Annotated in this window: 58 protein-coding genes (1 of these 58 only partly in view); 51 read left to right on the forward strand and 7 right to left on the reverse strand. The window is 64.8% G+C overall.

Translation table 11 applies throughout. The features are described from left to right. Positions 1–139: 139 nt before the first annotated feature. The 12 genes from RCI06_RS04835 (at position 140) to RCI06_RS04890 (ending at position 11523) form a co-directional block, all read left to right on the forward strand. Positions 140–937 carry a GNAT family N-acetyltransferase gene (locus RCI06_RS04835; protein ID WP_306574700.1) on the forward strand — a complete coding sequence of 266 codons (798 nt, stop codon included), beginning with the start codon at positions 140–142 and terminating at the stop codon, positions 935–937. Continuing rightward, positions 930–1661: a GntR family transcriptional regulator gene (locus RCI06_RS04840; RefSeq protein ID WP_101551282.1), complete on the forward strand. Its 732-nt coding sequence runs from the start codon at positions 930–932 to the stop codon at positions 1659–1661. The genes RCI06_RS04835 and RCI06_RS04840 overlap by 8 nt, the downstream gene beginning before the upstream one ends. Positions 1662–2009: 348 nt before the next feature. After that, positions 2010–4736, forward strand: coding sequence for a sigma 54-interacting transcriptional regulator (locus RCI06_RS04845; protein WP_101551280.1), 2727 nt, complete (start codon positions 2010–2012; stop codon positions 4734–4736). Between the two features lie 21 nt (positions 4737–4757). Continuing rightward, positions 4758–5153 (forward strand): PTS sugar transporter subunit IIA, encoded by a 396-nt coding sequence (locus RCI06_RS04850; RefSeq protein ID WP_101551278.1) that lies wholly within the window; start codon positions 4758–4760, stop codon positions 5151–5153. A 13-nt stretch (positions 5154–5166) separates the two neighbouring features. Continuing rightward, the gene (locus tag RCI06_RS04855) at positions 5167–5640 is read left to right on the forward strand and encodes a PTS sugar transporter subunit IIB (protein WP_101551276.1); all 474 of its coding nucleotides are present in this window, start codon (positions 5167–5169) and stop codon (positions 5638–5640) included. Between the two features lie 13 nt (positions 5641–5653). Then, a complete protein-coding gene (locus tag RCI06_RS04860) occupies positions 5654–6397 on the forward strand; it encodes a PTS sugar transporter subunit IIC (protein WP_101551274.1) in 744 nt (247 codons plus the stop codon). Beyond that, the gene (locus RCI06_RS04865) at positions 6398–7237 is read left to right on the forward strand and encodes a PTS system mannose/fructose/sorbose family transporter subunit IID (RefSeq protein ID WP_101551272.1); all 840 of its coding nucleotides are present in this window, start codon (positions 6398–6400) and stop codon (positions 7235–7237) included. Between the two features lie 20 nt (positions 7238–7257). Further along, positions 7258–8190: a pseudouridine-5'-phosphate glycosidase gene (locus RCI06_RS04870; protein WP_101551270.1), complete on the forward strand. Its 933-nt coding sequence runs from the start codon at positions 7258–7260 to the stop codon at positions 8188–8190. Positions 8191–8215: 25 nt separating this feature from the next. Next, complete coding sequence (locus RCI06_RS04875; protein ID WP_306574704.1) at positions 8216–8473, forward strand: HPr family phosphocarrier protein; 258 nt, start codon at positions 8216–8218, stop codon at positions 8471–8473. Positions 8474–8490: 17 nt separating this feature from the next. Then, positions 8491–10155, forward strand: coding sequence for a phosphoenolpyruvate--protein phosphotransferase (ptsP, locus tag RCI06_RS04880; RefSeq protein WP_306574706.1), 1665 nt, complete (start codon positions 8491–8493; stop codon positions 10153–10155). Next, on the forward strand, positions 10155–10694 hold the full coding sequence (locus RCI06_RS04885; protein WP_306574707.1) for a nucleoside deaminase: 540 nt from the start codon (positions 10155–10157) through the stop codon (positions 10692–10694). The genes ptsP and RCI06_RS04885 overlap by 1 nt, the downstream gene beginning before the upstream one ends. A gap of 4 nt (positions 10695–10698) precedes the next feature. After that, positions 10699–11523, forward strand: a complete 825-nt coding sequence (locus RCI06_RS04890) for an HAD family hydrolase (protein WP_306574708.1) — start codon at positions 10699–10701, stop codon at positions 11521–11523. 53 nt (positions 11524–11576) lie between these two features. On the opposite strand, the gene RCI06_RS04895 is transcribed toward RCI06_RS04890, so the two are convergent. Next, positions 11577–13115: a YifB family Mg chelatase-like AAA ATPase gene (locus RCI06_RS04895; protein ID WP_288234062.1), complete on the reverse strand. Its 1539-nt coding sequence runs from the start codon at positions 13113–13115 to the stop codon at positions 11577–11579. A gap of 109 nt (positions 13116–13224) precedes the next feature. Continuing rightward, the gene (locus RCI06_RS04900) at positions 13225–13794 is read right to left on the reverse strand and encodes a manganese efflux pump MntP family protein (protein WP_288234061.1); all 570 of its coding nucleotides are present in this window, start codon (positions 13792–13794) and stop codon (positions 13225–13227) included. A gap of 432 nt (positions 13795–14226) precedes the next feature. On the opposite strand from RCI06_RS04900, the gene RCI06_RS04905 reads away from it, so the two are divergent. The 27 genes from RCI06_RS04905 (at position 14227) to nrdR (ending at position 41158) form a co-directional block, all read left to right on the forward strand. Further along, positions 14227–15936: a phospho-sugar mutase gene (locus RCI06_RS04905; RefSeq protein ID WP_306574709.1), complete on the forward strand. Its 1710-nt coding sequence runs from the start codon at positions 14227–14229 to the stop codon at positions 15934–15936. A 135-nt stretch (positions 15937–16071) separates the two neighbouring features. Beyond that, a complete protein-coding gene (rpmE, locus tag RCI06_RS04910) occupies positions 16072–16275 on the forward strand; it encodes a 50S ribosomal protein L31 (protein WP_101551254.1) in 204 nt (67 codons plus the stop codon). Positions 16276–16344: 69 nt separating this feature from the next. Then, complete coding sequence (locus tag RCI06_RS04915; RefSeq protein ID WP_306574710.1) at positions 16345–16905, forward strand: GNAT family N-acetyltransferase; 561 nt, start codon at positions 16345–16347, stop codon at positions 16903–16905. After that, complete coding sequence (locus RCI06_RS04920; RefSeq protein ID WP_158595529.1) at positions 16892–17056, forward strand: hypothetical protein; 165 nt, start codon at positions 16892–16894, stop codon at positions 17054–17056. Before RCI06_RS04915 ends, RCI06_RS04920 begins: the two co-directional genes overlap by 14 nt. Continuing rightward, the gene (locus tag RCI06_RS04925; protein WP_306574711.1) at positions 17040–17918 is read left to right on the forward strand and encodes an RluA family pseudouridine synthase; all 879 of its coding nucleotides are present in this window, start codon (positions 17040–17042) and stop codon (positions 17916–17918) included. The genes RCI06_RS04920 and RCI06_RS04925 overlap by 17 nt, the downstream gene beginning before the upstream one ends. A gap of 148 nt (positions 17919–18066) precedes the next feature. Continuing rightward, complete coding sequence (locus tag RCI06_RS04930) at positions 18067–18843, forward strand: transporter substrate-binding domain-containing protein (protein WP_306574713.1); 777 nt, start codon at positions 18067–18069, stop codon at positions 18841–18843. A gap of 75 nt (positions 18844–18918) precedes the next feature. Further along, positions 18919–19584 (forward strand): amino acid ABC transporter permease, encoded by a 666-nt coding sequence (locus RCI06_RS04935; protein ID WP_101551246.1) that lies wholly within the window; start codon positions 18919–18921, stop codon positions 19582–19584. After that, positions 19571–20293 carry an amino acid ABC transporter ATP-binding protein gene (locus tag RCI06_RS04940; protein WP_121585930.1) on the forward strand — a complete coding sequence of 241 codons (723 nt, stop codon included), beginning with the start codon at positions 19571–19573 and terminating at the stop codon, positions 20291–20293. The genes RCI06_RS04935 and RCI06_RS04940 overlap by 14 nt, the downstream gene beginning before the upstream one ends. Before the next feature lie 63 nt (positions 20294–20356). Continuing rightward, positions 20357–21127 (forward strand): TIGR00282 family metallophosphoesterase, encoded by a 771-nt coding sequence (locus RCI06_RS04945; protein WP_256152210.1) that lies wholly within the window; start codon positions 20357–20359, stop codon positions 21125–21127. A gap of 189 nt (positions 21128–21316) precedes the next feature. Next, entirely contained in the window at positions 21317–22861 is a 1545-nt protein-coding gene (locus tag RCI06_RS04950) for an ABC transporter substrate-binding protein (protein ID WP_276870361.1), read from the forward strand. A 60-nt stretch (positions 22862–22921) separates the two neighbouring features. Beyond that, entirely contained in the window at positions 22922–23278 is a 357-nt protein-coding gene (locus RCI06_RS04955; RefSeq protein ID WP_101551237.1) for an Asp23/Gls24 family envelope stress response protein, read from the forward strand. A gap of 36 nt (positions 23279–23314) precedes the next feature. Beyond that, positions 23315–24976: a DAK2 domain-containing protein gene (locus RCI06_RS04960; protein WP_302822636.1), complete on the forward strand. Its 1662-nt coding sequence runs from the start codon at positions 23315–23317 to the stop codon at positions 24974–24976. Positions 24977–24992: 16 nt separating this feature from the next. Then, positions 24993–25550 (forward strand): biotin transporter BioY, encoded by a 558-nt coding sequence (locus RCI06_RS04965; protein ID WP_302822637.1) that lies wholly within the window; start codon positions 24993–24995, stop codon positions 25548–25550. A gap of 100 nt (positions 25551–25650) precedes the next feature. Continuing rightward, entirely contained in the window at positions 25651–26811 is a 1161-nt protein-coding gene (locus RCI06_RS04970) for a DUF6070 family protein (protein ID WP_306574717.1), read from the forward strand. Positions 26812–26832: 21 nt separating this feature from the next. After that, a complete protein-coding gene (locus RCI06_RS04975; RefSeq protein WP_306574718.1) occupies positions 26833–27393 on the forward strand; it encodes a hypothetical protein in 561 nt (186 codons plus the stop codon). A 332-nt stretch (positions 27394–27725) separates the two neighbouring features. Next, on the forward strand, positions 27726–30365 hold the full coding sequence (gene alaS / locus RCI06_RS04980; RefSeq protein ID WP_306574719.1) for an alanine--tRNA ligase: 2640 nt from the start codon (positions 27726–27728) through the stop codon (positions 30363–30365). A 30-nt stretch (positions 30366–30395) separates the two neighbouring features. Next, entirely contained in the window at positions 30396–30737 is a 342-nt protein-coding gene (locus RCI06_RS04985) for a histidine triad nucleotide-binding protein (protein WP_288234054.1), read from the forward strand. A gap of 207 nt (positions 30738–30944) precedes the next feature. Then, complete coding sequence (gene crcB, locus RCI06_RS04990; protein ID WP_101551223.1) at positions 30945–31322, forward strand: fluoride efflux transporter CrcB; 378 nt, start codon at positions 30945–30947, stop codon at positions 31320–31322. A 142-nt stretch (positions 31323–31464) separates the two neighbouring features. Then, positions 31465–31650 carry a hypothetical protein gene (locus tag RCI06_RS04995; protein WP_306574721.1) on the forward strand — a complete coding sequence of 62 codons (186 nt, stop codon included), beginning with the start codon at positions 31465–31467 and terminating at the stop codon, positions 31648–31650. 20 nt (positions 31651–31670) lie between these two features. Further along, positions 31671–32447 (forward strand): 4Fe-4S binding protein, encoded by a 777-nt coding sequence (locus RCI06_RS05000; RefSeq protein WP_306574724.1) that lies wholly within the window; start codon positions 31671–31673, stop codon positions 32445–32447. A gap of 96 nt (positions 32448–32543) precedes the next feature. Next, entirely contained in the window at positions 32544–33938 is a 1395-nt protein-coding gene (asnS, locus tag RCI06_RS05005) for an asparagine--tRNA ligase (protein ID WP_101551216.1), read from the forward strand. Between the two features lie 341 nt (positions 33939–34279). Beyond that, complete coding sequence (locus tag RCI06_RS05010; RefSeq protein ID WP_276870344.1) at positions 34280–35566, forward strand: aminotransferase class I/II-fold pyridoxal phosphate-dependent enzyme; 1287 nt, start codon at positions 34280–34282, stop codon at positions 35564–35566. A 123-nt stretch (positions 35567–35689) separates the two neighbouring features. Next, positions 35690–37123, forward strand: a complete 1434-nt coding sequence (gene purB / locus RCI06_RS05015; RefSeq protein WP_306574726.1) for an adenylosuccinate lyase — start codon at positions 35690–35692, stop codon at positions 37121–37123. Positions 37124–37408: 285 nt separating this feature from the next. Beyond that, the gene (secD, locus tag RCI06_RS05020) at positions 37409–38767 is read left to right on the forward strand and encodes a preprotein translocase subunit SecD (protein WP_101551209.1); all 1359 of its coding nucleotides are present in this window, start codon (positions 37409–37411) and stop codon (positions 38765–38767) included. Continuing rightward, positions 38767–39687: a protein translocase subunit SecF gene (gene secF / locus RCI06_RS05025; protein WP_101551207.1), complete on the forward strand. Its 921-nt coding sequence runs from the start codon at positions 38767–38769 to the stop codon at positions 39685–39687. Before secD ends, secF begins: the two co-directional genes overlap by 1 nt. Before the next feature lie 120 nt (positions 39688–39807). After that, a complete protein-coding gene (locus RCI06_RS05030) occupies positions 39808–40596 on the forward strand; it encodes a sugar phosphate isomerase/epimerase (protein WP_101551205.1) in 789 nt (262 codons plus the stop codon). Between the two features lie 91 nt (positions 40597–40687). Then, positions 40688–41158, forward strand: a complete 471-nt coding sequence (nrdR, locus tag RCI06_RS05035; protein ID WP_121585899.1) for a transcriptional regulator NrdR — start codon at positions 40688–40690, stop codon at positions 41156–41158. Positions 41159–41218: 60 nt separating this feature from the next. Here the strand turns inward: nrdR and RCI06_RS05040 are convergent, their stop codons facing one another. Both RCI06_RS05040 and RCI06_RS05045 read right to left on the reverse strand, forming a co-directional pair. Next, positions 41219–41599, reverse strand: a complete 381-nt coding sequence (locus tag RCI06_RS05040; RefSeq protein ID WP_101551201.1) for a DUF4363 family protein — start codon at positions 41597–41599, stop codon at positions 41219–41221. After that, positions 41596–42306 carry a DUF421 domain-containing protein gene (locus tag RCI06_RS05045; protein ID WP_242970845.1) on the reverse strand — a complete coding sequence of 237 codons (711 nt, stop codon included), beginning with the start codon at positions 42304–42306 and terminating at the stop codon, positions 41596–41598. Before RCI06_RS05045 ends, RCI06_RS05040 begins: the two co-directional genes overlap by 4 nt. A gap of 122 nt (positions 42307–42428) precedes the next feature. Here RCI06_RS05045 and RCI06_RS05050 point away from each other — a divergent pair, with 122 nt between their 5' ends. The 3 genes from RCI06_RS05050 to RCI06_RS05060 are packed head-to-tail and all read left to right on the forward strand — an operon-like array spanning position 42429 to position 46265. After that, positions 42429–43982, forward strand: coding sequence for a spore germination protein (locus tag RCI06_RS05050; RefSeq protein WP_276870329.1), 1554 nt, complete (start codon positions 42429–42431; stop codon positions 43980–43982). Further along, positions 43972–45060 (forward strand): GerAB/ArcD/ProY family transporter, encoded by a 1089-nt coding sequence (locus RCI06_RS05055; protein ID WP_306574731.1) that lies wholly within the window; start codon positions 43972–43974, stop codon positions 45058–45060. Before RCI06_RS05050 ends, RCI06_RS05055 begins: the two co-directional genes overlap by 11 nt. After that, the gene (locus tag RCI06_RS05060; RefSeq protein ID WP_101551196.1) at positions 45057–46265 is read left to right on the forward strand and encodes a Ger(x)C family spore germination protein; all 1209 of its coding nucleotides are present in this window, start codon (positions 45057–45059) and stop codon (positions 46263–46265) included. Before RCI06_RS05055 ends, RCI06_RS05060 begins: the two co-directional genes overlap by 4 nt. Positions 46266–46379: 114 nt before the next feature. On the opposite strand, the gene RCI06_RS05065 is transcribed toward RCI06_RS05060, so the two are convergent. Next, complete coding sequence (locus tag RCI06_RS05065) at positions 46380–46721, reverse strand: SLOG family protein (RefSeq protein ID WP_306574732.1); 342 nt, start codon at positions 46719–46721, stop codon at positions 46380–46382. Positions 46722–46981: 260 nt separating this feature from the next. Between RCI06_RS05065 and spoIVB the strand changes: the two genes are divergently transcribed. The 3 genes from spoIVB (at position 46982) to RCI06_RS05080 (ending at position 49447) form a co-directional block, all read left to right on the forward strand. After that, positions 46982–48199, forward strand: a complete 1218-nt coding sequence (gene spoIVB, locus RCI06_RS05070; RefSeq protein ID WP_101551193.1) for a SpoIVB peptidase — start codon at positions 46982–46984, stop codon at positions 48197–48199. A gap of 139 nt (positions 48200–48338) precedes the next feature. Next, positions 48339–49118, forward strand: coding sequence for a sporulation transcription factor Spo0A (spo0A, locus tag RCI06_RS05075; RefSeq protein WP_101551191.1), 780 nt, complete (start codon positions 48339–48341; stop codon positions 49116–49118). A gap of 161 nt (positions 49119–49279) precedes the next feature. Continuing rightward, positions 49280–49447 carry a DUF1540 domain-containing protein gene (locus tag RCI06_RS05080; RefSeq protein ID WP_101551189.1) on the forward strand — a complete coding sequence of 56 codons (168 nt, stop codon included), beginning with the start codon at positions 49280–49282 and terminating at the stop codon, positions 49445–49447. Between the two features lie 66 nt (positions 49448–49513). Here RCI06_RS05080 and RCI06_RS05085 read toward each other — a convergent pair whose 3' ends face one another. Continuing rightward, positions 49514–50365, reverse strand: coding sequence for an endonuclease/exonuclease/phosphatase family protein (locus RCI06_RS05085; protein WP_306574735.1), 852 nt, complete (start codon positions 50363–50365; stop codon positions 49514–49516). A gap of 243 nt (positions 50366–50608) precedes the next feature. Here RCI06_RS05085 and RCI06_RS05090 point away from each other — a divergent pair, with 243 nt between their 5' ends. Genes RCI06_RS05090 through RCI06_RS05105 form a run of 4 tightly spaced genes read left to right on the forward strand, consistent with a single transcriptional unit; the run spans position 50609 to position 53589 of the window. Continuing rightward, a complete protein-coding gene (locus RCI06_RS05090; protein ID WP_306574738.1) occupies positions 50609–51577 on the forward strand; it encodes an aldo/keto reductase in 969 nt (322 codons plus the stop codon). A 1-nt stretch (position 51578) separates the two neighbouring features. Continuing rightward, entirely contained in the window at positions 51579–51917 is a 339-nt protein-coding gene (locus RCI06_RS05095; protein ID WP_306574740.1) for a Smr/MutS family protein, read from the forward strand. Continuing rightward, a complete protein-coding gene (locus tag RCI06_RS05100) occupies positions 51917–53053 on the forward strand; it encodes a DUF3810 domain-containing protein (RefSeq protein WP_306574743.1) in 1137 nt (378 codons plus the stop codon). The genes RCI06_RS05095 and RCI06_RS05100 overlap by 1 nt, the downstream gene beginning before the upstream one ends. Before the next feature lie 41 nt (positions 53054–53094). Further along, positions 53095–53589, forward strand: coding sequence for a hypothetical protein (locus RCI06_RS05105; RefSeq protein ID WP_276870310.1), 495 nt, complete (start codon positions 53095–53097; stop codon positions 53587–53589). 62 nt (positions 53590–53651) lie between these two features. Here RCI06_RS05105 and RCI06_RS05110 read toward each other — a convergent pair whose 3' ends face one another. Further along, entirely contained in the window at positions 53652–54368 is a 717-nt protein-coding gene (locus tag RCI06_RS05110; RefSeq protein ID WP_306574745.1) for a hypothetical protein, read from the reverse strand. 373 nt (positions 54369–54741) lie between these two features. Here RCI06_RS05110 and guaB point away from each other — a divergent pair, with 373 nt between their 5' ends. Together guaB and RCI06_RS05120 are read left to right on the forward strand one after the other, a co-directional pair. After that, positions 54742–56214, forward strand: a complete 1473-nt coding sequence (guaB, locus tag RCI06_RS05115) for an IMP dehydrogenase (protein WP_172439228.1) — start codon at positions 54742–54744, stop codon at positions 56212–56214. 101 nt (positions 56215–56315) lie between these two features. Further along, positions 56316–56410, forward strand: partial view of an NAD(P)-binding domain-containing protein gene (locus tag RCI06_RS05120; protein ID WP_306574748.1) — the 5' end (the start) only. It continues 664 nt past the right edge of the window; the window shows 95 of its 759 coding nt (coding positions 1–95); its start codon is at positions 56316–56318; its stop codon lies beyond the right edge, outside the window.

Genomic DNA, 56410 nt, shown 5'->3' on the forward strand with positions numbered 1-56410 from the left:
TTATACCACCCACACCGTGGACCGGTGGGGCGACACCCCGGCAAGCCCCCCGGGCCCCGAGTGCACCAACCCCAGTTTTAATAATGCCCGGGGGGGGGGGGGGCCGGGGGCCCCCCCCGCTTCCGATTGAGGTGATCGGTTGATTATCACATGCGCGGATTCGCATGCCGGGCTGCTCGAACGCTATCTCGAGCAAGAATACGTCTTTAACACCTTCCTGCTGGCCGACCTGCGGCTCTATGGGGCCAGCGCCCCCTTCCAGGACACCTGGGCGGATGTGGAAAACGGCGTCTGCCGGGCGGTATACATGCGGTTCTACCAGAACCTGATGGTCTATGGGGAGGCCGTGGACGGGGCCTTTGTGCGGTCCCTTTTGAAACGCTTTCCAATTTCTGTTATAATGGGAAAACAAGAGCTCGTCGAACGGCTTAGCGGGGACGCGGGCGATGGATATATCCTCCGGTGCAAACGGCTCTGCATGCTGGAGGGGGAGGACGCGCTCCAGCCGGCCGCCGGCCGGGCGCGCAGGGCGGAACCCGCCGACGCGGGGCGCGTTCACCGGTTTTTGCAGAGCCTGCCGGAGTTCACCTCCCTCTATGCGTCGGGCGAGATGATCGCCGACCGCATCCGCAATAACGACGGCATCCACCTGATGCTCGAGCGGGACGGGGAGATCGTTTCGCACGGTAACAGCACCGCCGGCGCGGGGCGGACGGTCATGCTCGGCGGGGTGGGCACGGCGCCCGCCTTCCGCGGACGCGGGTACGCCTCCGAGATCGTCTCCGCGCTCTCCCGCGCCGTGCTGGCCGAGGGAAAGAAGCCCTGCGTCTTCTGCGGGCGCGGGCCGGAGGAGAACCTCTTCGACCGTCTCGGCTTCCGGACGGTGGGGGGCTGGGCGACTTTGGAGGCGGTGGAAAGGACGGGACTCGATGAATAAGAAGATCACAAGCCTCAACGACAACAAAATCCCTTCCTACGTTTCGATCTACAACCAGATCTACTCCGACATCGTCGACGGCGTCTACAAAAACGGCTCCCAGCTGCCGAGCGAGCCGGTGCTCGCCGAAAAGTACGGGGTCAGCCGCAACACGCTGCGGCAGGCGCTGACCATCCTCAATGAGGACCACCTCATCGCGAAGCAGCAGGGCAAGGGGACCTTCATCACCTACGACCCCGGGCGTGGCGCGCCCGCCAGTCGGATCGTGAACCCGGTCATCGAATGCGCGCGCCGGGAGATCACCGAGATCAAGATCTCCTATAACTACGGCCCGCCCACCGAGATCGCCCAGCACCGGCTGGGCATCCGCGTCAGCGAGATCGTCATGGCGAGCAACAACGTCTACTATTCGGGCGGCCGCCCGATCGGGCATTCGTTCGTGCAGATCCCCGTGCGGTATGTCAACGAGCTCGACGTCGACCTCAACAACGAGGACGAGGCCTACGCGCTGGTCAACCGGAGGATTTTCGAGCTGGCGAGTTCCGCCGAGCTCTCCTTCAAGGTCGTCCCCGCGGAGGACAACGTCACCGCCTTTTTGCAGGTGGAGAACGAGACGCCGATCATCTACATCGAGGAGATCCTCTACGGTTCCCAGAAGGAGGGGATCGCCCGCTGCAAGTTCTACTTCCTGCCCGAGGATTACGATATCAACTTCCGCTTATAACGCTTTACCTTCCCACATAGGAAATTGCCGAAGACAGCCCCCGCTCCGGGACCCGGAGCGGGGGCTGTCTTTTTCTGCGGCGGCGGGAGGAAATAACTGGAGATGCGCCGGAAAGGGTCCTTTTCCCGCGCGCGCATGGTATCATGGACGGTGTGAAAATCTGTCGAAGGGACCAAAAACGGCCGGGCGGATGAGGGAATGTGCCTGAAAAACGTCGACATAACGGGGGGTAAACTGGAAAAACCCCACAAGACTGACGGAAATCACGCCGCTGTGTCGAACCTTCGCAAAATCTATTTACGCGCCCGGGGCGCGGGGTTATGATCATTTCAACGGGAGGGCGCCAACATGTTTGTCAAAACAAAAGAGGAACTGCTGGAATACATCAAGGGACTGACCGACGGCTTCCGGGGAGAGGAGCCGGAGCGGTTCACCGCGTCGGCCATCAGCGCCCGGCTGAACGTCAGCAGGAACCTTACAAGCCAGTATCTCAACGAGCTTGTCAAGGACGGGCTGCTCGTCAAAGCGAACCTGCGCCCGGTCTACTTTTTCCACAAGGGGATGCTCGAGGCGCAGTACGACGCGACGGTCGCCCAGCCCGCCTTCGACAGCCTGCGGGAGCTGGCGGCGCACCTGAACCGTGAAAAAAACCGGCTGCGCAATTTTCAAAAGGCGATTGGCAGCACGCGCAGCATCAGCGACTGCATCGAGCAGCTCAAGGCGGCGGTGAAATATCCGCCCCACGGCCTGCCGGTGCTGCTGGCGGGACAGCCCGGGACCGGCAAAAAGCTGCTCGCGCGGCTGATGTACGAGTACGCGGCGGACGAGGGGGTGCTGCCGCCCGGGCGGCTGGTCGCCGCCGGCTGCGCCGAATACCGCAGCGACGGGGAGGCGCTCGCCCAGATTTTCGGCGACGTGCGCCGGGGGGACGCCCCCGGCTGCCTTGCCGCCGCGGACGGCGGGATGCTGCTGCTCGACGAGGCGGGAGCCCTCGGAAGCGAGTGCCAGGAGAGGCTCTTACAGTTCATGCAGACCGGGCGCTATTCCCGCTGCGGGGAGGACGCCGTGCGTACGGCGGACGTCCGCCTCGTCTTCACCGTTTCCGCCGAGCCGGGGCGCGCACTCGACCGGGCGCTGCAGCGCCTGATCCCCGTTTCGGTGAGCGTCCCGCCGCTTGAGGAGCGCACCCCCGAGGAGAAAAAGGAACTGCTGCTCTATTTCTTCAAGCGGGAGGCCCGCAAAAACGGGCGCAAGATCTTTATCGGCACGAGCGTTTTCCACCGGATGATGGACTATGTCTACGCGGGGAACGTCGCGCAGCTCAAAAACTGCGTGCGCAGTTGCTGCGCCAACGCCTTCCTCTACAGCGACGCGGACGCGGAAAGCCTCTACGTCTACCAGTACCACCTGCCGGAGGAGATTCTGGCGGCCTCCCGCGCGGACCCTGCCGCCGAGAACGAGCAGGAGAGCCTCATCAGCATCAACGAGTACGAGAAGCTGGACGCGGTGGACATCTTCGTGCGCTTTTACGATTCGATCCTCGGGTGCTTTGCCCGGCAGGCGGGGGAGGAGGCGTCGCTCGGCGGCGTGTTCGAGCGTTGCTACGCCTATATCAACAGCTTTATGGACTACCTCTACTTCGATAAAAAGCACACCAACAGCCGGTTCAACGCGATCAAGCAGGTGGTGGACGGGGTGCTGGAGGCCGTGTCGGAGAAGTACCACGCCGTGCTCCCCGTCCACTGCGGGTTCCTCATATCGCGCGGGCTCCACGCCCAGATGCAGCGCAACCTCACCCTCCAGCGGTGGCTGGAGCGGCGGGACGCCGAGTTGGAAGGCGCGCTGGGGACGCTGCGGAGGACCTCGCCCGGGGAGATGACCATCGCGCTCGAGGCGTCCGAGCTCATCGGGCAGAACATGGACCTGCGCATCTCCAAGATGGACCTGCTGCTGCTGGCGCTCAACATCAAGTACAGCAACAAGGGGGTGCAGGTGAGCGCCATCCGCGGCGTGATCGCCTGCCGCGGCTACGCCACGGCCAGCAGCATGGCCGAGACGGTCAACAAGCTGATCGGGCGGCACACCTTCGACGCGATCGACCTGCCGGTGAACGCCGGCGAGGCGGACCTCGCGGTGCGGCTGGGGAAGTACATCCGCAGGCGGCCGACGTGCCGGGCGTTCATCCTGCTCTTCGACACCGGGTCGATGGAGGCGGTCGGCGAGGGGGTGGGCGGGATCGCGAACATCCGGCTCGGGCTGGCGGACAACGTCTCCACCGCGCTGGCGCTTGCGGTCGGCAGGGGCATCTGGAGCGGGCAGGAGATCGGCACGATCCTCAAGAGCGCCTGCGGGGACGCGGCGCCCGGCTGCCGGGTGCTCGCCAGCCGGCGCAAGCAGGAGGCGGTCGTCTTTATGAGCGACGCCGACACCGGCGTGGCCGAACGGATGATCGACCTTTTCAGCGGCAGCCTGCCGCGCCCGATCGAAACGGCGGTGATCGCCTATGACTACTACCGGCTGATCCAGAGCCGCGAGGAGGACGAGTTGTTCGGGCGGTACGACGTGAAGCTGCTGATCGGCGCGATGGACCCCGGCTTCGAGGGCATCCCCTTTTTGGCGATCGGCGACATGATCACGGCGGAGGGGCTCGGCAGGATCGACGCGGCGCTGTCGGGCGGGCTCGACGCGGCCGAGCTCGACGCCTTCAACAAGAACCTGCTCAAGGATTTTTCGCTGCTCAACGTGGTCAAGCACCTCACCATCCTCAACCCCGAAAAGCTGATGGGGTACGTGCAGGAGGCGGTGACCCGGCTGCGCGGCATCACCGGCAAGCGGTTCAGCAACCGGGTGACCATCGCGCTCTACATCCACATCAGCTGCCTGATCGAGCGGCTGATCACCCGGACCCCCATCGAACAGTATCCCGAGACGGAGGGGTTCCTGCGGGAGAAAGAGCGGTTCGTGGCGCAGGTCAAGGAGGCGTTCCACTTCCTGACGAGCCACTACGCGGTGGAAATCCCCGTCAGCGAGATCGCTTACATCTACCAGCTCGTCGCGCTGGATTACGAGGACTGACAAAAGAAAGGAAGAACGGGTATGGTTGGAATACTGGTGGTGTCCCACGGGGGGCTGGCGGAGGCGATGGTCAGAGCCAGCGAGCTGATCGCCGGGAAGAGCGAGCGGGTCGAGGCGGTTTCGCTCGAGCCGGGCGTGGATATGGACGCCTTCAACGAGCGGTTTTGCAGCCGGGTGCGCGCGCTTGACGACGGCAGCGGCGTGCTCGTACTGGCCGACATGTACGCGGGGACCCCCTGCAACGTGGCGGCCCGCAACATCCGCGGCCTCGGGTACGAGTGCGTGAGCGGGGCGAACCTCGCGATGCTCATCGAGGCGATCTCGATGCGGGAGGGCCGCACCGCGGCCGAAATCCGGGACGCCGCGCTCGAATCGGCGCGGGAGTCGATCCGGAACCTGCGTGAAATTTACCAGTAGGGGAGGAAGGCAGATGAAAAATATCGTATTGGTACGGATCGACGACCGGCTCATCCACGGGCAGATCATGACCCAGTGGTCGCGGCTTTACAGCCCGACCGAGATCATGGTGGTCGACGACGAGACCTGCCGGGATTCGTTTATGACCGAGGTGCTGCTGATGGCGGTGCCAAAGGAGTTCAAAGCCGTGGTGGCCGATGTGGACAGGGCGGCGGAATACCTGCTGCAGGAGGCGGGGGAGGAACGCATCCTCATGCTGGTGAAGGTGCCCGAAACGGTGGAGGCGCTCGTGGACCGCGGCGTCGAGATCCGCGCGCTCAACGTGGGCGGCATGTGCAAGCGCGCGGGCCGGTCGACCCTCTACCGCAACATCTCCTCCTCCCCGGCGGAGAACGAGACCCTCCTGCGCCTGCAGAAGCGCGGCGTGCGCGTCTATGTGCAGGTGGTGCCGGAGGACAAGGAAATGGAAATCGACAAAGTGTTATAGAGGAGGAAGGACAATGACTGTTCTGCAAGCGATTCTGATCGGGGTCGTCTACTACCTGGGGAGCGCGCCGTGGGCCATCGGCTACCTCACCGTCTGCAAACCGCTCGTCGCCGGCACGCTGGTCGGCTGTATCCTCGGCGCGCCTGCGGAGGGCGCGATCATGGGCGCGACCATCCAGCTGATCTACCTGGGCTGGATGTCGGTCGGCGGCTCCCAGCCCTCCGACCCGGCGCTCGCCGGGACGCTGGCCACGGCGCTGGCCATCGCCTCCAATCTCGACACGGGCGTCGCGCTCACCCTGTCGGTCCCGCTCGGCATGCTGGGCACCTTCGTGTGGGTCGGACGCAACACCTTCAACGTCGTCATCTCCCACATGGCGGACAAGCCCACCCGCGAGGCGAACACCCGCGGCATCTGGCGGGTGAACGTGCTCTATCCGCAGCCGGTCCTGCTGCTCATGACCGTGCTGCCCGTCGCGCTCGCCGCCTACTTCGGGCCCGAGTTCGTCCAGAGCGCGCTCGATTTCCTCGGCACCCGCGTGCTCGGCATCCTCACCCTCATCGGCGGCGTGCTCCCGGCGGTCGGCATCGCGCTCAACCTCAAGGTGATCATGAAAAAGAGCGTGGCGCCCTATTTCTTCATGGGCTTTTTCCTCGTGTCCTACCTGGGTATGACGATGATGGGCGTGGCGGCCTTCGCGATCGCGGCGGCGGCGCTCTATCTCTTCAACGACATGCAGAAAGCGGAGGTGGCTTAAATGGCAAAGGAGAAAACCGGCGTCGTCCAGTCGATCGTCACTAAAAAGGACCTGCTTTACGCCTGGTTTAAGTGGTTCATTTTTTCCCACTGCTGCATCAACTACGAGCGGTTTGAGAGCCTCGGCTTCACCAACGCGATCAGCCACATCCTCGCCAAACTCTACCCCTCCAAGGAGGACCTGAGCGAGGCGCTCGAGCGGCATCAGGAGTTCTTCAACACCGAGCCCTACATCGGCATCGTCATCATGGGCATCAGCGTGGCGATGGAGGAACAGCGCGCCAAGGACGGCAGCGTCTCGGGCGAGGCGATCACCGCGGTCAAGACCGGCCTCATGGGCCCGCTGGCGGGCATCGGCGACACCCTCAACCAGGCGATCATCTACCCCATCCTGCTCGCCTTCTCCGTCGCGCTCGTGCTGGAAAACAACCTCGGCGTCGCGGGCGTCGTCATCTACTGCGTACTCGTCGTCGCGGCCATGGCCGCCCAGAGCATCTATTTCGTCAACTACGGCTACCGCCTCGGCAAGGACGCGGTCTCCAAAATCCTGAAGGGCGGGCTCATGGACCGCATCGTCCACGCGGCGGGCATCGTCGGATGCGGCGTGCTCGGCGCGCTGACCGCCACCTATGTGAGCCTGTCCACCACCCTCACCTACGGCAGCGGCGAGCAGGCCATCAGCCTGCAGGCCGATTTCCTCGACCAGCTCATGCCCAAGATGCTCCCGCTCGCGGTGACGCTCGTCTGCTTCTGGCTGGTCAAGAAGGGCAAGGGCGCGATCAAGATCATGGGAATCCTTGCGGTGGGCGTCGTGGCGCTCAGCCTGCTGCACATTATATAATGAAAAGGAGAAGCTGACGAATGAATATCGAACCATATCTGACCGTCGCCCCCCGCGTGCGGGAGGCGGTCCAAAACGGCGAGCCGGTCGTCGCGCTTGAAAGCTCGATCATCTCGCACGGCATGCCCTACCCGACCAACGTCGAGACCGCCCTCATGGCGGAGGAGACGGTGCGGGAGTACGGCGCGGTGCCCGCGACCATCGGCGTTTACAAGGGGAAGATCGTCGTGGGGCTCGACCGGGAACAGGTCGGCGCGCTCGCCAACAACCCGGCGGACCCCGCCTCCAGGGCGATGAAGGCGTCGGTCAAGGGCATCCCCTACGCCATCGTGAACGGGCTCAACGCGGGCTTCACGATCGCGGCGATCTTGCGGTGCGCGTCGATCGCGGGCATCCGGTTCATGGCGACCGGAGGCATCGGCGGGGTCAGCAAGGGCGGGGAGCTGTCGATGGACGTCTCCGCCGACCTCGAGGAGTTCGGCCGCACGAGCGTCGGGGTCATCAGCGCGGGCTGCAAGTCGATCCTCGACATCGGCCGCACCAAGGAGTACCTCGAAACCAAGGACGTGCCCGTCATCGGCATGGGCACCGATTCCTTCCCCGCCTTCTTCACCCCGCACAGCCGGTATCGTATCGACTACCGGATCGACGACTACCATATGGTGGCCCGGTTCCTCAAGGCGAAGTGGGAGCTGGGCTTCGAGGGCGCGGCAATCCTCTCCAATCCGATCCCCGAACGGTTCGCGATCGCGGAGGAGGTCATCGACGCGGCAATCGCCCGGGCGGTCGAGATGGCGAAGGAGGAGGGGATCGCGGGCGAAAAGAACACGCCGTTCCTGCTCTCCAAAGTCAATGAGCTGACCGGGGGCGCGAGCCTCGCGGCCAACGTGGAAATCATCCGCAACAACGCGCGCGTCGCGGCGGTCATCGCGCGGGAATACCACGCGCTGTGAGCGGAAGGGGTTTGTGAGGGGCTTTATGCAGCAGTTTGACTATACGATCAGCGACCCGATGGGCCTGCACGCCCGGCCGGCCGGACAGCTCGTCAGGCAGGCGGCGGCCTTCAAAAGCCGGGTGACCATCCGCCGGGGGGACCGGGAGGCCGACTGCACCCGCCTGCTGCGGGTGATGGCCCTCTGCGCGGCGGCGGGGGAGACGGTGACCTTCACGGTGGACGGCGAGGACGAGCAGGCCGCGTGCGAGGCGATGCGCGCCTTCTGCGCCGAAAGCCTGTGAGCGGAAGGGAGAACAACATGAAGATTCTGGAAGGAACGGGAACCTCCGGAGGAATCGCTGTCGGGAGGGCGCGGCTGCTGGCCGCGCCCTCCGCGGTGGAGGAGAAAATCCCCGGAAAAGGCGCGCGGGAGGAGGCGCGCCGATGCGGCGAGGCCGCCGACGCCGTCCGGCGGGAGCTGCGCGGCCTGCGGGAGCGGGCGGTCGAAGCCGCCGGTGAGGCGGAGGCGCAGATCTTTGAAATCCATGCGCTGCTGCTCGACGACCCGGATTTCACCGGGGAAATCCAGCGGCAGCTCGACGGGGGCGCGGCGGCGGAGACGGCGGTGCGCCGTGCGGGGGAGGCCCTCGCGGCGGAGTTCGAGGCGCTCGGGGACCCCAACATCCGCGAACGCGCGGCGGATATCCGCGACGTGTCCCGCCGGCTGCTTTCGGCGCTCGGCGGCGGAGGGGGGCTTTCCGGGGAGGGGGAGCCGGACGGCCCCGTCGTGCTGGTCGCGGACGAGCTGACCCCGAGCGACACCCTCTCGCTCGACCGCTCGCAGGTGGCGGGGTTCGTCACCCGGCGCGGGTCTGCGGCCTCCCATGTGTCCATCCTCGCCCGCGCGATGGGGATCCCCGCCGTCGTGGGGATTGCGGAGGCCCCGGAGCTCGAGGGGAGGCTGCTGACCGTTGACGGAGACGCGGGCAGGGTGATGGTCGACCCGGACGAGGCCGCGCTCTCGGAGGCGCGAAGCCGCCGGAGGGCGGCGGCGCGCCGCCTCGGACGGCTGCGGGCCGGCGGGTTCCCGCCCGCCGAAACGCGCGGCGGAATCCGGGTGGAGCTGGCCGGGAACATCGGCGCGCCCGGGGAGGCGCGGGCGGTTCTGGAAAACGGCGGGGAGGCGGTGGGCCTTTTCCGCAGCGAGTTTCTCTACCTCGGGCGGGAGACGCCGCCCGACGAGGAGACGCAGTATCTCGCCTACCGGGAGGCCCTCGAACGGATGGAGGGCAGGCGGGTGATTGTGCGCACCGTCGACATCGGCTCGGACAAGCGCGCCCCCTGTCTCGACACGGGGCGGGAGGAAAACCCGGCGCTCGGCTGGCGGGCGATCCGCATCTGTCTGGACCGGCGGGAGCTCTTCCGGACCCAGCTGCGCGCGCTGCTGCGCGCCTCCGTCCACGGAAGGCTCGCGGTCATGTTCCCGATGATCGCCTCCCTCCAGGAACTGCGCTGCGCCCGGAAACTGCTCGGGGAGGCGCGCGCGGAGCTTGAGGCGGAGGGGACGGAGACCGCTTCCGTGGAGGTCGGGGTCATGATCGAGACGCCCGCGGCGGCAGTCCTCAGCGACCTGCTCGCGCGTGAGGCGGACTTTTTCAGCATCGGCACCAACGACCTCACCCAGTATACGCTGGCCGCCGACCGGATGAACGAGCGGATCGCCGGGTACTACCGCCCGGCGGATCCGGCCGTCCTGCGGCTCATGAAGCTGACGGCGGAGAACGCCCGGAAAAACGGCGTCTGGACGGGGGTGTGCGGCGAGTCGGCCGCCGACCCGGCGCTCATCCCGCTCTATCTCGCGATGGGAATCACCGAGCTTTCGATGTCGCCCGCCGCGCTGCCGGAGGCGCGCGAACGGGTCCGGTCGCTCGATATGGAGGAGGCGCGGGCCGCGCTTGCCCGCGCGCTCGGGGAGGTGGAGTGATGCTCGGACGAAAACGGGCCGAGGCGCTCGTGCGCATGGCGATGGAGGAGGCGGCCGCCGCGCTCGCGCGGGGGGACGACCCCTACGGCGGCGTCATCGCCGACCGGGAGGGCCGCGTCCTCGTGCGGGACGGCAACCGCGAAAATACCGAACGAAACCCCTGCGCGCACGCCGAGATGGTGCTCATCCGTGAGGCCTGCGCGAAGCTGGGGAGGAACGACCTGTCGGACTGCCTGCTCGTCTGCAACTACCGGCCCTGCCCGATGTGCGCGGCCGCGATGGTGCAGGCGGGCATCCGGGAAATCTACATCGGCTCCGCCGCGCCGGATTTCCCGGCGCTCCTCATGAAAACGGCGGGAAGCTACGCGGAGATGGGGATCACGGTGACGGGAGGCATCCTTGACGAGGCGTGCGCCGCGCAGGTGCACGCCGGGCGCGAGCAGCGCGCAAAGGAACGGGAGGCCGGGACGATAAAAGAGAGCGGGTCCGGTGCCCCCTGCCGCGCGGGGAGCCTGGAAGCTCCCGCGGATGGGAGGTAGGGGGGTGTTCGGCGGACTCGAATGTGTCGCGACCGACCTGGACGGGACGCTGCTCGGCCCCGACGGATTGCCGGGGGAGGCGGACCGCGCCGCCGTCCGCGCGCTGTCCGCCGCAGGGATCCGGGTCATCGCCGTCACGGGGCGGCATCCCCACATCGCGGAGTGGCCGGTCCGTCTCGCGGGATGCCATCCCGCCGCCATCTGCATGAACGGCGCGGCGGTCTATGATTTTGCGGCCGGGGCCTACCGTGCGGTCGAATACATGCCCGGGGAGGAAGCCTACCGGGCCTGCCGCCTGCTCGACCGGCTCGGCGCGCCCTACGCGGCCTATGCCGCCGACGCGATTTTGCTGGCCGGCGCGTGGGAGGCGGGAAATTTTTACGAAGCGCATTTTTCGCGGTGCGGGCCCCGTTTCCGCCATAAGCCGGTTTACTGCCGGGACAGCGCGGACTTCGGCGGGCGGGAGATCGCAGACCTGCTGCTCCCGGGGGTTCCATCCGAAGCGGCGGAGGCGCTGCGGGCGCTCGCCGGTCGGATGGAGGGGGTGCGGCTGGTCTCGTCGAGCGGAAGCTGCGTCGACCTCTGCGGCGCGGGCGTTTCCAAGGGCGCGGCCCTGCGGGAATACTGCCGCCGGGAGGGGTTTTCCCTCGCGGGGACCCTCGCGCTGGGGGACGAGGAAAACGACCTTTCCATGCTGGAAATCTGCGGGCAGCCCTTCGTGCCGGAGGGCTCGGCGATCTCGGGCAGGCTGCCGGACGCGCGCGTGACCGCGCGCTGCGGGCGGGACCCGCTCGCGTACGCGCTCAGGGCCCTCTTCCCGGCGGGGTAAAAAACACGCCCCCGTCCCGGAGTTTCCGGGGCGGGGGCGCGCGCGTTTTGAAATTATCCGCGGTTCCAGTATTTGCGGTCGAGGGAGCGGTACTGCACCGCCTCGGAGAGGTGGGGCGCGCGGATGCGTTCGCTCCCGCCGAGATCGGCGATCGTGCGCGCCACCTTGAGGATGCGGTCGTAGGCGCGCCCCGAGAGGCCGAGCTTTTCAAACACCAGCCCGAGCATCCGCTCCGCCTCGGGGTCGAGCGGGCAGGCTTCGGCGAGCATCGACGGGTCGAGCCGGGCGTTGCAGGAGACGCCGGTCCCGGCGTAGCGGGCGGTTTGGCGTTCGCGCGCCGCCTGCACGCGGAGGCGGACCGCGGCGGAGGATTCCTCCGCGTCCCGCCGCGCGGACAGCTGGGCGTAGGTGACGGGGGAGACCTCGACGTTCAGGTCGATGCGGTCGAGCAGCGGCCCCGACACCCGCCCCAGATAGGAGGACACGCGGGAGGGTGGGCAGGAGCAGCGCCGGGTGGGGTGGCCGAAATAGCCGCAGGGGCAGGGATTCATCGCGGCCACGAGCATGAAGCGGCTGGGATAGCTCAGCCGCGCGCCCGCCCGCGCGATCGTGAGGACGCCGTCCTCCAGCGGCTGGCGCAGGGCCTCCATCGCCTGCCGCTGGAACTCGGGCAGCTCGTCGAGAAAGAGGACGCCGTTGTGGGCGAGGGATACCTCGCCCGGCCGGGGCACCGGGCCGCCCCCGCAGAGCCCCGCGGGCGAGACGGTGTGGTGCGGCGCCCGGAAGGGCCGCGTCCGGATGAGCGGCAGGTCGGGCGCGAGCATCCCGCAGGCGGAATAGATTTTCGTCGTCTCGATCGACTCCTCCTCAGTCATGTCGGGCAGGATGGAGGGCAGGCGCTTGGCGAGCATGCTCTTGCCGGTGCCGGGCGCGCCGATCATCAGCAGGTTGTGCCCGCCCGCCGCTGCGACCTCGAGCGCCCGTTTGGCGGGGCCCTGCCCCTTCACGTCGGCGAAGTCGGGCAGGGGCGGCTGCGGCCCGCCGCCAAAGCGGGCCGTCCCGGCGGGCGGGAGGGCGCATTCCCCGCGCAGGTGGGAGACGAGCTCCCCGACCGAGCCGACCGGGAAGACCTCGATCCCCCGCGCGGCCGACGCCTCGGCGGCGTTGGCGGCGGGGATGAAGGCGCGGCGCATCCCCGTCCCGGCCGCGCCGAGCAGCATGGGCAGCACCCCGCACACCCGGCGCAGCCCGCCCGAGAGGGAGACCTCGCCGATGAAGGCGGAATCCACAAGCGGGGCGTTTTCGGGCAGGAGCCCCTGCGCGGCGAGCAGCCCGACGAGGATGGGCAGGTCGTAGAGGGAGCCCGCCTTCTTTACGTCGGCGGGCGCCAGGTTGACGACGATGCGTCCGTCAGGGAAGGGATAGCCGCAGTTGGAGAGGACGGAACGCACCCGCTCGCGCGATTCGCGCACCGCCGCGTCGGGCAGGCCGACGATGTCGAAGGCGGGCATCGCCCGGGCGACGTTCACCTCGACGGTGACGGGATAGGGATCGATTCCCAGGATTCCCAGGCTTTGGATCGTGGACAGCATGGCGGCGTTCCTCCCCTCTGATAGGAAAAGGATACCATATCCGGAAAGCAAAATCGACCTGTTTCGGCAAATTTTGTCGAAACAGGTCGAAAACAGGGCGCGTATTTGATCAGCCGAACATGTGCTCGACAAAGATTTTCAGCCCGATGCCCACGAGGATGACCCCGCCGAGCACCTGCGCGCGGCTGCCGAGCAGCAGCCCGAACTGCCTGCCGAGCATGGAGCCGACGATACAGCAGAGGAAGGTCACCACGCCGATGAAGGCCGCAGCCGTGACGATGTTGACCTGCATGACCGCGAACCCGACCCCGACGGCGAGCGCGTCGATGCTCGTGGCCACCGCCTGCACGGCGAGGACCTTGAAGGTGAAGAGATGGTCGGGGGAGCAGCCCTCGGGATGGCGCAGCTCACGGATGCCGTCGAAGACCATCTTCCCCCCGATGAACCCGAGCAGCAGAAGAGCGATCCAGTGGTCGGCGGCGGAGATCGCGTCGCTGAAGGTCCGCCCGGCGAGATAGCCGATGATCGGCATGAGCATCTGGAAGAGGCCGAAGGAAAAGGCGGCGGCCGCCGCCTGCTTCCGGCCGAAGCCCCGGTAGCACATGCCGTTGGAGATGGATACCGCGAAGGCGTCCATCGACAGCCCCAGCGCGATCAGAAAAAGTGTCGGCGTTCCCATAGGAAGAATCCCCCTTGCCATGTTGTTACAGTAACCCGGATGCGTTCGCGCCCCGGGGCCCGCGGCCGCCCCCGGACGGAGCGCGGCTTCCGTGGGGGCGCGCCCGCCCCGGCAAAACGAAAGACCCACGGACATGGCTCTTCGGGCCCGTCCATGAGTCTTGTTCTTTCAGGCAAGCCAGGCCGTGAGGCCATTATGTTGACTTGCCACGCGCCGGAATGCGCGCAAACTACTCCCCCATGCGGAAATCTTAGCCCAGTATAACATGCCCGTCCGCCCGATGCAAGAGCCGGGCGGCGTTTCGGGAGAATTTTTCCGGACGCTTCCATTTCTCCCCAGTAATCGGTTGACTTTGACAGCCTGTACGGGTATCATGATAACAGGAAAATGAACAATCCCCATGAAAGTATATATGTGACGGGAGGAAGTTATATGAACCATAACGAGCTGTATGAGCGCTGGCTGGCCGCGTCCCTCGAGGACCCCGACCTGACCGCGGAGCTTCGGTCGATCAAGGGGCGGGACGCCGAAATCCTCGACCGTTTTTACCGCGACCTCGCCTTTGGAACCGCGGGGCTGCGCGGGGTGATCGGCGCGGGCAACAACCGCATGAACATCTATACCATCCGCCGCGCGACTCAGGGGCTCGCCAACTACCTGCTCGCCCAGTCGGAGGAGCCGCACGTCGCGATCTCCTACGACAGCCGCATCAAATCTGACCTCTTCTCACGGGAAGCGGCGGGGGTGCTGGCCGCCAACGGCGTCCGGGTGTCGATCTACCGGGAGCTGATGCCCGTCCCGGCGCTCTCCTTCGCGACCCGCGAGCTTCGCTGCGACGCGGGCATCATGGTCACCGCCTCCCACAACCCCGCCAAATATAACGGCTATAAGGTCTACGGCAGCGACGGCTGCCAGATGACCGAGAACGCCGCCGACGCCGTCCTCAAAGAGATCAACAGCCTCGACGTGCTCACCGGCGCGAAGACGATGAAGTTCGAGGACGCGCTCGCCTCCGGGATCGTCTCCTATATCCCCGAGGAGGTCGCCGACCGCTTTATCGACAACGTCCTTGCCCAGCAGGTCAATCCGGGCGTCTGCGAAAAAGCGGGCCTCAAGCTCGTCTATTCCCCCCTCAACGGCGCGGGCAACAAGCCGGTGCGCCGCGTGCTCGCCGCGATCGGCGCGCGGGACGTGACCGTCGTGCCCGAGCAGGAGCACCCCGACGGCAACTTCCCGACCTGCCCCTTCCCGAACCCTGAGATCAAAGAGGCGCTCGCCAAGGGGCTCGAGCTCGCGCGCGAAACGGGCGCGGACCTCATGCTCGCCACCGACCCCGACTGCGACCGGGTCGGCATCGCGGTGAAGGAGGGGGAGGACTACACCCTGCTCACCGGAAACCATGTGGGCGCGCTGCTCTTCGACTACATCTGCCGCTGCCGCACCGAAAACGGCACGATGCCCAGGGACCCCGTCGCGGTGACGACGATCGTCTCCACCAAGCTCACCCAGATGATCGGCAAGGCCTACGGCGTCGAGGTGCGCAGCGTGCTGACCGGCTTCAAGTACATCGGCGAGCAGATCGCGCTGCTTGAATCCGCCGGGCATCCCGAGCGGTTCCTCTTCGGTTTCGAGGAGAGCTACGGCTACCTGTCGGGCACCTACGTCCGCGACAAGGATGCGGTCGTCGGCTCGATGCTCATCGTCGAGATGGCCTCCTGGTATAAGCAGAGGGGCATGAGCCTCGTCGACGCGCTCGGCGACCTCTACAAACGGTTCGGCATCTGCCGCGAGAGCGTCTCCAACTTCCAGTTCGAGGGCGCCGAGGGCATGAAGATCATGGCCGGCATGATGGAGAAGCTGCGGGAGAACCCGCCCGCCGAGATTGCCGGGCAGAAGGTCACCTGCGTGAGCGACTACGAGCGCTCCGTTTCCATCTGCGGCGGGAAGACCGCTCCGATCGACCTGCCGAAATCGAACGTGCTCGAATACGCGCTCGCCGACGGCTGCACCGCCATCGTGCGCCCCTCGGGCACCGAGCCGAAGATCAAGCTCTACCTGTCGGTCGTCGGCAGGGACATGGCCGAAATCGACGCGCGCGCCGCCGCGATGGGCGCGGACGTCAAGCGCATCATGGGCGTCTGAGCGGGCAAAATAGGGAAAATACGCAAAATCCTGCGGTTTCCGTAAAAAACCGCTTGCAATCGCGAGAGATGTGTGGTATAGTTTTAATGTTGCATTTATGGCATCTATCTCCGATGTCAGAAAGAGGTGAAACAAATGAAAGAGGGAATCCATCCCAAGTATGTGGATACGACGATCACCTGCGCCTGCGGCGAAGTGATCCATACGCGCTCGACGAGGGAGAACATCCGCGTTGAAATCTGCTCCAAGTGCCATCCTTTCTTCACCGGCCGTCAGAAGCTGGTCGATACGGGCGGACGCGTTGACAGGTTCAAAAAGCGTTTTGGCATGGACAAGTAAGTTTGCTGCAAAGTGCGCAGCCGCGGAAACCGCGGCTGCGTTTTTTGTATCCGGAAGGAGGCGCGGCTGATGCGGATCGAAACCAGGCGCCTGCTCCTGCGCCCGCTGGAGCAGGCCGACTTTTCCGCGCTGCAAAAAATCCTCGGCGATCCGCGGGTGATGTACGCGTGGGAGCACGGCTTCGGCGACGCCGAGGTGCGGGACTGGATCACCCGAAGCCGGGCGCGTTATGCGCGGGAGGGCGCGGGCCACCTCGCGGCAATCGAGCGCGCGTCGGGGGATTTTGTCGGCACGATCGGCCCGGTGTGGGAACCGATGGGGGACCGCGAGGCGTGGAGCGTCGGCTATATCCTCCGCCGGGACCGCTGGGGGGAGGGCTTCGCCCGCGAGGGCGCGGCCGCCTGTGTGCGGCATGTCCTCGAGGCGCTCGGCGCGCCCGAGGCGGCCGCCGACATCCGCCCGGAAAACGCCGCCTCCCGCCGGGTCGCGGCCGCGCTCGTCATGGAGGAGGCGGGGGCGTTCGTGAAGATCTACCGCGGGAGGGAAATGCCCCATCTCATCTACCGGATCACAAAGGAACGCTACGAATCGATGAAGCGGGAAAGAGGGAATATTTATGCGGAAATCTGAGAAATTCTTGTGGGCGTCTGTATTTTTATGCATCGGCATGGTGATCGGCTTTCTGATCGCGCCGATCAAGGCGGGCATTGTCTGCGGCAATGACAACACCATTTACACCGGGACCGGCCGGGACGCCGGGGACGATGACGCGGAGGCTTGAGTTCACCGTGCCGCCCGCCTATGACGGGCGCAAGGTCGTCCACTTCCTGCGCGGGGAGGCGGGGTGCTCCTATACGCTCGTGCGCTCCCTCAAAACGAAGGAGGACGGCATCCTCTTGAACGGCGCGCGCGCCCGCACGATCGACCGCCTGCGGGCGGGCGACCGGCTGGCGATCACGCTGCGCGACGGCATGGGCGGGGCGGAGCCGGACGGCACGCCGTCCGTGCCGCTCCTCTATGAGGACGACGATATCGCCGTCTATGACAAGCCCGCCGGAATGGCCTGCCACCCGGTGCGCGGCATGCAGAGCGGGACGCTCGCCAACGTCTTCGCGCGTGACTGCCGCGCGCGGGGGCAGGAGGCGGTCTGCCGGCTGATGGGCCGGCTCGACCGGGACACGTCGGGCGCGGTGGTGATTGCGAAGAACGCGTTTGCGGCCGCCACGCTCACCGGGCAGGTGGAGAAGACCTACCTCGCGCTCGTGACGGGCGCGCCGGAGCCCCGGGCGGGGACGGTCGACGCGCCGGTCGGGCAGCCCGACCGGGCGGACCCGCGCCGCCGGGTCACACCGGACGGCAAGCCCGCCGTGACGCACTATGAGACGCTCGCGGCGTTTTCCGGCTACAGCCTCGTGCGCTGCACCCTCGGGACGGGGCGCACCCACCAGATCCGTGTGCACATGGCCCACATCGGCTGCCCGCTGCTCGGGGACGCCCTCTACGGCGGGGACCGGGCGCTTATCGGGCGGCACGCGCTGCACTGCGCGGGCGTCTCCTTCACCCATCCGGTGAGCGGCGTTTCGCTCACCGTGCGCGCGCCCGTCCCAAAAGATATGCAAAAGTTGGCGCCCGATTGTGTGTAAACATGGTGAATATGTATGAAAATTGCGGAGAGTGCATATTTCTTGAAAAAACCCCTTGCAAAATAGGGGAACGGATGTATAATTATAACACGATATACAGAACAGCGCCCGCGTGACATACGCGGGATCAGATTGGGAGGAACGGAAAATGAAAAAGGTAATGGCTCTGGCCCTCGCGGCCCTGATGGTGCTTTCCCTCGCGGCGTGCGGCAAAAAGGCGCAGGTCGCCATCAACTCTGTCGAAGACCTGAACGGCAAGAAGATCGGCGTCCAGGCGGGCACCACCGGCGAAATTTACGTGCAGGAAAACGTCACCGACGCCCAGCTCGGCAGCTACAAGTCCGGCATGGACGCGGCGCTCGACCTCAAGAACGGCAAGATCGACGCGGTCATGCTCGACGAGCTTCCGGCAAAATCGATCGTCGCGCAGAACGACGACCTGACGATCATCGACTTCAACCTCGAGCCCGAGGAGTACGCGATCGCCGTCAAGAAGGGCAACACCGAGCTGCTCGACGCGATCAACGCGACGATCGCCCGGATGCAGGGCGACGGCTCTTATGAGGCGCTCGTGAACGCCTTCATGCCCGCCGAGGGCGAGGAAGCGATCAAGGTCCCCGAGGCGCTTGAGACCACGGGCGACGTGATCAAGATGGGCACCAACGCGGCCTTCAAGCCCTTCGAGTACGCCGAGGGCTCCGAGATCGTCGGCTTCGACATCTCGATGGCGCAGAACGTGGCCAAGGACATGGGCAGGAAGCTCCAGGTCGAGGATATGGCGTTCGACAGCCTGCTTTCCGCGCTTGACACCGGCACGATCGACTTTGTCGCCGCCGGCATGACCGCCACCGAGGAGCGCCGCCAGAGCGTCGACTTCTCCGAGCCCTACTACTCCTCCAAGCAGGTCGTCATCGTCCGCAAATAAGCAGTAAGAATCGATACGGGGATGCCGGGTGGGGCCTTTCGGCCCCGCCCCGCTCCTGTTTAGGGAGGAACGCCAATGCATGCGATCTATCAAAACCTGATTGCCATGGACCGCTGGAAGCTGATCCTCGAGGGCCTGGGCAACACGATCATCATCGCGCTGGGCGCGATCGTGATCGGCACCCTGATCGGCGCCGCCATGGCGCTCATGCGGGTGTCGGGCAACCGGGTCCTCGGCGGCATCGCCAGGGGCTACATCACGGTCATCCGCGGGATCCCGATGGTGACCCAGCTGATGATCTTCAACTTCATCATCTTCGCCCCCACCGGCATGCCGAAGCTCGCGATCGCGATCGTCAGCTTCGGTGTGAACTCGGGCGCCTACTGCGCGGAGATCTTCCGCGCGGGCATCCAGGGGGTCCCGCTCGGGCAGACGGAGGCCGGGCGGTCGCTCGGGCTGGGCAGGGCGCAGACCATGTGGTCGATCGTCATCCCGCAGGCGGTCAAGGCGGTGCTCCCCACCTACACCAACGAGTTCGTCGTGCTCATCAAGGAGACGGCGGTCGCCAGCTACATCGCGCTCATGGACCTGACCAAGGCCAGCGACATGATCCGCAACGCGACCTTCAACGCGTGGGTGCCGCTGCTCTCCGCGGCGGTGATCTATCTCTGCCTGACGCTGGGGCTGTCGAGCCTCTTCGCACGGCTGGAAAGGAGGCTGGCGCGCAGTGATCGAGGTTAAAAATCTCCGCAAGTCCTTCAAGGGTCTCGAGGTGCTCCGCGGCATCAACGAGACGATCGCCAAGGGGGAAAAGGTGGTGGTCGTCGGGCCGTCCGGTTCGGGCAAATCCACCTTCCTGCGCTGCCTCAACCGGCTCGAGGAGCCGTCGGGGGGCGAGATCTGGTTCGAGGGGACCAACATCTGCGACCCCAAGTGCAACATCAACCGCCTGCGCCAGAAGATGGGCATGGTGTTCCAGCAGTTCAACCTCTTCGCGCACCTGTCGGTCAAGGAGAACATCACCCTGGCGCCCACCAAGCTCAAGATCATGACCCCCGCCGAGGCGGACGAGAAGGCGATGCAGCTTTTGAACCGCATCGGGCTGGCGGAAAAGGCTAACGCCTATCCGAGCCAGCTTTCGGGCGGCCAGCAGCAGCGGATCGCGATTGTGCGGGCGCTGGCGATGAACCCTGACGTGATGCTCTTCGACGAGCCGACCTCCGCCCTTGACCCCGAGATGGTCGGCGAGGTGCTCGATTTGATGATCCAGCTCGCGGAGGAGGGGATGACGATGGTCGTCGTCACCCACGAGATGGGCTTCGCGCGCGAGGTGGGGACCCGCGTGCTCTTCATGGACGAGGGGCAGATCCTCGAGCAGAACACGCCCAAGGAGTTCTTCGCGAACCCGCAGAACCCGCGCACCAGGGACTTTTTGTCCAAGATTCTATAGGATTGCCGACTGACCGCAGGGGCGCCGCGCGCCCCTGCGGAATTTTCGCCGGATGGAGGCACTATGAACGTACTGTTTTTGGGGGACGTGGTGGGCCAGGCGGGCTGTGAAAAGGTCCGCCGCGAGCTGCCGCGGCTGAAAAAAGAGCTGTCCGCCGGGATCGTGGTCGCCAACGGGGAAAATTCCGCCGAGGGCAACGGGATCACCCCCTACAGCGCGCAGCACCTCTTTGCGAGCGGGGTGGACGTGCTCACGACGGGCAACCACGCGCTGCGCCGCCGCGACGTCTACGACCTGCTCGAGGAGGGGAACGGCATCGTGCGCCCCGCGAATTTCCATCCGTCCGCGCCGGGGAAGGGCTGGTTCCTCCACGACAATCCCGCCTTCCCGCTCGCGGTGGTGAACCTGCAGGGGCGCGTCTATATGGACCCGCCGCTCGCAAGTCCCTTCGACACGGCGGACGCGCTGCTCTCCAAAATCGACTGCCCCAACATCCTCGTGGATTTCCACGCGGAGGCGACGGCGGAGATGCTCGCGCTCGGCCACTACCTCGACGGCCGGGTGTCGGCGGTGATCGGCACCCACACCCACGTGCAGACCGCCGACGAGCGCCTGCTGCCGCGGGGGACCGCCTACATCACCGACGCGGGGATGTGCGGCGGGAGGGACTCGATCCTTGGGGTGGAGAAGGAACGGGCGATCGAACGGCTGCGCACCGGGCTGCCGGTGCGCTTCCAGAACGACCCGGAACAGATCGAACTGTGCGGCGTGCTGCTCGTGTTCGGGAAGACGCCCGGGAAGGTCGAGCGGATCGAACGGGTCCGGGTCCCCTGACGAAGAATGGAAAACCGGATAAAAATCCCCCGCGGCCCTGCCGGCCGCGGGGGATTTTTCGTTTTTTACGAATGTTCACAAAGCTGCGTTGAAATTATACGGCCTATGGGGTATAATATTTAAGATTTACATGAAGCGGAATCCGTTGGGCGGCCGCAGGCCGCCGGGACGATGGCATGGGAGTGCGGGATGAAAAAACGGTTTTATGCGCTGCTGGCGGCGCTGGCGGTCCTTTTGGGCGGCTGCGCCCCCGTCGATTTGAGCGACCAGCAGCAGGTGGATATTACGGGCCAACTGCAGGAGTCCGCCCCGTCCGCGACGGAGGCGGAGGAATCCGCCGCGCCCGTCGAAGGCGAGGTGCGCGTGGCCTACGACCCCTCGGATTCCCTCAACCCCTATACGATGACCTCCCAGCTCAACCGGCAGCTCGTTCCGCTGCTCTACGACAGCCTCACCCGGCCCGACAAGACCTGGCGGCCGGAAAACCTGCTGGCGCGGGAGATCACGCAGACGGACGGCAAGCAGTACGTCGTGAAGCTGCGCGGGGACGCGCTCTTCTGGGACGGCACCCGCTTGGACGGCAAGGACGTCATCTACTCGTTCACGACCGCGGTCGCCTCCGACTCCAACTGGAAGCAGATGCTTCAGAACGTGTCGGGCTGCTCAGTCAACAGCGACGGCGACGTCGTCTTCCGGCTCTATTCCGCCGACGCGGATTTCCCCGCGCTGCTCTCCTTCCCAATCGTCAAGGAGGGCACGGCGGGGGAGGACTTTCCTGTCGGCGTCAGCAAGTATTACGTCTCGGGCACCTGGCGGCAGGGGGTCGTCCTCGAGCAGAACCCCCTCTACTGGCAGGAGGCGGGCAGCATCAAAAAGGTACTGCTGGTGGGGGTGTCCGACCCGGGCGCGCTCGGCTTCAGCCTGCGTACGGGGGATGTGGACCTTGTCTACTCCGACCTGAGCGACCCCGAGCTCTCGAACCTCTCCGCCCAGAGCGCGCCCGTATCCCTCAACAACCTCGTCTATATCGGGATCAACGGGAGCCGCGGCCTTCTGGCGGAGCCGGCCTTCCGGCAGGCGCTCTCGCTGGCGGTCAACCGCGACGAGCTGGTGCAGAAGGCGTACGTCTCCCGCGCGCGGGCGACGATGTACCCGCTGAACCCCGATTTCTACCGCATGGAGTCGATCGAGCTCTCCGCGCCGCGCGACCTGACCAGGGCCGGGGAGCTGCTCGATGAACTCGGGCTGCGGCAGAAGGACGACGACGGCTGGCGGCTGCGCTACGGCGCGCCCGTCACCCTGCGCCTGCTCGTCAACAGCGAGAACGCCGCGCGCACCGCGGCGGCCGCGCTGATCGCCGAGCAGCTCGCGCGGCTGGGGATCAGGGTGGAGGTCGTGTCCCAGTCGTTTTCCCAGTACCAGTCGAGCCTCGCCGGCTACAACTACGATCTCTATATCGGCGAGACGCGGCTGATGGACAACATGGATTTTTCCCTGCTCTTAAACGGCGGGGCCCTCGGCTACGCGGCCCCCTACAGCGAGTACCTGAGCGACCTGGCGCGCGCCTACCGCGCGACGGGGACCGGCGTGGGGACGCTCTGCGAGGCGTTCTCCGCCCAGACGCCCTTCATCCCGCTCGTCTTCCGGCAGGGGGCGGTCTCGTTCGAACGGGCCTTCCAGGCGGAAATCCTTGCAACGGAGCAGGATATTTTCTATAATATAATGGAATGGTAGAACTTTACCCCGCGTGATTTCGTAACATTGCGCTGGCAGATAGAATGGAGGTTTTTCGTTTTGATCAGCATCGAGAACCAATACGGCACGGTGGAGATCTCCCAGGAGTATTTTTCCAACCTGGTCGGGAAGGCGGCGTCCGAGTGCTTCGGCGTCGTGGGCATGGTCAGTTCCCCCGCGCAGGGGCTGCGCGCCGCCATCCGCGGCAAAAAGACCCCCGACGAGGGGGTGCGCGTGCGCACCTCGGGCGGCGGGCTCATCGTCGACCTGCACATCGTGGTCATCTACGGCATGAATATCGCGGCGGTCACCCGCAGCATCGTCAACCGGGTGCGCTATACGGTGGAGCAGGCCACCGGGCTCGAGGTGGCAAAGGTCAACGTCTTTGTCGACGCGATGAAAACCGAGAACGCATAACGGATGCAAAACTTCTGAGATGGGGGTCATAAGATCGTGATTACAGGACGGATGCTCAGGGATGCGTTTATCTCGGGAGCAAACAACATTTCCAACCAGCGGCAGGCGGTCGATGCGCTTAACGTCTTCCCGGTGCCGGACGGCGATACGGGAACCAATATGTCGATGTCCGCCTCGGCGGCCAAGCGGGAGCTCAAGCGGGTCCCCGACGACGCGACCGTTTCCCGCGTGGCGGACGTGTGCGCCTCGGCGCTGCTGCGCGGCGCGCGCGGCAACTCGGGCGTCATCCTTTCGCTGCTCTTCCGCGGCTTCTCCCGCGGGCTCAAAAACGAGACCGAGGCGGACGCCGAGCACATCGTGCGCGCGCTGGAAAAGGGCGTGGAATCGGCCTATAAGGCGGTCATGAAGCCCACCGAGGGCACCATCCTCACCGTGGCGCGCGTCGCCGCGATGAGGGCGCGCGAGGAGCTCCACGCCGACACCACCACCGAGGAGATCTGGGACGTCATCCTCGAGGCCGGCAGGGAGGCGCTTGCCGAGACCCCCGAGCTGCTGCCGGTGCTCAAAAAGGCCGGCGTCGTCGACGCGGGAGGGCAGGGGCTAATCGTCGTCTTCGAGGGCATGGCCGAGGTCTTCCACGGCCGCCCGGGCGTCGAGCCGGGCGAGGAGAAGCCGGCCGACAGCGATTCGATCCATCCCGACCGCAACGCGGCGGGCGAATACGTGGGGGAGATCACCCACACCTACTGCACCGAGTTCCTCGTCAAAAAGACGGAAAACTCGATCGACCCGCAGGATCTGCGCGCGTTCCTCGAATCGATCGGCGACTGCGTGGTGGTGGTCGACGACGACGACATCATCAAATGCCACGTGCACACCGACCATCCCGGCCAGGCGCTCGAAAAGGCGGGCGCCAACGGCGCACAGCTGACCAGCCTCAAGATCGAGAACATGCGCGAGCAGTACGAGGCGCAGAAGGCGAGCATCGTGGAGCCGGAGAGCGACGCCGGCTTCAAATACGCGGCTGTCGACCCGTCGCGCGAATACGGCTTTGTTGCGGTCGCCGCGGGCGAAGGGGTGCAGAAGCTCTTCGAGGACCTCGGCGTCGACAACATCGTGAGCGGCGGCCAGACGATGAATCCGTCGACCGACGACATCCTCTCGGCGGTGCACGCGACCCCGGCCAAGACGGTCTTCGTGCTGCCCAACAACAAGAACATCATCATGGCCGCCGAGCAGGCGACCAAGCTGGCCGACCGCAGGGTGGTGGTGCTCCAGACCCGCACGATCCCGCAGGGCCTGTCGGCGATGCTCGCCTTCGACCCCGATGCCGACGCGACGGCCAACCAGCTCGCGATGCAGAAGGCGTTCGAGCGGGTCGGGACCGGCCAGGTGACCTTCGCGGCGCGGGACAGCGACTTCGACGGCCACAAGATTAAGGAGGGCGAGCTGCTCGCGCTGGAAAACGGCAGGCTCGCCTTCACCGAGAAGGACCTCACCCGCGCGGTCGTGCGGCTGGCCAAGGCCCTCACCCACCGGGACAGCAGCTTCGTGACGCTGCTCTACGGCGAGGAGATCGAGGACGGGCTGGCCGAGAGCGTGCGCGAGGCGGTGGCCGACAAGCTGCCCGACGATGTCGAGGTCGCGCTCATCAAGGGCGGGCAGCCGGTTTACTACTTCATCATCTCGGTCGAATGACCCGGGGGCGTTCGTGATGCGGCATCAGAAAGTCACCCGGATGGTGCTCGCCGCGATGTTCGCGGCAATCACCGCCGTGGCCTCCCAGATCATTTTCCCGCTCGGCTTCACGCCGGTGCCCTTCTCCTGCGCGATGATCGCGATCTACCTGTGCGGGGCGCTGCTCGATCCGCGGACGGCCTTCTTTTCCCAGCTCGCCTACCTGCTGGCCGGCGCGGCCGGCGCGCCGGTCTTCTCCTACTTCTCCGGCGGCCTGCACAAGCTCGCCGGACCCACGGGGGGCTACCTCTTCGTCTATCCGCTCATGGCGCTGGCGGTTTCGGCCGTCACACGCCGCTGGGGGCGCGGCTTCTTCAAATACTGCGCCGCGATGACGATGGCGCTCGCACTCTGCTACGCGGTGGGAACCGCGTGGTTCATGTTTGTGTCGAACACCGGGCTCGCCGCCTCGCTGGTGGCCTGCGTGGCGCCCTTCGTTCCGATGGACGCCGTCAAGATCCTGCTTTCCGCGGCGCTCGCCAGCGCGCTTTCCCGCGCGCTCGGTAAGGCGCGGCTGCTCGGGACTGGCATATAAACGAAAGCCCATCCGGGGCGGGCGGAACGCCCGCCCCGTTTTCTGCGGTTTTGTCCCGTTCTTCCGCCGCGGATGGTTTGGTATGGTATGGAGGCGAAAGATGATGATGAATGGAAAGTCCCTGCGCGCGGTGTGCGCGCTGCTCTGCTGTCTGACGCTGGCGTCCTGCGGGAAGGCTCCCGCGCCCGCCGCGCCGGAATCCTCCGTGCCGCCCGCCGCTCCGGAACCCGTGAGCTCCCCCGCGCAGGAGCGGCCCGAGGCGGAGGCGTCCGCCTCGGACGGTGAGTTCGCACGGGTGGTGGAGGCCGCCGCTCCGGCCGCCCGGGAGATCACGGCGGAGTACGGGGAGGTAATCGCGGCGTTCCCCGAGGCGGAACGGGAACGGCTGCTCACGGCGGTAACGGCGCTGGGCGTCCCCGCGAAGCTGTGGGACTACGGGAACAGCGAGCGCGGGATCGAGGGCTGGCAGGCAATTGCGGAGTTCTGCGAGGCCTTCCGGCGCGGCGAGGACGCCGAAACCGCCTGGTACTGGGTCGGCGCCGAAGAGGCCGCGCAGTACCGGATGACGGCGGCGGACGGGACGCTCTCCCGGGAATACCGGTGCTGGAAATTCGGGGACCTGTCGCCCTCGGCGGATTCCACGACGGTGGAGACGCTGTCCGGCGTCAAATTCCGGGAGGACGGCTGGATCGAATGGAGCCGTTCCCCGGACGAGCTCCCGGAGCAGGAGCGGATCGTCCCGCTGCCGAAGGAGCTTTGGGGTCTCTGCGAAAAATACGTCATGCCCGTCGCCGGGGACCACAGCAACGTGCTGACGCGCGACTGGGACGCGGAAAACCACGGCGACGTGTGGTGGGAATTCGTGTTCGTCTCGCTCTCGAGCAGCGTGGGGAAGGAGCTTTCCGATACCTATGAAGCGGTGGAGGACGCCTATGACACCTACGAGGTGCCCGCCGCCGACGTGGAAGGGCTGCTGACGGGATATTTCCCGGTCACCGCGGAGGAACTGCGGGCGCTGCCCAACTACCGCCCGGACACACAGACCTACCGGATGCAGTATTTCCAGGGAAGCGGCACCTTTGTGGGCGGGGACCTGGAAGTGACGGATAAAACCGATCACCCCGACGGCAGCATGACGCTGCGGGTCGACTGGGTTCGCCCGGACGACTGGTCGGGACGGTATTACCTGACCGTCCTGCCCGGAGAGGACGGAAGCTGGAACTATCTCGGCAACCGGGTGGAGCCGGGCGCCGGGGGATAGACGACGGTTTGGAGGATACGGATGAACAGGAGACGGGGAATGGCCGCGCTGGCGGCCCTGCTGGTCTGCTGCGGCTGCGCCGCACAGCCCGCGGACGCGGGGAGCGCGCTTTTCGCCACGGAGGACGGGCGGATGACCTTCACGTTCCCGGCGGGCTGGACGGCGGACGCCGAAAGCCGCGCCTTCGACCTCGTCTGCCGCGACGAGGCGCGGGAGCTCTCGGCGGGCGTGTTCTCCTACACGCGCGAGGGCGCGGCAATGCCGTTCGAGCCGTCCGAGGCACTCGACTTCCACGTGGAGGACTTTTGCGCCCGGCTGGAGGACGCGGGGGAGCCGGGCGGAAAGGAGGAGCGCGCCGACGGGGGACACTCCTTTACGTCGGTGCTGTTAGAGGCGGGAGGAACCGCCTACTATTTCACGCTGATCGAATTTTCCGGCTACTCGGGGCGGTTCGCGGTGGCGGTGATGACCTGCCCGGCGGCGGCCTTCGAGGCGGAGCACGCCAGGTTCGACGCGATCGCCGCCTCGGCCGCGCTCGCGGAGGAGCCGCCGGGCCCCGCCCCGCGCGGGCAGGCCGCGTAAACCCGCTTCCCGTGCGTTTTTGCGGTTGACATCGGGCGCGCGGGAGGGTATACTACAAAGAGATAACGGCGAAGATGGGGTCAATCCGTGGATTCCGGCACAGAGAGGCGCGCGGCTGGTGGGAGCGCGCCGCGGAAGAGGCGGGCGCCGCCCCGGAGCCTTCCGGCGACGAGCCGGACGCAGGCGGGCGTTAACCGCAGCGAGCGGCGCGGGGGTTTCCCGCGCAATTTGGGTGGTACCGCGGAAGGCAGATGCTTTTCGTCCCAACTTTTGGGGCGAGGAGCATCTTTTTGTATTTCCGCCGGAAAAGGTTAAAGGAGCGAGTGAAAACAATGGAATGGACCGGACTCAACGAACTGCGTGAAAAATTCCTCAGCTTTTTTGAGAGCAAGGGGCATCTGCGGCTGCCGAGCTTCCCGCTGATGCCGTCCGCCGACGAGGCGAGCCTGCTGCTCATCAACTCGGGCATGGCCCCGATGAAAAAGTGGTTCCTCGGCATTGAGGAGCCGCCGCGCCACCGGGTGACGACCTGCCAGAAGTGCATCCGCACCCCCGACATCGAGAATGTCGGCAAGACCTCCCGCCACGGCACCTATTTCGAGATGCTGGGCAACTTTTCCTTTGGCGACTACTTCAAGCACGAGGCGTGCGCGTGGGCGTGGGAGTTCATCACCAAGGAGCTCGACCTGCCGGTCGACCGCATCTGGGTGTCGGTCTACCTGGACGACGACGAGGCGGAGGAGATCTGGACCAAGGAGGTCGGCGTCGACCCGGCGCGCATCGTGCGGCTGGGCAAGGAGGACAACTTCTGGGAGATCGGGTCCGGTCCCTGCGGCCCCTGCTCGGAGATCTATTTCGACCGCGGCGAGCAGTACGGCTGCGGCAAGCCCGACTGCGCCCCCGGCTGCGACTGCGACCGCTACGTCGAGTTCTGGAACCTCGTCTTCTCCCAGTTCAACGGCGACGGCGAGGGCCACTATGAGAAGATGGAGCACCCGAACATCGACACCGGCATGGGCCTCGAGCGCCTCGCCTGCATCATGCAGGGGGTGGACAACCTCTTCGAGGTCGACACGGTGCAGAATATCTTAAAGCACGTCGCGCGCATCGCGGACGTCGAGTACCACAAGGACGCCAAAACCGACGTGTCGCTGCGCGTCATCACCGACCACATCCGTTCCACCACCTTCATGGTGAGCGACGGCATCCTCCCGCAGAACGAGGGCCGCGGCTATGTGCTGCGCCGCCTGCTGCGCCGCGCGGCGCGCCACGGCCGCCTGCTCGGCATCAACGAGCCCTTCCTCTACAAGGTCTGCGAAACGGTCATCGGGGAGAACGCGAACGCCTATCCTGAATTGGTCGAGCACAAGGACTACATCGTCAAGGTCATCAAGGTCGAGGAGGAACGTTTCGCCCGCACGATCGACCAGGGCATGGAGCTCTTGAGCAGCTTCATCGACAGGATCGATTCCCAGATGGACCGGAAGGTCATGAAGGGCGCGGACGCCTTCAAGCTCTACGACACCTACGGCTTCCCGGTCGACCTCATCCGCGAGATCCTTTCCGAGCGGCACATCGAGCTGGACGAGGCGGAGTTCGACCGCCAGATGCAGGCGCAGAAGCAGCGCGCCCGCGAGGCGCGCGCCGCGCTGGGCGATCTCGGCTGGGAGGAGGACGTGCTCGCGGACCTCGGCGCGCCGGGGAAATTTGTCGGCTACACCGAGAACACCGCCGAGGCGAGGATCGTCGCGCTCGTGAAGGACAACCGGCGCGTCGACGAGCTGCACGACGGCGAGCTGGGCTCGGTCGTCCTCGACGTGACCCCCTTCTACGCCGAGAGCGGCGGCCAGGCGGGCGACAGCGGCTTTATCAAGGCTGGCGGGAACGCCTTCAACGTCTACGACTGCAAAAAGTCCAAGGGCGGGCATTTCGTCCATGTGGGCGAACTGACGGTCGGGACCCTCGCCGTGGGCGACCGGGTGACGGCGGCCATCAACACCGACCGCCGCCGCGACATCATGCGCAACCACACCGCCTGCCACCTGCTTCAGGCGGCGCTGCGGCAGGTGCTGGGCGACCACGTGCACCAGGCGGGCGCCTTCTATGACGACAGCGTCTGCCGGTTCGACTTCAGCCACTTCTCGGCGGTTACGCCGGAGGAGCTCAAGCGGGTGGAGGAGATCGTCAACCGGATGATCCTCGCGGCGGTCGACGTGCACGTCGACGAGATGCCGATCGAGGAGGCCAAGAAGCTGGGCGCGATGGCGCTCTTCGGGGAAAAATACGGCGACGTTGTGCGCGTGTGCGACATCCCGGGCGAATCGACCGAGTTCTGCGGCGGCACCCATCTGGAGAACACCGCGCTGGTCGGGCTCTTCAAGATCGTGAAGGAGTCGTCGGTCGCGGCGGGCGTACGCCGCATCGAGGCGGTCACCGGCAAGAACCTGCTGCGCTATTTTAGCGAGCAGGAGGCGCTGCTCGAGCAGGCGGCGGCGGCCGTCAAGGCGAGCCCTGCCGAGCTGCCGGCGCGCGTCGAGGCGCTGAACGGCGAAATGAAGGAGCTGCGCCGCAAGCTGGAGGGCGCGGAAGGCAAGCTGGCGGAGGCGCAGCTCGGCAACGTGCTGGAGAACTCCCAGATCGTCGGCGGCGTGCGGGTCGCGTCGGTCGCGATGACCGGCGCGAAGATTGAGGCGCTGCGCACGATGGGCGACCGGGTGCGCGAGAAGTTCTCCGACATCGTCTGCGCCTTCTCCACCACCAACGACGGCAAGGCGTCCATCCTCGTGGTCTGCGGCAAGCAGGCGGTCGAGAAGGGCGCGCACGCCGGCAAGATCGTCAAGGACCTCGCCGCCCTCTGCGGCGGCAGCGGCGGCGGCCGTCCCGACAGCGCGCAGGGCGGCACGTCGGAGATCTTCCGCGTCGACGAGGCGATGGCCCAGCTGACCTCCATCGTGAGCAGGCTGGTCGAATAAACACGCACCATACGGGAAGGAGGGCATACCATGAGCGACTGCATCTTCTGCAAGATCATCGCGGGCGAAATCCCCAGCAGGAAAATCTATGAGGATGAGCGCTGCTACGCGTTCCACGACATCGACCCCAAGGCGCCGGTGCACTTCCTCGTGATTCCCAAGGAGCACATCACCGGCGCGAACCGGATCACCGAGGAGAACGCGTCTCTCGTCGGACACATCTTCGCGGTGATCGCGAAGGTCGCCGCCGAGCTCGGCGCGGGCGACGACTACCGCGTCGTCACCAACTGCGGCCCCAAGGCTGGCCAGACGGTCGGCCACCTGCATTTCCACGTGCTGGCGGGCCGCGATATGACCTGGCCTCCGGGTTAAAGGCGCATGGCGCTTTGGCGTCCCGACCAAAGCGCCCCCGCTCGCGGGACTGCTCGGCGCGACGCCCGCTCGATGCGCCTCACGGGGAGGGGCGGGCCGCCCCTCCCCGTGTGCCCCACCCCGGCGGGGCGCCCTTTGCGCGCACCTGCCCTCCATTTGGAGGGCAGGTGCGCGTGCGTCTATTTTTTCGCGGAAGGAAGGAACGGCATGGGAAATCTTCTGGCTGTCGGCTGCGGCGGCTTTTTGGGCGCGTCGGCGCGCTACCTCGTCTCGCTGGCGGCGGGGCGGCTCGATACCCGGGGCTTCCCGCTGGGGACCTTCGCGGTCAATTTGGCCGGGGCGTTCCTGATCGGGTTCCTGTCGGAGCTGCTCGCGCGTGCCTGCCCCGACCGGAACCGGCTGCGCCTCTTCTTGACGACGGGCGTTATGGGAGGCTTCACGACCTTTTCCACCTTTAGCCTTGAGACGGTGAACCTCTTCCAGGCGGGCCGGCCGTGGATGGCGGCGGCGAACGTCCTGCTGAGCGTGGTTTTCTGCCTCGCGGGCGCGGCGGCGGGGAAGCTCTGCGCGGCGCGGGCGGCGTAAAGAGAAACGGAGTGGCGGTGCCCGTTCCAAACGCAACCTCTGTTTGCAGAAACAGCGAAAACCCAACGGAATACCGACGACATATCATTGGCAATTGTGCTATCCTGATAGCACAATGCGTGAAGAGGTGGTTGCCGTGCCGTTGGAGATTCGTGGTGTGCGGAGGGACCCGTCGGTCTACCAGTCGATCGATCTGCCGGAGCGGCTTATCGAGGCAGTGGAACGCATCGCATGGCGGGAGAACGTGAGCGTCAACCGCGTAATCGTCAGCATGATCGCGTTCGGTGTAGAGGAACTGGAAAGGGCGGAAGAACCGCTAAGACCGTAAAGAAAGTGGAGGTACCTACTATGGAGATCACCAAATTGACGGCGTTCATTTTCAGTCCCACGGGCACGACGGCGGCGGTCGCGAAGCCGCTGGCGGAGGCGCTTCTGCCCGGCGCGCGCATCGTCGACCTGACCTGCGCGGACGCGGAGGAGGAGCGCTTCGGCCCGGACGAGCTCGTCCTCTTCGCCGCGCCGGTCTACGGCGGGCGGATTCCCGCGCCTGCGGCGAAGCGGTTCGCGCGGATGAAGGGGGAGGGCACCCCCGCGCTGCTCGTCGCGGTCTATGGCAACCGGGACTATGACGACGCGCTGCTCGAGCTCTGCGATCTCGCGGAGGAAAACGGCTTTCGCCCGGCGGGGGCGGGGGCCTTCCTCGCCGAGCACTCGATCTTCCATTCGGTCGCGCGCGGCCGTCCCGACGCGGCGGATTTGGAGGCGGTCCGGACGTTCGCCGGGCTGGCGAGGGAGAAGCTCGCCCGGGCGGCGGGGACGGGAGAGTTCGGCCCGCTTGCCGTCAAGGGGAACCGGCCCTACCGGGAATTTTCCGGCGTGCCGCTCAAGCCCCAGGCGGACAGAAAGTGCGTGAAATGCGGCGCCTGCGCCGAAAACTGCCCCGCCGGGGCGATCCCGGCGGACGACCCCTCCAAAACGGACAACAGCCGCTGCATCTCCTGCATGCGGTGCGTCAAGGTCTGCCCGGCGGGGGCGCGCAGGGTGAACGGCCTCATGCTGTCGGTGGCGGAAAAGCCGTTCGCGAAGAAAAACAGCCTGCGCCGGGAACCCAAGTGGGTCCTCTGAACGGGACGGTTCCGTTTGGATTGGTTTTTTATTGCAAATCCGGGGCATCCTGTGGTATATTAGTGGAGTGAATATCATCTGGAAAGAGGTAGTATTGTGAAACGGACAGAGATCAAACAGCTCTTCTCCGCGCCGCAGGATTTCGACGGCGCAGAGACGACCGTCTGCGGCTGGGTACGCACCATCCGCGATTCCAAGGCGATCGGCTTTATCGAACTCAACGACGGCTCCGCCTTCAAGAATTTGCAGGTCATCCTCGAGCAGGGGACCCTTTCGAACTTCTCCGAGATCGTGAAGCTCAATGTGGGCAGCGCGATCACCGTGCACGGGCGGGTGGTGCTGACTCCCGAGGCCAAGCAACCGCTGGAGATCCACGCGGAATCGGTGGAGGTTGAGGGCCTTTCCACGCCCGACTATCCGCTCCAGAAGAAGCGCCATTCGCTCGAATTCCTCCGCTCGATCGCCCATCTGCGCCCCCGCACCAACACCTTTGAGGCGGTGTTCCGGGTGCGTTCGGTGGCGGCGTTCGCAATCCATAAATTCTTCAACGAGCGCGGCTTCGTCTACGCGCACACCCCCCTGATCACCGGCAGCGACTGCGAGGGCGCGGGGGAGATGTTCCGCGTGACCACCCTCGACCCGAAGGACCCGCCCCTCACCGAGGACGGCAAGGTCGACTACTCGCAGGACTTCTTCGGCAAGCAGACGAGCCTGACCGTCTCCGGCCAGCTTGAGGGCGAGTGCATGGCGATGGCGTTCGGCAAGATCTACACCTTCGGCCCGACCTTCCGCGCCGAGAATTCCAACACCCCCCGCCACGCGGCGGAGTTCTGGATGATCGAGCCGGAGATCGCGTTTGCCGACCTCGAGGACAACATGCAGCTCGAGGAGGAGATGATCAAATACGTCCTGTCCTACGTGCTGGAGCAGTGCCCGCAGGAGATGGCGTTCTTCAACAGCTTCTACGACAAGGGCCTCATCGAGCGTCTGGAGGGAATCGTGTCGTCCGATTTTGGCCGCGTCACCTACACCGAGGCGATCGCGCTGCTGGAAAAGGTCAAGGACCGCTTCCAGTACCCCGTCTACTGGGGCTGCGACCTGCAAACCGAGCACGAGCGCTACCTCACGGAGGAGGTCATGAAGCGCCCGGTGTTCGTCACTGACTACCCCAAGGAGATCAAGGCGTTCTACATGCGCCTCAACGACGACGGCAAGACGGTCGCGGCGGTCGACCTGCTGGTGCCGGGCATCGGGGAGATCATCGGCGGCAGCCAGCGTGAGGAGCGGCTCGACGTGCTGCTTTCCCGCATGAAGGAGCTCGACCTGCGCGAGGAGGACTACCACTGGTACCTCGACCTGCGCCGGTTCGGCGGCACGAAGCACGCGGGCTACGGCCTCGGCTTCGACCGGCTCATCATGTACATCACCGGCGTTTCCAACATCCGCGACGTGCTGCCCTTCCCGCGCACGACCGGTTCGGCGGAGTATTAAAAAAAGAACACGGATCCGCCGCGGGCACTGGCCCGCGGCGGATTTTTTCTGCGCCCGGGTGCGGGAAACGATGCAGCTTATCCGGAAAATCCTGTGCCGATCGACCAGATTTCCCCTGTTTACGGGGGCCTGTTTTGGTACGGAATCATGAATTTTGCAGGATTCAAAAATTCATCTTGCAAAACGGGCAAAATTGGCATATACTATAGCATAGGGCCCAAACGGCGGGAAAGCCGCGCGGGCGTATGACAAACTTTCCATTACATATGATATAGGCGGGTGTTTTGACGATGATGGCAAATGAACGCGGGGTTTCCCGCGAGGCGCAGGAGGTAGCGGTGATGTCAGGATATGCGGAGCTTTCCCGTGAGGAGCTCGAGGCACTGCACGGGGAACTGCTCGGGCGGTACGAGGCGTTCAAGGCGAAGGGGCTGAGGCTCGACATGTCGCGCGGCAAGCCGGCCGCCGACCAGTTCGACCTGGTTTCCGGGCTGCTTGACACGGTGACCTCCCAGTCGTCCACCAGGGCGGAGGACGGGGCGGACTGCCGCAACTACGGCGATTTCGACGGCATCCCCGAGTGCAAGAAGATTTTCTGCGACATGCTCGGCGTCGCGCCGGAGGAGCTTTTCGTCTGCGGCAACTCGAGCCTGTCGGTCATGTACGACGCGATCGGCAAGATGATGCTGCTCGGCGTGCGCCCGGGCGCGAAGCCGTGGCGCTATCTCGACAAGGTGAAATTCCTCTGTCCGGCGCCCGGCTACGACCGCCATTTTGCAATTACCGAGCTCTACGGCATCGAAATGATTCCCATCGAGATGACCCCCGACGGCCCGGACATGGACACGGTCGAGCGCCTGGTGGGCTCCGACCCGTCGATCAAGGGCATCTGGTGCGTGCCGAAGTACTCCAACCCGCAGGGCATCACCTATTCCGACGAGACGGTGCGCCGGTTCGCGCGGATGAAGACCGCCGCGGACGACTTCATGATCATGTGGGATAACGCCTACGCGGTCCATGACCTCTATCCCGACCGCCGCGACACGCTGCTCAACATCCTCGACGAGTGCAAGAAGGCGGGCGATCCCGACCGGGTCATGATCTTTGCGTCCACCTCGAAAATCTCCTACGCGGGCGCGGGCATCGCGGTGTTCGCCTGCTCGGAGGCCGTCATGAAGCGGATGAAGGAGCTGCTCTCCTTCCAGACGATCGGCTTTGACAAGCTCAACATGCTGCGCCACGCGCGGTACTTCGGGGACCTCGACGGCGTCATGCGCCACATGGATAAGCAGGCGGAGCTCCTGCGGCCCAAGTTTGCGGCGGTGCTCGACGCATTCGACCGGGAGCTCGCGGGCAAGGGGATCGCCGAATGGCTCGCCCCCAACGGCGGCTATTTCATCTCGCTCGACGTGATGGACGGCTGCGCCAGGCGGGTGGTCCGGCTCTGCAAGGAGGCGGGGGTCGTGCTGACGGGCGCGGGCGCCACCTATCCCTACAAGAAGGACCCGCGCGACCGCAACATCCGTGTCGCGCCGACCTACCCGACCGTCCCCGAGCTCGAACAGGCGGTCGAGCTGCTCTGCATCAGTGTGCAGCTCGCGGCGGTGGAAAAGCTGCTGGCCGCGTAAAAGGGGAAAAATTTACAGAAAATGCGGGCGGGCAATTGTTTCAATTGCCCGCCCTGTGTTATACTAATCACATTGCATCATCCCGGCAGGGACGGAATCAGAAACCGGAGAGGAAGGACAAAGATGGCCCACGACAGATACGAAAGCCCCTTTTGCACCCGTTACGCGAGCGATGAAATGCAATACGTTTTTTCCGCCGACCACAAGTTTAAAACCTGGCGGAAGCTGTGGATCGCCCTGGCCAGGGCGGAGCAAAGGCAGGGCCTCCCGATCACCGACGCGCAGATCGCCGAGCTGGAGGCCCACGCGGACGACATCAACTACGACGTCGCCGAGGCGCGGGAGAAGGAGGTCCGTCACGATGTGATGAGCCATGTCTACGCCTACGGGGTGCAGTGCCCCTCGGCGAAGGGGATCATCCACCTGGGCGCGACGAGCTGCTACGTCGGTGACAACACCGACGTGATCGTCATGCGGGAGGGCCTGCGGATCCTCCGCCGCAAGCTCCTCAACGTCGTTTCGCTGCTGGCGGATTTCGCGGACCGCTACAAGGACATGCCCGCGCTCGCCTACACCCATTTGCAGCCCGCGCAGCTCACCACCGTCGGCAAGCGCGCGACCCTCTGGCTCAACGAGCTGATGCTCGACTACGGGGAGCTCGAGCACCGTATCGCCTCCCTGAAGCTGCTGGGCAGCAAGGGCACCACCGGCACCCAGGCGAGCTTCGTCGAGCTCTTCGACGGGGACAGCGCGAAGATCCGGGCGGTCGAGGAGGACATCGCGCGGGAGATGGGCTTTGACGCGGTCGTGCCCGTCTCGGGGCAGACCTACTCGCGCAAGGTGGACAGCATGGTGGTCGGCGTCCTCGCGGGCATCGCCCAGAGCGCGAGCAAGTTCTCCAACGACCTGCGCATCCTCCAGAACTTCAAGGAGATGGAGGAGCCGTTCGAGGCCCACCAGATCGGCTCGTCGGCGATGCCCTACAAGCGCAACCCGATGCGCAGCGAGCGGATCACCGCGCTCGCGCGCTATGTGATGACCGACTCCCTCAACCCGGCGTTCACCGCCGCGACCCAGTGGTTCGAGCGCACCCTCGACGACAGCGCCAACAAGCGGGTCGCCGTGGCGGAGGCGTTCCTCGCCACCGACGCGATTTTGGGGATCATGCTCAACGTCTGCGACGGGCTGGTCGTCTATCCCAAGGTGGTGCGCCAGCGGGTGATGAAGGAGCTGCCCTTCATGGCGACCGAAAACATCATGATGGACGCGGTGCGCCGCGGCGGCGACCGGCAGGAGCTGCACGAGCGGCTGCGGGAGCACTCGATGGCGGCCGCGCGGCACGTCAAGGAGGAGGGCGGCGACAACGACCTGATCGAGCGCGTCTGCGCCGACCCGGCGTTCGGGCTCCGGAGGGAAGAGGTCGACGCGATCCTCGACCCGGCCCGCTTTACCGGCCGCAGCGCCGAGCAGGTGGAGGAATACCTGCGCGATGTGGTGAACCCGGTGCTCGAGGCGAACCGCTCCCTGCTCGGCGAGCGGGCGCAGCTTTCGGTATAATCCGCGCCCGCGCGGCAAAAACCGATTGACTTTTCCGTTCATATCCAATATAATTAAAAAAGTGCCGCATTGCGGCCGGGCGCGTCCCGGCGGATGTTTGGCATGGCCGGAAACCCGGGGGAAAGCCCGGCGGGGCGGGCAGTTTCAGGCCGCGGAGGATGCGCGGCGTGAAGTTGTCCGGGCCGCCGTGCGGACGGCCGGGGGAGGCCAGAGGAAAACCACGGGCAGCCGCGCAGCGGCTGCCGGCTGTTTTTGCAGTTGTGGTTTTGCAAGGAGGACAAGCAGATGAAAAAGGTTGGAAAACCGGTGTTCTTTGTCGTACTGATATTGATCGCCGCGTTTACCGCGCTGTCGTTCTTCGGCGTGTCGACCGCCTACGGGGATAACACCCACACCTACATCAAAGGTGTGGACGATATCCGCTGGGGCATCGACATCCGCGGCGGCGTGGACGTCACATTTACCCCGCCCGCGGACTATGACGCCTCTCCCGAGGAGATGGCGGCCGCGGAATCCATTATCAAGGTCCGTATGGTCTCCCAGAACATCACCGACTACGAGACCTATGTGGACGACAGCAAGGACCGCATCATCGTCCGTTTCCCCTGGAAGCAGGGCGAGTCGGACTTCAACCCCGAGCAGGCGGTCAAGGAGCTCGGTGAAACCGCGCTGCTGACCTTCCGCGAGGGCAACGAGTACACCGGCCCCGTGGTCATCGAGGGCAAGCACGTCACCTCGGCGCGCGCCGTCCTCAACTCCCAGACCAACGAGCCGATGGTCGAACTGAACCTCAACACCGAGGGCGCCCAGCTCTTCTCCGAGGCGACCGGCCGCCTGGTCGGGCAGCCGATCTCCATCTGGATGGACGAGAACCGCATCAGCTCGGCGACCGTCAAGACCCAGATCCCCAACGGCGTGGCCACCATTTCGGGCGGCTTCGATGTCAAGGGCGCGCAGGACCTCGCTGAAAAGATCAACGCCGGCGCGCTGCCCTTCAAGCTCGAGACCGAGAACTTCTCCTCGATCTCCCCGACGCTCGGCCTCGGCGCGCGTGACGCGATGGTCACCGCGGGCGTGATCGCCTTCATCCTGGTCGCGCTCTTCATCATCCTGATCTACCGCATGAGCGGCGTGGTCGCCACGATCGCGCTGGTCGGCCAGGTGGCGGGCATGATCGCCTGCCTAACCGGCTTCTTCGCGCCGTTCCCCTCCTTTACGCTCACCCTGCCGGGCATCGCCGGTATCATCCTCTCGATCGGCATGGGCGTCGACGCGAACGTCATCACCTCCGAGCGCATCAAGGAAGAGCTCCGCAACGGCAAGACGCTGGACGGCGCGATCGATTCGGGCTTCCAGCGCACCTTCGCGGCCATCTTCGACGGCAACATCACGATGGTGCTCGTCGCGATCATCCTTATGGGCGCGTTCGGACCGCCGAGCTCGATCTTCGGCACCATCTTCAGCCCCATCTTCCGCTGGTTCGGCGCCTCCGCCACCGGCGCGATCTACTCCTTCGGCTATACGCTGATCGTCGGCGTCATCTTCAACTTCATCATGGGCGTCACCGCTTCCCGCCTGATGCTCAAGTCGATCTCCAAATTCAAGCCCTTTAAAAAGGCGTGGCTGTATGGAGGTGACAAATAATGAAACAGATTGATATTGTCGGACGCAGAAAGATTTGGTTCACAATTTCGATTGTCCTGATTGTCATCGCCATCCTGGCCTCCTTCTTCCCCGGCGTGAAGCTGGACATCCAGTTCAGCGGCGGTACGATCGTCACCTATTCGTTTAACGGCGACCTCGACAAGGGCGAGTTCCAGAGCTCCATCGAAAACTCGCTGGGCCAGAAGGTCACGCTGCGCGAGCAGAACGACGTCAACACCGGCGCCACCAACTACGTGATTACCCTCAACTCCAAGTCGGGCGTCACGCCGGACCAGCAGATCGCGGTCAACACGGCGCTCAACGAGAAGTTCCCCGGCGCGGACATCCAGACCGCCAGCATCAGCAACGTCGACCCGTCGATCGGGCGCGACTTCCTGCTCAAATCGGTGGTCGCGGTCGCCGTGGCCTCCATCCTGATGATCGTCTATATCGCCTTCCGGTTCCGCAAGATGAACGGCTGGTCGGCGGGCGTCATCGCGGTGGCCGCGCTCGTCCACGACCTGATCATCGCCTACGGCGCGTTCGTCGTCTGCGGCTTCCCGCTCAACGACAGCTTCATCGCGGTCATGCTGACCATCCTGGGTTACTCGATCAACAACACGATCATCGTCTACGACCGCATCCGTGAGAACCGCAGGCTGCTGCCGGTCAAGACCTCCTACAAGGACCTGGTCAACATTTCGGTCAACCAGTCGATGTCCCGTTCGATCAACACCACCGTTTCGACCGTCATCGCGGTCGGTTGCGTGTGCGTGATGTCGCTCGTCTATAACGTCAGCTCGATCCTGACCTTCTCCTTCCCGCTTCTGGTGGGCATGTTCGCCGGATTCTTCTCCTCGATGTTCATTTCCGGCTCCCTCTGGACGCTCTGGCAGGAGCACAAGCTCGCGAAAAAGTAAGGCTGGGCCATTCTTGGGCCGCCGGCACTGCCGGCGGCCCATCTCCATTTTGACAGCGCGCGGACGGCGCGCATATCATGGAAAAAGTCACTGCCCCGCGGGGCGGAAGGGGGAAGGCCGATGCTGGCCGGAATATCCACCGCGTGTTTCTATCCCGAGCTCACCGAGCGGGGGCTTTCCTATATCGCGGGCCTGGGCGCGCAGGCGGCGGAGGTCTTTTTTAACGCGCCGAGCGAGCTGGACGACGGCTACCTGCGCGAGCTACGCCGGACGGCGGACGGCGGCGGCACCCGCATCCTCTCGGTGCATCCGTTCACCTCGGGCCTCGAGCCGCTGCTCTTCTTCTCCGACTACCGACGCCGCTTCGCGGACGGGATCGCCTTCTACCAGCGGTACTTCCACGCCGCCAACCTGCTTGGCGCGAAGCTCTTCGTCTTCCACGGCGACCGCAGGAACACCACCCGCTCCCGCCGGTTCTATTTCGACCGGTTCGCGGAGCTCTGCGAGGCGGGGAGGCGGATGGGGGTCACCGTCGCGCAGGAGAACGTCCCGCGCTGCGCGGGCTACTGCCCCGATTTCTTCACCGACATGCGCGCTTATCTCCCCGGCGCGCGGTTCGTCCTCGACATCAAGCAGTGCGTGCGGGCGGGCTATTCGCCCGCCGAGATGGCCGGCGCGATGGGGGAGGGCCTTGTCCATCTGCACGTGAGCGACCACGGCGCGCGCGGCGACTGCCTGCCGCTCGGGGCGGGGGAGCTCGACCTTGCCGCGCTGCTCGGAAGGGTGCGCGGGTACGGCTTCGACGGCGGCGTGATGCTCGAGCTTTACCGCGACAGTTACGGCGGGTATGGGGAGCTCGATGACAGTTATGCACGGATTCTTGCGGCGATCCACGCGGAAAATGGTTAAAATTCCTTGTTTTGCGGGGCGTTTTATGTTATGATACGGGTAATACAGATAGTATAAACAAGCGCCCCAACAGAATGAGGGAGATGGTCCTGTGAAGTGCCCATACTGCGGATATGTCGAAAGCAAAGTCATCGATTCCCGTCCGACCGACGAGTCGGAGCGCATCCGCCGCCGCCGCGAGTGCATCAAGTGCGGGCGGCGGTTCACCACCTATGAAGTCATCGAGACCACCCCGCTGATCGTCATCAAGAAGGACAAGTCGCGCGAGGAGTTCGACTCGGGCAAGGTGCTCGGCGGCATGGTGCGCGCCTGCGAAAAGCGCCCGGTGCCGCTCGACGTGCTCGAGGAGGCGGTGCGGGACATCGAGATGACGCTGCGCAACTCGCTGGAAAAGGAGGTCCCCTCCTACAAGATCGGCGAGCTCGCCATGGAGAAGCTGCGCGGCATCGACGAGGTCGCCTACGTGCGCTTCGCGTCGGTCTACCGGCAGTTCAAGGACATCGACTCGTTCATGAAGGAGCTCCAGACCCTGCTGAGCTCCCGCGACGGGGACGGAAAATGATTTGAAACAAAAAGAGGGCCCATCCGGATATCCGGATGGGCCCTCTTTTTTGTGCCCGCGCTAAAAGATATTCGGCAGCGTGGGGATCTCCGCGTCGCGGATGTGGGAGATCAGGTGGCGCAGGCGCGCCACCTCCGCCGCGTATTCGGCGGTTTCGCCGTATTTCGCGAGCATGGGCAGGCGCGCCACGATGCCGGTGATCGTGTCGAGCTCGTCGTGGTGGATATAGCGCGTCATGACCGTTTCGTTGCGCTCCCACTGCTCGTGGAACTCGTCGGTGAGCCGCGCGGCCCGCGGCATGTCGTCCCGGTCGATGGCGTCCGCAATGGCGGAGAGGGAGGCCTCCATCTCGTCAGACACGCGCAGCAGGTGCATGAGCGCGGCCGTGCTCGCCGCGAGGATGAGCGCGATGATGACGCAGACTGCGACGACCCGTTTCATGACGCATCCTCCTTCCGGTCCTTGAGCTTGAGCTGTGCTTTGGGCACGATCAGGTAGTCGGCCTGGCGGTTGCAGGTCATCAGGAAGATGTCCTGTGTGGTGTAGCCGTTGTCGGTGATCGTTTTTTCGAGCCACTCATATTTGAGGTTGCAGTAGCCAAGCGCGCTGTCGATCACGACCCCGTCCGCGATGAGCACGACGGGCGGCGCGTCCGCGCCGGGAGGGGCCTGGAGATTGAGCATCCCGGCGGTGGCGGGCTGGGCGGTGAATTTGGGGTAGACCGAGAGGGAGCCGGTCGTTTCGACGATCGCGAACGCCACGTCGCGCACGTCGAAGATATCCTTGCCGCGCAGCTCCTCCATCATGTCGTCGATCGTGAAGCGCAGCTCTTTGAGCTGCTTCTGGTCGATCTTGCCGTCGCGGATGATGACGCGCGGCGTACCCGAGACGATGCGGCGCATCTTTTTATAGCGCAGGGTCATCGCGGAGATGAGAACGTCGAAGGAAACCAGCGTGAGGATGGGGATGATGCCGCCGATCAGCGGCACGTTGCTGTCCTCGATCGCCATTGTCGCGATGTTGGAGACCAGGATGGTGACGACCAGCTCGGAGGGCTGGAGCTGGCCGATCTGACGTTTGCCCATCAGCCGAAGGCTCAGAATGATCAGCGCATAGATGATCAGCACGCGGATGAATACAATATACAAAAGCCATCGAACCTCCATCGATTTTTACTGACTCTTAGTCTGGCCGGAAAGCGAATGGATATTCCCGCCGCTTTACTGGCAATACTAACGCTGTATCAAACTGTAAAACGGGAGGAATGGGAATGGGAGTCATCCGTTATCTGAAGGGGCTGTTCGCACCGCCGCCCGCCTACGCGCCGCCGCGCCCGGACGAGGGCGCGGACAAAAAGCTGGGGAGCGCGCTGCTCGACAACCTGATCGGGGTGCGCGCGATGTTCACCGACTCCGGGGACCTCATCATCCACGAGGTGCAGGTGTGCGGCGTGCCCTGCGCCGTGCTGATGTGCGAGGGCATGGTGAACACCCAGACCTTTTCGGAGATGTTCGCGGAGCCGCTCACCCGCCTGAGACTCGAAAAGCCCGGCCCCGATTCGGTGCTCGACTGGGTGCGCCACCAGTCTCTGCTCGCGCCCGACCAGAAGGAGATCCACACCTTCGGCGAGCTCTTCCGGTTCATGATGTCCGGCTTTGTCGTACTGCTCATCGACGGGATCGCGGGCGGTTCGGTCTTCGGCATCCAGGGCTTCTCCGGCCGCTCGGTCGGCGAACCGGCGGGGGAGACCAACGTGCGCGGCTCCCGCGAGGGATTTTCCGAGATGCTGCGGCCCAACATGTCGCTGCTGCGGCGGCGGTTCAAATCCCCCGACCTGATCTTCGAGATGACCGTCTTCGGGGACAAGAGCCGCACCGACTGCACCCTCGTCTACCTGCGCGGCGCGGTGTCGGACGAGCTGCTGCGCGAGGTCAAATACCGCCTCTCCAAGGTGAAGATCGACGTGGTGCTCGAAAGCGGCTACCTTCAGCCCTTCCTCGATTCGAAGCCGCTCTCCCTCTTTTCGGGGGTGGGCGTCACCGAGCGGCCCGACACCCTCTGCGCCAAGGTCGCGGAGGGGCGCGTCGGCTTGCTCGTCGACGGCACTCCCTACGCGCTCATCGTGCCCTATCTCTTTGCCGAAAACTTCCAGAGCCTCGACGACTACTCCCACCGGCCCTATTTCGCCACCTTCATCCGCTGGCTCAAATACGCGGCCTTCGCCCTCTCCATCCTGCTGCCGGGGCTCTATGTCGCGGTCGGCTCCTTCCACCCCGAGCTGCTGCCCGCGACGATCCTGACAAGCCTCGTCGTCAGCGAGGAGACGACCCCCTTCCCGCTGATGTTCGAGGCGCTGGCCGTCTTTTTCATCTATGAGATCGTGCGGGAGGCGGGGCTGCGGATGCCGCAGGCGGTCGGCCACGCGGTGAGCATCGTCGGCGCGCTCGTCATCGGAGACGCGGCGGTCAGCGCGGGCATCATCGGCGCGCCGATGGTCATCGTCGTCGCCGTCACCGCGATCAGCTCGTTTGTCGTGCCGAGCCTCTACGAGCCGGTGACGGTGCTTCGCTTCGCCTTTATCCTGATCGGCGGGCTGTCGGGCGTCTTCGGCGTCGTGCTGGCGCTGTGCGCCGTGATCGTCAACCTCTGCGCCGTGAACCCGCTCGGCGTCCCCGCGACCTCGCCCGCCACCCCCTTCTCCCTCTACCCGATGCGGGACGTGCTCTTCCGCTGGGGATGGCGCACGCTGGCGAAGGAGGACTTGCGGGTGCAGGATCTGGCGGGAAGCGACATCCGAGGGGAGGGGACCGCAGATGACCGGTAGCCGTCCGCGCGACATCTCTCCGGCGCAGCTCGTCATGCTGCTCCTGCTCTGCCGTCTTTTTGTCCTCTTCACCGATACCTCCCGCTCCGAAAACATCCTCTCCGGGCCGGCGGTACTGGCGGCCGTGCCGCTCGCGGCGGCCGGCGCGCTGCTGATGCTGCTGCCCTTCTTCCTGCTGCGGCGGAAGGCGGGCAGCGACATGCTCACCGCCTTCTGGCGGGTCGGCAGGCCGTTCGGCGCCGCGCTCACCGCCGCCTGCGGGCTCTTCTGCGTCTACATGGCCGCGTCGACGGCCGGGCACTTCAGCTTTTTCCTCGTGAGCACCGTCTACCAGAACGCGAAACAGTGGGTGTTCGTCCTCCTTTTCCTGCTGGCGGCCGCCTATGCCGCTGCCCTCGGGCTGGAGGCGTTTTCCCGCGCGGGCGGCTTCTTTTTCGCGGCGGCGATGGCGGCGGGGGCGCTCCTGCTCTTCGCGCTGCTGCCCGAGGTCGACCTCGCGAACCTCGCGAACCCCTTTTTGGATCCCGGCGCGCTTGCCGCGGGGACGCTTCGCGGCGTGGCCGGCAACGCGGATATCCTGCTATTCCTGCTGCTCTTCCCGCGGGTGCGCGGCGGGAGCGGAAAGACCGGATTCTGGTGGGTGGCGCTCACCGCGGCGGTGTGGTGGGTGCTCTGCTTCTTCGTTCTGACGGCGCTCGGGGACTATGCGGGCACCCGCCTTTTCCCGCTTCAGACCGCCGCCGCCGTGGCGAACCTGTCGGTCTTTGGGCGGATGGACCTCGTGCACATCACCGTGTGGATCATTACCGCCTTCCTGCGCGCCGCCGCGTGGCTTTACTGCGGCTGTACCTGCCTGCGGCGGCTCTTCCCGAAGGTGCGGATGGGCGCGGCTTCCGCGCTCTGCGCCCTGGCGGCGGGAATCGCCGCGGTAGCCGCGGCGCCGCTGTGGGAGGCGGCCGGTTCCGCGTGGGAAAGCGGCGTGCCGCTTCTGCTGCTGGCGGTCGCGGCGCCGCTTGTGACCCTCTGCTTCCCGCGCGCAAAAAGCCCCGTGGAGGATGGAAAGGAGGCCGCGCAATGAGACGGATCGCCGCGCTTTGCGCAATTTTGGTTCTGCTGGCCGGGTGCGTCCCGAGCGTGCGGCTCAACGAGCGGGGAGTCGTGCAGGCGATCGGCATCGACCTTGCGGAGGAGGGCGGCTACCGCGCGACGATGCAGGTGCGCGAGGCGGTCGGCGCGGCGGCGGGCGCGAACCAGTCGCCCGAGGACGCCAAAACCGTGCTGGTCGAGGAGACGGGCGCGACGATGACCGAACTGCTCGCCCGCGCCTCGGCGACGCAGGGGCGGCAGCTCTTTTTGGGGAGCGTCCGGGTGATCGTGTTTGGGCAGGAGGCCGCGCGCGCGGGGGCGGAGGGACCGCTCGGGTTCTTCAACTCCAACCACCAGATATCCCCGGCGACCCTCGTCGCGGTGGCGGAGGGAGAGGCGGGGGAGCTCATCCGCGCGGGCGAAAAAGACCCCGCCCTCTCGGCGGAGGGGCTGGCGGACGTGCTCGAAAGCGCGGGCAAGGGCGGCTTTTCGCCGCCCAGCCGCCTCAAGGACCTGATGGGCGCGGCGAACGCCGAGAACGCCGCGGGCGCGGTCACGCTGCTGCGCTACAGCGCCCCCGATCCGCCGAAAAGCGGGTCGCCGTCTTCGGAGGCGTCGTCTGAGGAAAGCGGGACGGGCTCCGAGGCGCGGCAGGCGGCGGAGAAGACGCCTGAAAAAAAGCTCTCGCTCGGCGGGGCCGCGGTTTTTGTGGGGCACCGGATGGAAGCCTCCATCAGCCCGGCGGCGGCGTGCGGGCTCGAGTGGACCCAGAACCGCGCGAAGGCGTGCGTCCTCTCGGTGGGGGACGGCCAGCTCGGCGAGGTGGCCGCGGTGACCCACCGGCAGAAGGCGAAGATCACCGTCGAGATGTCGGGGGAGGTCCCCGTCTTCGACATCCGGCTGGAGGTGCGCAGCACCGCGCTGGAGAGCCGCCTTCTCTCGGGCGGCTTCGACGACCGGACGCGCCGGTACGCCTCCGCCCTGCAGGAGATCAAAATTCGCGCGGAGATCGAGGAGATGGTGGCGTCCTCCCTGCGCCGGGGATACGATCTGCTCGGGCTCTCCCGCCTGATGCGCCAGCGGTACCCCGCTTACTACGAGGCGCACCGGGAGAACTGGGGGGAGGCGCTCGCCTCCTGCGGGTACAACGTGGCGGTCTCCTGCGAGATCGACCGGACGGGCGCCGGTAACAGATAAGCGCTTGCGCGGAAGAAAAAGCCGGGTCGGCGCTCGTCAGAGAGCCGACTCGACTTTTATGTATTGTTACCGTCATATGACTATTTTAAAAAAAATTTATCGAAAAATTGGGAATTATGGGATGTGGATGATCCGGAAGGGCGTGCCCGTTTCAACGCATTTGCGCAGGGTGTCCGCCGTGCCGCGCGACCGGCCGTCCCAGAAGGCGAGCACAAGGTCGGCGTACCCGACGATCTCGCTGTTGCGCACGAGCGGAGCGAAGCGCCCGTCCCGATCATAATCGGGCTGGAAGACGCGGATCGGCAGCCCGAGCCGCCCGGCGGCCTGCTCGGCGAGCGCGTCCACGCCCGCGGCGCCGCCGCTCACCAGCTCGGAGGTGTTCTGCGGGATGTGGGAGATGAGCTCGTCCAAGCCGTATCCGTAAATTTCCCGGGACCCGATGATTGCCACCCGCATTTCCATCCGTCCTTTCCGCTGCCTTTTTTTCAAAAAAACCGGCGGCGCTCCACCCAGATCCAGTATAGCAGATACCGGAACTTTTTACCACCGTGCGCAGGCAAAATCAGGGCGCGCGGCGGCGCGGGCGTTCGGGCTCAAATATTTTTTGCTCCCAAAAATCATTGAAGTTATTCCCCGCAATATTCAGATTATCCGGTGGAACAGTAAAAGCGTGAAATTTCTTTTTTGAATTTGATGAATACAGGGGGATTATTCCAATGAGAAAGCTGATACAAAAAGTCGCGGGAGCACTCTGCCTGGCGGTCGTCGCCGTACAATCGCTCGCGCTCTATACACAGGCGGTCCTGCCCGACCACTATTATGTGGCGGCGGGCGAGACCCTCACGATCAATTCCACGCTGCCCATCACGACGGAATCCTCGGGCGACAGCCTGCCCGTCGAAGCCTATTCCACCGCGGGCAACAGTTATAATGTGGACCTCAAGCTCCCTTACGGCATCGAGATCAAGCAGGTCCAGGTCCAGGTGGTCGACCGCTCGATGGTGGTCCCGGGCGGCACGCCGTTCGGCATTAAAATGTTCACCGAGGGCGTCATCGTCGTCGGCATGAGCGACATTCCCTGCGGCGGCGAAAGCCGCAATCCCGCCAAGGAGGCGGGCGTCAAGGTGGGCGACATCATCACCGCGATGGACGGGCACGCGGTACAGACCAACGAGGACGTCGGAGCGGTCGTGACGGCCAGCGGCGGAAAGCCAGTCAGCATCGAATTCCAGCGCAGCGGGCAGGAGCTCTCCTGCAGCATGACGCCGGTCAAGAGCGACGACGGCAGCTACCGCGCGGGCATCTGGGTGCGCGACTCGTCCGCGGGCATCGGCACCCTCACCTATTATAACCCGTCGAGCGACGTGTTTGCGGGTCTGGGACATGCGATCTGCGACGTGGACACGGGCAACATCATGCCGCTGCACTCGGGCGAGATCGTCGACGTGAGCATCACCGGCGTGCATAAGGGGGAGAGCGGCGCGCCCGGCGAGCTGCGCGGCAGCTTCACCGGCTCCCGGACGGGCGAGCTGCTGATCAACTCGCAGGTGGGGATCTTCGGGACCGGCGGGCAGCCGTCCGCGGGGGCCGAGCCGGTGCCGCTGGCGCTGCGCTACGAGGTGGTCGAGGGCCCGGCGACCATCCGCTGCACCCTTGACGACAGCGGGCCGAAGGAGTACGCGATAAACATCGAAAAAGTCAGTATCGGGGAAAATAATCCGACCAAAAATATGGTAATCCGCGTGGTCGATTCAGAGCTTCTGGCAAAAACCGGCGGGATTGTGCAGGGAATGAGTGGCAGCCCGATCCTGCAAAACGGCAAGCTGGTGGGCGCTGTGACACATGTTTTCGTCAACGATCCGACTCGAGGCTACGGAATTTTTGCGGAAAACATGGAGAAGATGTCGTCATCCGTCGAAAGAGGGCGGGAATGACACCGGAAAATTCAACAAACTTTTAACAATTTCGGGCGCGGATTTCTTCGTCAAACTTACGGGAAAATGGTTGTCATAATTTCCAAAAAGTGATAATATCTTATCAGGGAAACGGGAGGACATGGAGGCGTATTAGTAAGTGAAGGATCAGACAAAAGTGCTAATCGTGGAGGGTGGCGGAGAATATTGCGCGAAATGCGCGTCTCTCCTGAAAACCTACGGATTCGACACGGTGGTCGCTCCCAAAGACGGACTGGCCGTCGCGCAGCTGATCGGGGAAACCCGTCCCAAGGTGGTTTTGATGGATGTGTTCATGCCGAGGCTTGACGCCATTGGGGTCATGAACTCGGTCAAGGAGATGGGGCTCGGCTACGAGCCGCGCTTCATGGTCACCTCAACCTTCAGCAACCAGATGCTGGAAAACGAACTGATGTCCGCAGGCGCCTGCTACTTCTTCCTCATGCCGTTCGATCCGGAGGTGATGGTGGAGCGGATCGTCAAGCTGGCGGGCGTTCCCTCCGCGCCGATCGGCGCGGGCGCGGAACACGCCGCCGGCGGGGAACCGAACCTCGAACTCATGGTCACGGAGATTATCCACCAGATCGGCGTTCCGGCGCACATCAAGGGCTACCACTATGTCCGGGAGTCGATCATGCTGGCGGTCCAGACGCCCGAGATCATCAACTCGGTCACAAAGCTGCTCTATCCCACCGTCGCCAAAAAGTTCGGCACCACCGCCTCGCGCGTTGAACGCGCGATCCGCCACGCGATCGAGGTCGCGTGGGACCGCGGCGACGTCGACACCCTCAACAGCTACTTTGGCTATACGATCCACAACGGCCGCGGCAAGCCGACCAACAGCGAATTCGTCGCGATGATCGCCGACAAGCTGCGGCTCCGTCTGAAAAACGCAAACTGACTTTCCCGCGAATCCGCCCCGGCCGTACGGCCGGGGCGGATTTGTTTTTCCAGTTGTCCGATTCATATTTTTGCGCGCGCGGGACATACTAATCGGGACGTAACAAGATGGGTTACGTCCCCGTTTGCAACACGTGCGAGAATTTAAGGAGGCGTTTTTTCATGGACAACTGCAAAGCGAACAAGTGCATCGAGTGCACCGTCACCCAGTGCCGGAACCACTGCGAGACTTCCAACTTCTGCGCGCTGGACCGCATCCGCGTCGGCACCCACGAGATGAACCCGACCATGGATCAGTGCACCGACTGCCTGTCCTTTCAGTGCAAGTAAAGGAACCCGGTGAAAAACGTCCGCGGCGAATCGCCACGGACGTTTTTTATTTCGGTATGGACGCGGTCATGCGGTGCAGGTGCGCGCCTCGGCGCGCAGGCGGAGGGTGGCCTCGAGCGGGTAGTGGTCGGACGGGTAGCGGCCGTCGATCGGATCGGTGACCACGTGGCTCTCGACGATCTCAAACTCGTCGGAGACGAAGATGTAGTCGATCGGCTGGGAGCCCGGCTTCACCCGTCCGCTGAAGTTGTGGAGGGTGTTGTGGACCTCCGACGGCTCGACGCGGGAGTAGACGTCGGTGAGGTGGATGCCGGGGAACTCCTCGAGCTGGCTGTGGAGCATCCGGACCGGGCGGCTGCCCGGCTTGGCGTTGAAGTCGCCCATCAGCACGGTCGGCAGCGCGCGCTCCTCGTTGAAGCGCTCCATATAGCCGAGGATGACACGGATGCCCAGCGTGCGGGCGATGCCGCAGATGTGGTCGAGGTGGGTGTTGAAGACGCGGATCGAACGCCCGAGATCCTTGAGGTAGATCTCCGCGACGGTGCAGATGCGCGGGAAGATGGCGTAATAGGCGCGCGAGAGGTGCTCGGGCTCCTTGGAGAGCCAGAAGGTCTTGATCAGATTCACCTTGGCGCTGTCGTTTTTGATGATGATGTCGCTGTGCTCGTCGCTTTGGGGCCGGATGCCCGAATAGCGGCCGAAGCCGAGGACGCTGTAGTCGACGTCGAGCAGGCGGCTGACGTCCTCGCGCATATTTGGGAGCAGCTCCTGCACGCCGATGATCGTCGCGCCGCTCTCGCGGATGTACTGCGCGGCGAGGGCGCGCCGTTCCGACCATTTGTGAGAGCGATTCAGCGGGAGGCCGAAGTCCCGCTTGAGGTTGAAGGAGATCACGCGGATCAGATCGTTGCCGTTCATGCTATCACCTGTATCAGAAGTTCTGTAGTTTATTGTAACACCTTAGTTTGAGCAATTCAATGCGGTCGGATGTAAATCTGCCGTTTCCACGCGCATGTAAAATGAGGAAGGGAATCCGCCTGACTTTGGCAGCGCCAAATCCCGACACGCGCTTGTAAAAAAGGCAAAATTTCGATATAATGTCCATAAAGAATTTCCCTGCCGCGCAGGGCTGAATATGCGGACGAACAAGGAGGGCTTCGGATGAAATTCATGGACGTGCAGGCCGCCGGAGGCACGCTGAAACTTGCAAAAATCGCGCGCGGGGCCGATTATTTCGGGGTGCGCATCCCCGAGGAACGGGCGTTTTCCCTGATGGACCGCTACCTCGAGCTGGGCGGCAACGTCATCGACACCGCCCGCATCTACGGGCGCGCGGAGGCCCGCGACGCGTCCTATTCCAACAGCGAGCCGATCGTCGGGCGGTGGCTCAAATCACGCGGGACGCGCGACAGGGTGGTGCTCATCACCAAGGGCGCGCACCATGTGATGGAGGACCCGTCGCAAAAGCGGGTGAACCGCGCCTGCATCGACAGCGACCTGGAAACCTCCCTGCGCGAGCTGGAGGTGGACAGCGTGGACATCTACTTCCTCCACCGAGATGACCCGGAAAAGCCGGTTTCGGAGATCATGGACGCGCTCGACCGGCATGTGAAGGCAGGCAGGATCCGTGCGCTGGGCGCCTCCAACTGGACCTGCGCGCGCATCGCGGAGGCGAACGCCTACGCCCGCGCGAACGGGAAAACGCCCTTTACGGTGTCCCAGATCCAGTGGGGCGTCGCCTATGTGAAGCCGGGCGCGTGGCCCGACCCGACCCTTGTGAGCATGACCCCGGAGGAGTACGCGGGCTATCTCGCGCTCGGCATCCCCGTCATGGCGTTTTCGCCGCAGGCGGGCGGGTATTTTTCCAAAATGATTTCGGGCGAGCCGCTCCAGCCCAAGTTCGCCGAGCGGTACGACGGCCCGGAAAACCGCCGCAGGCTCGCGGCGCTCCGGGAGATCTGCGCGCGCACCGGCGCGTCGCCGGCAGCGGTGCTGCTGGGCTACATCACCTCGAACAGGCTGCCGGGCAGCGCGGTGATCGGCTGCTCGACGCTCGAACAGCTCGAGGACAGCATGTCCGCCTGCGACCTCACCCTCAGCGAGGCGGACATCGCCGCGCTGGAGCAGTGAGATGGTGGCGGAAGTAAACCTCGAGGCGGGCATGCCCACGGTGGAGATCGCGCTCCGGCGGCTCGAGCTGGGGCTCTCCGACGCGCGGATGCGGCATGCGGCTGCGGTGCGCCTCATCCACGGCTACGGAAGCAGCGGCCGGGGCGGCGCGATCCACGACGGCGTACATAGCCATCTCGCCCGGATGAAGTCGCAGGGCAAAATCCGGGAATTTGTCCCGGGGGAGGAATTTTCCCCCTTTTCGCAGCAGGCGCGCAATGCGCTCGCGCTCTGCCCGGAGCTCTCCCGCGACCGCGATTTCGCCCGTGAAAACAGGGGCGTCACGCTGGTGGTGCTCTGATGCGCGCCGCCGTCCGGGAACGGCTGCGCCCGCGCGGGCTGTTGCGCCGATGGTGGCCGGTGCTTCTGACGCCGGCCGGGCTTCTGCTCGTCTGGCTCGCGAGGCGGGACCCGTGGGGGACCGAGCGCCTCTTTTCCGAGGGGCTCTATCCGCTGCTCGCGCGCCCCGTCGGCGCGCTGACCTCGCTGCTGCCCTTCTCCCTCTTCGAGATGGGCGTGATCGTCCTGCTGGCCGCCGCGCTTCTGTGGATCGGACGGGGGATTTTCCGGCTCGCGCGCTTCCTGCGCGGAAGGGGAGAGCCGCCCCGGTTCGGGAAGACGCTGTGGCTGCTCGTCAACGGACTGAGCATCCTCTTTTTCCTCTTCGTCACCACTTGCGGGCTCAATTACTACCGCCCCGAGTTCGCCGCGTTCAGCGGACTGGCGGTGCGCGACTCCTCCGCGGAGGAGCTGGCCGCGCTCTGCGGCGAGCTCGCGCTGGAGGCGAACGCCCTGCGCGAGGGATTGCCCGAGGACGCATCCGGCGTCATGCGGCTCACGGAGGATTTTTCGGGAAACGCTGCGCGGGCGCGGGCGGATTTCGCGAAGCTGGAGGAGGATTACAACGTCCTCCCGGCCTTTGCGATCACCCCCAAGCCGGTGCTCAACTCCACCCTGATGTCGATGGCGCAGATCACCGGGGAATTCACCCTGCTCACCTTTGAGGCGAACATCAACACCCTTGCGCCCGACTACTCGGTGCCCGCCACGATGTGCCACGAGCTCGCGCACACGCGGGGGTTCATGCGGGAGGACGAGGCGAACTTCATCGGGTACCTCGCCTGCCGGAAGAGCGATTCGCCCGAATTCCGCTACAGCGGCGTGATGCTCGCGCTGGTGCACGCCGAGAACCGGCTCTACGCCGCCGACAGGGAGCTCTTTTTCCAGGTGGACGCGCTGCTTTCCGACGGGGTGCGGCGCGACTTCGCGGCGAACAACGCCTACTGGGCGCGGTTTGAGGGCCCGGTCGCCGAGGTCAGCACCGCGGTCAACAACACCTACCTGCGCGCCAACAACCAGTCGGACGGCGTCAAGAGCTACGGCCGGATGGTCGACCTGCTGCTCGCCGATTACCGGCAGCGGCATGGAATGGAATGATCGCGAATGCACCTTGGACGCCGTAGCAAGGAGAGGGTTTCATGATTGTGGAAATTTGCAGTGTGGTTATCGCGGCTTGTGCGCTCTTTGTTTCCGTTTTTACGGCCTATATCCAGAAAAAACATGACCGGATCAGTACCTTGCCGATATGCTTTATTGTGGAAAAATGCCATGAAGGGAATCTTGCGGTTCTGATCAGGAACCTGGGTTTGGGCGCGATGACAATTGACAAGGCCATGATGACGCGTGGAGAAGAGGTCCATGGCAATTTGATCGAGATGATGCCCAAGGTCAAGCAGAAGTGGGAGGGCTTTTCCCTCGAGATTGAAGGACGGACGATCCTGCCTACGCAGGAAATCGTCCTCATTGCCATTAATCCTAAGAGTGAATCCATACGGCAGGCGGTTAAGGACGCTCTGACCGGAGTGGAGGTGTCGATCTCGTTCCATGATGTCTATGGGAAAGAATATCACAAGGAAAAACGGCTTGGAGAATGGGGGATCTTGGAAAAGGATTTTGGTTATATCGCAAAATAAAGATCGCAAAGCCGGCCCCGCTTTCTTAAACGAGAAAGCGGGGCCGGCTTCTTCAAACGGGATTATTTCGCTTCGATCGAGACGAGCTGGAGGAAGGGCATTCCATTGAGGCGGTTGACGCGGAAGGTGAAGAGGGAGGCGCGCACGGGGCTCAGGAAGGAGGTGTCCCCCTCCTCGAAGAAGTCGACGTCGTAGGCGATGCCGCCGTCGGGCGCGCCCTTCGGCTCGGAGGTCGCGAAGTTTTGCAGCTCCCCCTCATAGCCGAGGGTGTAGCCGTAGGTCTGCATGTCCGGGTCGTAGCGGGGGGACTCGGTGAAGGAGAAGCCCTCGATGCCGAAGAGGCGCTGGGCCATATCATCGATCACCGTGTCGGGGATGAGGTAGTTGCCCTTGTCGTCCTGGTCGAAGAAATAGCCGAGCAGGTCCTTCATCCGGAACGCCTCCATCTGACAGAAGAAGAGCACGCGGTCGGGGTCCAGCTCGGAGGTGGAGGAGAGGCTCTCCGTGCCGCCGAAATAGTTGAGGAACTGGCTCAGCGACTGGTTGATGAGCTTCATGTCCGCGTCGGTCAATTCGGGCAGGGGGTATTCCGGCTCCTGCTCGTCCGGCCCGGACGACTGGGGCTCCGGCTCCTCCGGTTCGCTGGCGGGTTCCTCCGGCTCGCTCTGGGAAGCCGGTTCCTCCTCGGGGACGGGGGAGGCCTCCCGCGAAGCGCAGCCCGACAGGGCCAGCGACAGGATCAGAAGCACGCAGAGCGTGCCGGTCAAAAACCTTTTCATTAAAACGCCTCCTGACGTCGTCATTTCTATCTGGACCTATTCTATCATGCGCCGGGCGCGCGGTCAACCGGCCCCGCGTCCTCCGCGGCTGGTCCGGGCGGGGTGGAGCTGCCTGCCGACAGCGGACAATACGGCGCTGTTCCGCCGGGGTGGAGAGAGGCGGACGACCGGCAGGAGCCGCCGTCCGCGGCGTCCTTTGTATTTCTTCGGCGCACAGAACCGCCGCAGTGCACCGCATACAGGATTTAGTGCTCGGGGGTGCAAAATTTAGCAATAAAGGCTATTGATTGCGTCAGGGATAAGTGCTATGATAGTAAAAATATAACCGCCTGTAAGGGCGCGGAATACTGATGAGATGAGGAATGGAGGACGTATGCTGAATACGAATGCAAGTGAAAAATTCACGAAGGAAGGGCTCACCTTCGACGACGTGCTGCTGGTTCCCGCGCGTTCCGAGGTGGTCCCCGCGGATGTGGACATCTCCACCGAGCTGGTCAGGGGAATCCGGCTCAACTCCCCCTTTCTGACCGCCGCGATGGATACCGTCACCACCTCCAAGATGGCCATCGCGATCGCGCGCGAGGGCGGCATCGGCATCATCCACAAGAACATGAGCATCGAGCGGCAGGCCGACGAGATCGACACCGTCAAGCGTTCGGAAAACGGCGTCATCGCCAACCCGTTCTACCTTTCGCCCGAGCATTTCGTCTATGATGCGGACGAGATCATGGGCAAGTATAAGATTTCCGGCGTGCCCATCTGCGAGAACGGGAAGCTCGTCGGCATTCTTACCAACCGCGACCTGCGCTTCCTCGAGGACTACGGCATCAAGATCAAGGAGGTCATGACCAAGGACCACCTGGTCACCGCCCCGGTCGGCACCACCCTTGACGACGCCCGCCAGATCCTGCGCAAGCACAAGATCGAAAAGCTCCCGATCGTCGACGGCGAGGGGTACCTGCGCGGACTCATCACGATCAAGGACATTGAAAAGGCGGTCCAGTACCCCAATTCCGCGCGCGACAGAGGCGGGAGGCTGCTGGCGGGAGCCGCGGTCGGCATCACCCATGACTATATGGACCGCGTGGACGAGCTGATCAAGGCGAGCGTCGACGTGCTCGTGCTCGACTCCGCCCACGGGCAGCAGACCAACATTTTCACTTGCTTAAAAGCCATCAAGCAGAAATATCCCGAAATCCCCATCATCGCAGGCAACGTGGCCACCGCCTCCGGCACCGAGGACCTCATCAAGGCGGGCGCGGACGCGGTCAAGGTCGGCATCGGCCCCGGCTCGATCTGCACCACCCGCGTCGTCGCGGGTATCGGCGTGCCGCAGCTGACCGCCGTCTACGACGCGGCCTGCGCCGCCTCCAAATACGGCGTGCCCGTCATCGCGGACGGCGGCATCAAATATTCGGGCGACATCGTCAAGGCGCTTGCCGCCGGCGCATCGACCGTCATGCTCGGCTCGCTGCTCGCGGGCTGCGCGGAAAGCCCGGGAGAGGTCGAAATCTACCAGGGCCGCAGCTTCAAGGTTTACCGCGGCATGGGCTCGCTCGCCGCGATGGGCGAGGGCTCGAGCGACCGCTACTTCCAGGAGGGCAAAAAGAAATTTGTCCCCGAGGGCGTCGAGGGCCGCGTCCCCTACAAGGGCACCGTTGCGGACACGATCTACCAGCTGATCGGCGGCATCAAGGCCGGCATGGGCTACACGGGCTGCAGGACGATCCCCGACCTGCACGAGCGCGCCCAGTTCATCAAGATCACCGGCGCGGGCCTCAAGGAGAGCCATCCGCACGACATCTACATCACCAAGGAAGCTCCGAACTACTCCCTCAATCCGTAATCTCCAATATCCCCCGGCCCTGCCGGGGGATATTTATTTCCTGTGGCAATCTTTCGGGGATTTTGTTATAATGAAACCATCAAAGCGGAGGGGGTGCGCGCATGGAGATCGGCGTGATCGGGCTGGGCGGTAACGGCCGCGCGGTCGTCGGACAGCTGCTTGAAAAGACGGCGCGGAACCTCTCGGTCTACGACCC

This window comes from Anaerotruncus massiliensis (ex Togo et al. 2026) (assembly GCF_030825285.1).
Taxonomy (GTDB): domain Bacteria; phylum Bacillota; class Clostridia; order Oscillospirales; family Ruminococcaceae; genus Anaerotruncus; species Anaerotruncus massiliensis.

Excerpts from the sequence above, each read along its gene's own strand:
- RCI06_RS04975 (WP_306574718.1), top strand. The coding sequence starts at position 26,833 with ATGAACAGGAGACGGGGAATGGCCGCGCTGGCGGCCCTGCTGGTCTGC.
- secD (WP_101551209.1), top strand. The coding sequence starts at position 37,409 with ATGAAAAAGGTTGGAAAACCGGTGTTCTTTGTCGTACTGATATTGATC.
- RCI06_RS04850 (WP_101551278.1), top strand. The coding sequence starts at position 4,758 with ATGGTTGGAATACTGGTGGTGTCCCACGGGGGGCTGGCGGAGGCGATG.
- RCI06_RS04870 (WP_101551270.1), top strand. The coding sequence starts at position 7,258 with ATGAATATCGAACCATATCTGACCGTCGCCCCCCGCGTGCGGGAGGCG.
- RCI06_RS05095 (WP_306574740.1), top strand. The coding sequence starts at position 51,579 with ATGGTGGCGGAAGTAAACCTCGAGGCGGGCATGCCCACGGTGGAGATC.
- RCI06_RS05030 (WP_101551205.1), top strand. The coding sequence starts at position 39,808 with ATGCTGGCCGGAATATCCACCGCGTGTTTCTATCCCGAGCTCACCGAG.
- RCI06_RS04920 (WP_158595529.1), top strand. The coding sequence starts at position 16,892 with ATGCGGAAATCTGAGAAATTCTTGTGGGCGTCTGTATTTTTATGCATC.
- RCI06_RS05065 (WP_306574732.1), bottom strand. The coding sequence starts at position 46,721 with ATGCGGGTGGCAATCATCGGGTCCCGGGAAATTTACGGATACGGCTTG.
- RCI06_RS04970 (WP_306574717.1), top strand. The coding sequence starts at position 25,651 with ATGATGATGAATGGAAAGTCCCTGCGCGCGGTGTGCGCGCTGCTCTGC.
- RCI06_RS05060 (WP_101551196.1), top strand. The coding sequence starts at position 45,057 with ATGAGACGGATCGCCGCGCTTTGCGCAATTTTGGTTCTGCTGGCCGGG.
- purB (WP_306574726.1), top strand. The coding sequence starts at position 35,690 with ATGGCCCACGACAGATACGAAAGCCCCTTTTGCACCCGTTACGCGAGC.
- RCI06_RS05010 (WP_276870344.1), top strand. The coding sequence starts at position 34,280 with ATGTCAGGATATGCGGAGCTTTCCCGTGAGGAGCTCGAGGCACTGCAC.
- RCI06_RS04840 (WP_101551282.1), top strand. The coding sequence starts at position 930 with ATGAATAAGAAGATCACAAGCCTCAACGACAACAAAATCCCTTCCTAC.
- RCI06_RS04950 (WP_276870361.1), top strand. The coding sequence starts at position 21,317 with ATGAAAAAACGGTTTTATGCGCTGCTGGCGGCGCTGGCGGTCCTTTTG.
- RCI06_RS04925 (WP_306574711.1), top strand. The coding sequence starts at position 17,040 with ATGACGCGGAGGCTTGAGTTCACCGTGCCGCCCGCCTATGACGGGCGC.
- RCI06_RS04965 (WP_302822637.1), top strand. The coding sequence starts at position 24,993 with ATGCGGCATCAGAAAGTCACCCGGATGGTGCTCGCCGCGATGTTCGCG.
- RCI06_RS04985 (WP_288234054.1), top strand. The coding sequence starts at position 30,396 with ATGAGCGACTGCATCTTCTGCAAGATCATCGCGGGCGAAATCCCCAGC.
- RCI06_RS04885 (WP_306574707.1), top strand. The coding sequence starts at position 10,155 with ATGCTCGGACGAAAACGGGCCGAGGCGCTCGTGCGCATGGCGATGGAG.
- RCI06_RS04945 (WP_256152210.1), top strand. The coding sequence starts at position 20,357 with ATGAACGTACTGTTTTTGGGGGACGTGGTGGGCCAGGCGGGCTGTGAA.
- RCI06_RS05000 (WP_306574724.1), top strand. The coding sequence starts at position 31,671 with ATGGAGATCACCAAATTGACGGCGTTCATTTTCAGTCCCACGGGCACG.
- RCI06_RS04915 (WP_306574710.1), top strand. The coding sequence starts at position 16,345 with ATGCGGATCGAAACCAGGCGCCTGCTCCTGCGCCCGCTGGAGCAGGCC.
- RCI06_RS04895 (WP_288234062.1), bottom strand. The coding sequence starts at position 13,115 with ATGCTGTCCACGATCCAAAGCCTGGGAATCCTGGGAATCGATCCCTAT.
- RCI06_RS05090 (WP_306574738.1), top strand. The coding sequence starts at position 50,609 with ATGAAATTCATGGACGTGCAGGCCGCCGGAGGCACGCTGAAACTTGCA.
- secF (WP_101551207.1), top strand. The coding sequence starts at position 38,767 with ATGAAACAGATTGATATTGTCGGACGCAGAAAGATTTGGTTCACAATT.
- rpmE (WP_101551254.1), top strand. The coding sequence starts at position 16,072 with ATGAAAGAGGGAATCCATCCCAAGTATGTGGATACGACGATCACCTGC.
- RCI06_RS05105 (WP_276870310.1), top strand. The coding sequence starts at position 53,095 with ATGATTGTGGAAATTTGCAGTGTGGTTATCGCGGCTTGTGCGCTCTTT.
- RCI06_RS04875 (WP_306574704.1), top strand. The coding sequence starts at position 8,216 with ATGCAGCAGTTTGACTATACGATCAGCGACCCGATGGGCCTGCACGCC.
- RCI06_RS04855 (WP_101551276.1), top strand. The coding sequence starts at position 5,167 with ATGAAAAATATCGTATTGGTACGGATCGACGACCGGCTCATCCACGGG.
- RCI06_RS05110 (WP_306574745.1), bottom strand. The coding sequence starts at position 54,368 with ATGAAAAGGTTTTTGACCGGCACGCTCTGCGTGCTTCTGATCCTGTCG.
- spoIVB (WP_101551193.1), top strand. The coding sequence starts at position 46,982 with ATGAGAAAGCTGATACAAAAAGTCGCGGGAGCACTCTGCCTGGCGGTC.
- RCI06_RS04865 (WP_101551272.1), top strand. The coding sequence starts at position 6,398 with ATGGCAAAGGAGAAAACCGGCGTCGTCCAGTCGATCGTCACTAAAAAG.
- RCI06_RS04905 (WP_306574709.1), top strand. The coding sequence starts at position 14,227 with ATGAACCATAACGAGCTGTATGAGCGCTGGCTGGCCGCGTCCCTCGAG.
- ptsP (WP_306574706.1), top strand. The coding sequence starts at position 8,491 with ATGAAGATTCTGGAAGGAACGGGAACCTCCGGAGGAATCGCTGTCGGG.
- alaS (WP_306574719.1), top strand. The coding sequence starts at position 27,726 with ATGGAATGGACCGGACTCAACGAACTGCGTGAAAAATTCCTCAGCTTT.
- crcB (WP_101551223.1), top strand. The coding sequence starts at position 30,945 with ATGGGAAATCTTCTGGCTGTCGGCTGCGGCGGCTTTTTGGGCGCGTCG.
- RCI06_RS05055 (WP_306574731.1), top strand. The coding sequence starts at position 43,972 with ATGACCGGTAGCCGTCCGCGCGACATCTCTCCGGCGCAGCTCGTCATG.
- RCI06_RS04860 (WP_101551274.1), top strand. The coding sequence starts at position 5,654 with ATGACTGTTCTGCAAGCGATTCTGATCGGGGTCGTCTACTACCTGGGG.
- RCI06_RS05050 (WP_276870329.1), top strand. The coding sequence starts at position 42,429 with ATGGGAGTCATCCGTTATCTGAAGGGGCTGTTCGCACCGCCGCCCGCC.
- RCI06_RS05085 (WP_306574735.1), bottom strand. The coding sequence starts at position 50,365 with ATGAACGGCAACGATCTGATCCGCGTGATCTCCTTCAACCTCAAGCGG.
- RCI06_RS04845 (WP_101551280.1), top strand. The coding sequence starts at position 2,010 with ATGTTTGTCAAAACAAAAGAGGAACTGCTGGAATACATCAAGGGACTG.
- RCI06_RS04935 (WP_101551246.1), top strand. The coding sequence starts at position 18,919 with ATGCATGCGATCTATCAAAACCTGATTGCCATGGACCGCTGGAAGCTG.
- RCI06_RS04900 (WP_288234061.1), bottom strand. The coding sequence starts at position 13,794 with ATGGGAACGCCGACACTTTTTCTGATCGCGCTGGGGCTGTCGATGGAC.
- RCI06_RS05040 (WP_101551201.1), bottom strand. The coding sequence starts at position 41,599 with ATGAAACGGGTCGTCGCAGTCTGCGTCATCATCGCGCTCATCCTCGCG.
- RCI06_RS05080 (WP_101551189.1), top strand. The coding sequence starts at position 49,280 with ATGGACAACTGCAAAGCGAACAAGTGCATCGAGTGCACCGTCACCCAG.
- RCI06_RS05100 (WP_306574743.1), top strand. The coding sequence starts at position 51,917 with ATGCGCGCCGCCGTCCGGGAACGGCTGCGCCCGCGCGGGCTGTTGCGC.
- RCI06_RS04930 (WP_306574713.1), top strand. The coding sequence starts at position 18,067 with ATGAAAAAGGTAATGGCTCTGGCCCTCGCGGCCCTGATGGTGCTTTCC.
- guaB (WP_172439228.1), top strand. The coding sequence starts at position 54,742 with ATGCTGAATACGAATGCAAGTGAAAAATTCACGAAGGAAGGGCTCACC.